51 protein-coding genes and 1 riboswitch (2 of these 52 cut by a window edge) are annotated in these 57671 nt (G+C 42.3%); of the genes, 4 read left to right on the forward strand and 47 right to left on the reverse strand.

Annotation, left to right across the window (positions count from 1 at the left end; translation table 11 throughout):
• On the reverse strand, nt 1–1164 hold the 5' portion of the coding sequence (locus A8F95_RS15710) for a GGDEF domain-containing protein (RefSeq protein ID WP_176713732.1). The gene continues 381 nt to the left of window position 1, outside the view; 1164 of the gene's 1545 nt are visible here — the first part of the coding sequence; it begins with the start codon at nt 1162–1164; the stop codon falls past the left edge of the window.
• Between the two features lie 287 nt (nt 1165–1451).
• On the opposite strand from A8F95_RS15710, the gene A8F95_RS15715 reads away from it, so the two are divergent.
• Nucleotides 1452–1931, forward strand: a complete 480-nt coding sequence (locus A8F95_RS15715) for a YfmQ family protein (RefSeq protein WP_065411402.1) — start codon at nt 1452–1454, stop codon at nt 1929–1931.
• Between the two features lie 265 nt (nt 1932–2196).
• On the opposite strand, the gene pdxR is transcribed toward A8F95_RS15715, so the two are convergent.
• From pdxR to hflX, 7 genes are all read right to left on the reverse strand, one after another.
• Entirely contained in the window at nt 2197–3630 is a 1434-nt protein-coding gene (gene pdxR, locus A8F95_RS15720; protein ID WP_065411403.1) for a MocR-like pyridoxine biosynthesis transcription factor PdxR, read from the reverse strand.
• Between the two features lie 160 nt (nt 3631–3790).
• Complete coding sequence (locus A8F95_RS15725) at nt 3791–4000, reverse strand: hypothetical protein (RefSeq protein ID WP_245671394.1); 210 nt, start codon at nt 3998–4000, stop codon at nt 3791–3793.
• A gap of 232 nt (nt 4001–4232) precedes the next feature.
• Nucleotides 4233–5567 (reverse strand): type I glutamate--ammonia ligase, encoded by a 1335-nt coding sequence (gene glnA / locus A8F95_RS15735; RefSeq protein ID WP_065411405.1) that lies wholly within the window; start codon nt 5565–5567, stop codon nt 4233–4235.
• Between the two features lie 38 nt (nt 5568–5605).
• Complete coding sequence (locus A8F95_RS15740) at nt 5606–6007, reverse strand: MerR family transcriptional regulator (protein WP_065411406.1); 402 nt, start codon at nt 6005–6007, stop codon at nt 5606–5608.
• Between the two features lie 1071 nt (nt 6008–7078).
• On the reverse strand, nt 7079–8065 hold the full coding sequence (locus tag A8F95_RS15745; protein ID WP_065411407.1) for a hypothetical protein: 987 nt from the start codon (nt 8063–8065) through the stop codon (nt 7079–7081).
• Nucleotides 8066–8259: 194 nt separating this feature from the next.
• On the reverse strand, nt 8260–9522 hold the full coding sequence (locus A8F95_RS15750) for a methionine gamma-lyase family protein (RefSeq protein WP_065411408.1): 1263 nt from the start codon (nt 9520–9522) through the stop codon (nt 8260–8262).
• An 18-nt stretch (nt 9523–9540) separates the two neighbouring features.
• Complete coding sequence (hflX, locus tag A8F95_RS15755) at nt 9541–10791, reverse strand: GTPase HflX (RefSeq protein ID WP_065411409.1); 1251 nt, start codon at nt 10789–10791, stop codon at nt 9541–9543.
• 193 nt (nt 10792–10984) lie between these two features.
• Here hflX and A8F95_RS15760 point away from each other — a divergent pair, with 193 nt between their 5' ends.
• Nucleotides 10985–11584 (forward strand): trimeric intracellular cation channel family protein, encoded by a 600-nt coding sequence (locus tag A8F95_RS15760; RefSeq protein ID WP_065411585.1) that lies wholly within the window; start codon nt 10985–10987, stop codon nt 11582–11584.
• A 45-nt stretch (nt 11585–11629) separates the two neighbouring features.
• Here the strand turns inward: A8F95_RS15760 and A8F95_RS15765 are convergent, their stop codons facing one another.
• The 16 genes from A8F95_RS15765 to A8F95_RS15840 form a co-directional block, all read right to left on the reverse strand.
• Nucleotides 11630–12283 (reverse strand): CoA transferase subunit B, encoded by a 654-nt coding sequence (locus tag A8F95_RS15765; protein ID WP_065411410.1) that lies wholly within the window; start codon nt 12281–12283, stop codon nt 11630–11632.
• 13 nt (nt 12284–12296) lie between these two features.
• On the reverse strand, nt 12297–12986 hold the full coding sequence (locus A8F95_RS15770; protein WP_065411411.1) for a CoA transferase subunit A: 690 nt from the start codon (nt 12984–12986) through the stop codon (nt 12297–12299).
• 18 nt (nt 12987–13004) lie between these two features.
• Nucleotides 13005–14543: an acyl-CoA carboxylase subunit beta gene (locus tag A8F95_RS15775; protein WP_065411586.1), complete on the reverse strand. Its 1539-nt coding sequence runs from the start codon at nt 14541–14543 to the stop codon at nt 13005–13007.
• Between the two features lie 10 nt (nt 14544–14553).
• The gene (locus A8F95_RS15780) at nt 14554–15336 is read right to left on the reverse strand and encodes an enoyl-CoA hydratase (protein ID WP_065411412.1); all 783 of its coding nucleotides are present in this window, start codon (nt 15334–15336) and stop codon (nt 14554–14556) included.
• A gap of 5 nt (nt 15337–15341) precedes the next feature.
• Nucleotides 15342–16250, reverse strand: coding sequence for a hydroxymethylglutaryl-CoA lyase (locus tag A8F95_RS15785; RefSeq protein WP_065411413.1), 909 nt, complete (start codon nt 16248–16250; stop codon nt 15342–15344).
• A 12-nt stretch (nt 16251–16262) separates the two neighbouring features.
• Nucleotides 16263–16475 (reverse strand): acetyl-CoA carboxylase biotin carboxyl carrier protein subunit, encoded by a 213-nt coding sequence (locus tag A8F95_RS15790; RefSeq protein WP_077247406.1) that lies wholly within the window; start codon nt 16473–16475, stop codon nt 16263–16265.
• Between the two features lie 14 nt (nt 16476–16489).
• Nucleotides 16490–17848 (reverse strand): acetyl-CoA carboxylase biotin carboxylase subunit, encoded by a 1359-nt coding sequence (locus A8F95_RS15795; RefSeq protein ID WP_065411414.1) that lies wholly within the window; start codon nt 17846–17848, stop codon nt 16490–16492.
• Between the two features lie 19 nt (nt 17849–17867).
• Entirely contained in the window at nt 17868–19502 is a 1635-nt protein-coding gene (locus A8F95_RS15800) for an AMP-binding protein (protein WP_176713733.1), read from the reverse strand.
• Nucleotides 19503–19525: 23 nt separating this feature from the next.
• Nucleotides 19526–20668: an acyl-CoA dehydrogenase gene (locus A8F95_RS15805; RefSeq protein ID WP_065411415.1), complete on the reverse strand. Its 1143-nt coding sequence runs from the start codon at nt 20666–20668 to the stop codon at nt 19526–19528.
• Between the two features lie 78 nt (nt 20669–20746).
• Complete coding sequence (locus tag A8F95_RS15810; protein WP_065411416.1) at nt 20747–21382, reverse strand: TetR/AcrR family transcriptional regulator; 636 nt, start codon at nt 21380–21382, stop codon at nt 20747–20749.
• Between the two features lie 209 nt (nt 21383–21591).
• Nucleotides 21592–22527 (reverse strand): stage V sporulation protein K, encoded by a 936-nt coding sequence (spoVK, locus tag A8F95_RS15815; protein ID WP_065411589.1) that lies wholly within the window; start codon nt 22525–22527, stop codon nt 21592–21594.
• A gap of 165 nt (nt 22528–22692) precedes the next feature.
• Nucleotides 22693–22926, reverse strand: a complete 234-nt coding sequence (gene hfq / locus A8F95_RS15820; RefSeq protein ID WP_049661654.1) for an RNA chaperone Hfq — start codon at nt 22924–22926, stop codon at nt 22693–22695.
• Nucleotides 22927–22965: 39 nt separating this feature from the next.
• Entirely contained in the window at nt 22966–23910 is a 945-nt protein-coding gene (gene miaA / locus A8F95_RS15825) for a tRNA (adenosine(37)-N6)-dimethylallyltransferase MiaA (protein ID WP_065411417.1), read from the reverse strand.
• Between the two features lie 140 nt (nt 23911–24050).
• Entirely contained in the window at nt 24051–25703 is a 1653-nt protein-coding gene (locus A8F95_RS15830) for a glycerol-3-phosphate dehydrogenase/oxidase (RefSeq protein ID WP_065411418.1), read from the reverse strand.
• A gap of 157 nt (nt 25704–25860) precedes the next feature.
• Nucleotides 25861–27354 (reverse strand): glycerol kinase GlpK, encoded by a 1494-nt coding sequence (gene glpK, locus A8F95_RS15835; protein WP_065411419.1) that lies wholly within the window; start codon nt 27352–27354, stop codon nt 25861–25863.
• 37 nt (nt 27355–27391) lie between these two features.
• Entirely contained in the window at nt 27392–28501 is a 1110-nt protein-coding gene (locus A8F95_RS15840; RefSeq protein ID WP_245671404.1) for an MFS transporter, read from the reverse strand.
• A 400-nt stretch (nt 28502–28901) separates the two neighbouring features.
• Here A8F95_RS15840 and A8F95_RS15845 point away from each other — a divergent pair, with 400 nt between their 5' ends.
• Together A8F95_RS15845 and A8F95_RS15850 are read left to right on the forward strand one after the other, a co-directional pair.
• On the forward strand, nt 28902–29672 hold the full coding sequence (locus tag A8F95_RS15845; RefSeq protein WP_077247407.1) for a MerR family transcriptional regulator: 771 nt from the start codon (nt 28902–28904) through the stop codon (nt 29670–29672).
• On the forward strand, nt 29659–31401 hold the full coding sequence (locus A8F95_RS15850) for an ABC transporter ATP-binding protein (RefSeq protein WP_065411420.1): 1743 nt from the start codon (nt 29659–29661) through the stop codon (nt 31399–31401). The genes A8F95_RS15845 and A8F95_RS15850 overlap by 14 nt, the downstream gene beginning before the upstream one ends.
• A 58-nt stretch (nt 31402–31459) precedes the next feature.
• On the opposite strand, the gene mutL is transcribed toward A8F95_RS15850, so the two are convergent.
• The 23 genes from mutL to A8F95_RS15965 form a co-directional block, all read right to left on the reverse strand.
• A complete protein-coding gene (gene mutL, locus A8F95_RS15855) occupies nt 31460–33385 on the reverse strand; it encodes a DNA mismatch repair endonuclease MutL (RefSeq protein ID WP_065411421.1) in 1926 nt (641 codons plus the stop codon).
• 27 nt (nt 33386–33412) lie between these two features.
• Nucleotides 33413–36010 (reverse strand): DNA mismatch repair protein MutS, encoded by a 2598-nt coding sequence (gene mutS / locus A8F95_RS15860; RefSeq protein WP_065411422.1) that lies wholly within the window; start codon nt 36008–36010, stop codon nt 33413–33415.
• Between the two features lie 127 nt (nt 36011–36137).
• Nucleotides 36138–36677 (reverse strand): outer spore coat protein CotE, encoded by a 540-nt coding sequence (locus A8F95_RS15865; protein ID WP_065411423.1) that lies wholly within the window; start codon nt 36675–36677, stop codon nt 36138–36140.
• Between the two features lie 228 nt (nt 36678–36905).
• Entirely contained in the window at nt 36906–37337 is a 432-nt protein-coding gene (locus A8F95_RS15870) for a YlbF/YmcA family competence regulator (RefSeq protein ID WP_065411424.1), read from the reverse strand.
• A 1-nt stretch (nt 37338) separates the two neighbouring features.
• Nucleotides 37339–38883 (reverse strand): tRNA (N6-isopentenyl adenosine(37)-C2)-methylthiotransferase MiaB, encoded by a 1545-nt coding sequence (gene miaB, locus A8F95_RS15875; protein WP_065411425.1) that lies wholly within the window; start codon nt 38881–38883, stop codon nt 37339–37341.
• A gap of 224 nt (nt 38884–39107) precedes the next feature.
• On the reverse strand, nt 39108–39974 hold the full coding sequence (locus tag A8F95_RS15880; RefSeq protein ID WP_049661636.1) for a 2-oxoacid:ferredoxin oxidoreductase subunit beta: 867 nt from the start codon (nt 39972–39974) through the stop codon (nt 39108–39110).
• The gene (locus tag A8F95_RS15885) at nt 39961–41730 is read right to left on the reverse strand and encodes a 2-oxoacid:acceptor oxidoreductase subunit alpha (protein WP_065411426.1); all 1770 of its coding nucleotides are present in this window, start codon (nt 41728–41730) and stop codon (nt 39961–39963) included. Before A8F95_RS15885 ends, A8F95_RS15880 begins: the two co-directional genes overlap by 14 nt.
• Before the next feature lie 97 nt (nt 41731–41827).
• A complete protein-coding gene (locus A8F95_RS15890; RefSeq protein WP_065411592.1) occupies nt 41828–42745 on the reverse strand; it encodes a dipeptidase in 918 nt (305 codons plus the stop codon).
• Between the two features lie 145 nt (nt 42746–42890).
• Nucleotides 42891–43151 (reverse strand): stage V sporulation protein SpoVS, encoded by a 261-nt coding sequence (gene spoVS, locus A8F95_RS15895; protein WP_041100119.1) that lies wholly within the window; start codon nt 43149–43151, stop codon nt 42891–42893.
• 220 nt (nt 43152–43371) lie between these two features.
• Nucleotides 43372–44172, reverse strand: coding sequence for a TIGR00282 family metallophosphoesterase (locus A8F95_RS15900; protein ID WP_049661634.1), 801 nt, complete (start codon nt 44170–44172; stop codon nt 43372–43374).
• Between the two features lie 62 nt (nt 44173–44234).
• A complete protein-coding gene (rny, locus tag A8F95_RS15905; protein WP_049661632.1) occupies nt 44235–45794 on the reverse strand; it encodes a ribonuclease Y in 1560 nt (519 codons plus the stop codon).
• A gap of 239 nt (nt 45795–46033) precedes the next feature.
• Complete coding sequence (recA, locus tag A8F95_RS15910; protein WP_065411427.1) at nt 46034–47080, reverse strand: recombinase RecA; 1047 nt, start codon at nt 47078–47080, stop codon at nt 46034–46036.
• A 296-nt stretch (nt 47081–47376) separates the two neighbouring features.
• Entirely contained in the window at nt 47377–48672 is a 1296-nt protein-coding gene (locus A8F95_RS15915; protein WP_065411428.1) for an O-acetylhomoserine aminocarboxypropyltransferase/cysteine synthase family protein, read from the reverse strand.
• A gap of 96 nt (nt 48673–48768) precedes the next feature.
• Nucleotides 48769–48878: riboswitch (SAM riboswitch) on the reverse strand.
• 87 nt (nt 48879–48965) lie between these two features.
• The gene (locus A8F95_RS15920) at nt 48966–50210 is read right to left on the reverse strand and encodes a competence/damage-inducible protein A (protein WP_065411429.1); all 1245 of its coding nucleotides are present in this window, start codon (nt 50208–50210) and stop codon (nt 48966–48968) included.
• A gap of 124 nt (nt 50211–50334) precedes the next feature.
• Complete coding sequence (locus A8F95_RS15925) at nt 50335–50682, reverse strand: short-chain dehydrogenase (RefSeq protein ID WP_065411430.1); 348 nt, start codon at nt 50680–50682, stop codon at nt 50335–50337.
• A 184-nt stretch (nt 50683–50866) separates the two neighbouring features.
• Complete coding sequence (gene pgsA / locus A8F95_RS15930; RefSeq protein ID WP_049661625.1) at nt 50867–51445, reverse strand: CDP-diacylglycerol--glycerol-3-phosphate 3-phosphatidyltransferase; 579 nt, start codon at nt 51443–51445, stop codon at nt 50867–50869.
• A 67-nt stretch (nt 51446–51512) separates the two neighbouring features.
• Entirely contained in the window at nt 51513–52382 is an 870-nt protein-coding gene (locus tag A8F95_RS15935; protein WP_065411431.1) for a helix-turn-helix domain-containing protein, read from the reverse strand.
• A gap of 18 nt (nt 52383–52400) precedes the next feature.
• Complete coding sequence (locus A8F95_RS15940; RefSeq protein WP_049661622.1) at nt 52401–53192, reverse strand: YmfK family protein; 792 nt, start codon at nt 53190–53192, stop codon at nt 52401–52403.
• Nucleotides 53193–53304: 112 nt separating this feature from the next.
• Nucleotides 53305–53562: a DUF3243 domain-containing protein gene (locus A8F95_RS15945; RefSeq protein WP_049661621.1), complete on the reverse strand. Its 258-nt coding sequence runs from the start codon at nt 53560–53562 to the stop codon at nt 53305–53307.
• Nucleotides 53563–53631: 69 nt separating this feature from the next.
• Nucleotides 53632–54354, reverse strand: a complete 723-nt coding sequence (gene ymfI / locus A8F95_RS15950) for an elongation factor P 5-aminopentanone reductase (protein ID WP_065411432.1) — start codon at nt 54352–54354, stop codon at nt 53632–53634.
• Between the two features lie 96 nt (nt 54355–54450).
• A complete protein-coding gene (yfmH, locus tag A8F95_RS15955; RefSeq protein ID WP_065411433.1) occupies nt 54451–55743 on the reverse strand; it encodes an EF-P 5-aminopentanol modification-associated protein YfmH in 1293 nt (430 codons plus the stop codon).
• The gene (gene yfmF / locus A8F95_RS15960; protein ID WP_065411434.1) at nt 55743–57023 is read right to left on the reverse strand and encodes an EF-P 5-aminopentanol modification-associated protein YfmF; all 1281 of its coding nucleotides are present in this window, start codon (nt 57021–57023) and stop codon (nt 55743–55745) included. Before yfmF ends, yfmH begins: the two co-directional genes overlap by 1 nt.
• A gap of 578 nt (nt 57024–57601) precedes the next feature.
• Nucleotides 57602–57671, reverse strand: the end of a protein-coding gene (locus A8F95_RS15965) for an ABC transporter permease (protein WP_049661614.1). 890 nt of this gene lie beyond the right edge of the window; 70 of the gene's 960 nt are visible here — the last part of the coding sequence; the start codon falls outside the window, past its right edge; the stop codon is at nt 57602–57604.

A 57671-nucleotide genomic window follows, 5' to 3' on the forward strand; every position in this document is an offset into this window, starting at 1 on the left:
GCACAAAATAAACTCCATGTATTGGTTTTGCGCATTTAAACATGCATTTTGTAAAATTTCCATTCCGCTTCTTCTATTTATTATGCCAGTCAGCATATCCACCGAAGCATGTTTCCTAAGTTCATTTTCTACTTCTTTAAAATTTGTTATATCGGTTATCCCCACTAGAATATGCTTCTCATTCGCATAATCAATCAACTCATAATTAACAGAAAGCCATCTCGCTGAATTAAAAGCTGCTTTTTGCTCTATGATATGATTTTTTATACTTCCGTATTTAATAAGATTTTTAACGATCGTTAACCTTTCTTCCAAATCGTTATAGATGAGTGTTCCATCCACTTGCTCTTTCTGCTCAAATACTTGTTGATAAAAATCCTTAGCTCTTTGATTCATCAACACAATTTTGCCGTCATGGATGGTAGTGAGAATGAGCGGATATGGATTTACATCAAATAACTTTCGAAAACTCTCTTCATTCTTTTTTATTTTTACTTCATTCATAAAATCCTTTCTTCTATTTGAATAAAGCGTCACTACAATAAAAAAGGCTATCATTGCGGCAACGGTTGTATTAATTTGTTTGGTGATAACAATGTACTTATCTTCACTTACGATAGAAAGGCCTAAAAGAAAAGCAATATGGCTGAATAAGAAAATAAAAAATGTAGGTGTCGGTCTTATAGGAAGAATAGCGGCAACACTAATAATGATAATGGCATACGCATCGACATTTCCTGTCAATCTTTGACTATTAAGAGAAGCAATGACGCCCATTAAAACATAAAATAAAACATACGTATTGGTAATAAAAGCCAGTCCTTTTGATGTTAAAAACGACTCCTTATTTTTAATCATACGATAAAAACAGAGATAAAAAATAGACAAAAGAAAACCAGCCAAATGGACCGCTATAAGCGTATATCTATAACTAGCATCTTTTAAATCTTTAAATAAAACAGTGTCCACGTATAAGTAATAAGCATATAAAACGAGTAAAATAATAGACGTTATTTTCAATCTATGCATTAAAAGAATGGTATTCGATTTAACAAAATCCTCATTTTCCTTGAAATCAACTCTATGAAATGTTTTTACTATTCTCCTCAGAACATCCTCTAATTTAGAATTAATCATACGCAAAAAGTCCTGCTTTCTACCCATTTTTTTCATTTTAGCACGAGGTTTTCAAAAAGAATATAGGCAAGAAGAGAATTAATTTACATAGTAAGTGATCATTACAACCTTCTTACATTTTATTTATTAAACCCGGAAAAATAAAACGTTACAATTAAGTGGTTGGGTAAAACACTGGAGAATTGGATGGTTCGTTACATTAACAATTACCTTATTATATTTTGTGATAGCCCTAATCTATACATCAATGTTTAAAACAAGTAGCTCCAGATAAATTAGTTACTTAACATCATTACTCAAGGAGTTGATCCGCTATGACGTGGACTGTTGCTATTTCATTAGCGATTGGGTGCATGATTAAATTATTAATGAGCCCTCCAAGTGCAATGGTAGGATGGATTTTAAATAAATTCGCCCTTCACCCAAAACTGAATCCAGAAGAGATTAGTATCACATTTAACGAACAGCCCTTAGAAGAAAGAGAAAAAATTAGATTTATTAACTATTTTAACGATGCGGCATTTTTAAAAGAATATGATGTGTTTCCAGGTAATGAAAAATTTTTCCTACACCCAGAGACTACTATGATTCCGTTTGTTATCAACATACAAAGAAACAACAAAGATGTGCACCTCTTTGTTTATAGGTACGATGATCACGTGGATGTAGTAAAGCAGTACAAGGAAAAAATTGTTTCTTATAGCCTTCGATCTGATTGCCTACAAAAATTTGTTATTTCAACTAAGAATTTTAGTATAGATGCAATAAAAGAAAAGTCTTCCTATACAATTTAATACACTATATTATCCATCCGTTCATTTACATAGATAACTTTAGCATGAAAACAACCCTGAATTTCCTCCTTAACATGGAAAATCCAGGGTTTACTCTTTCAAAGGCTGTATGAATAACATGATCGGCTTTTTGTTTTAAAGAAAAGTCACCCCGCCTTCTCTGCGGATGTTATCCGAATAAAATATTCACCTATTATTTATATTTAATCGCTAGATTTTTTATCATAACATGGGAATGACGATCCTTGTATAGCTCATTTTCTTCCTAAATCGTATTATGAAAAGCATCTGCAAATCTTTTGATTCCTTCGGCTATGCCCTCTTCCGTTTCTCTTGCGTAGGTGAAACGGACATATCCTTTGCTTGATCCCATGGTTGATCCAGGAACATAAACAACTCCTCTCTTGATTGACTCCTCCAGTAAGAGCAGCTCATTATGTTCCTTCTTTAACCTGCACCACAAATGAATGCCTCCTTCAGGGACCTGAAAGTCAACTTGTCCCTCTAAATAAGACTCCAAACTTGTGACAATTTGATCTCGTCTCTTCTTCAGCTGTTTAACTAAATTTCTAATATGATTGTTAAAATGATCAGATTCTAGAAATTCGTTTGCAATCCATTGCGTAAAACTCCCATGTCCGAAATCTACTTGCTGCTTGGCATCTGCCAATCTTTCAATGACCGGCTTCGGGCCGATAATCCATCCAATTCTTAAGCCAGAGGCAACAACTTTTGATAAAGAACTAATATATAAAACGTTCCCATGATGATCCATGGATTTCAAAGGAGAGGCACCTTCCCCTGTGAAAGACGTTAAACTATAAGGGTCATCTTCAACCACTGGAATTCCATATTCAGACGATAATTCAAGTATTTGTTTCCGGCGATTTTTTTGAAGAAAGGCACCAGTTGGATTTTGAAAGGCAGGGTTTAAAAATATCATCTTAATCCGATGTTTCATATGTAAAGAGAGTAAATCATCAGGGTTTATCCCGTCCTTGTCTACAGGCAAGAAAAAAGACCTTAATCCTGCAGATTTGAACACTGGGAGGCCATAGTGATAGGATGGCTCCTCTAAGGCAATAGCATCACCTGGTTTCAAGAGACACTGTACCACCAAGTGCAAAGCCTGCTGTGCACCGGAGGTAATCAAAATGGAGGAAGGATTCGCCTCAATTTCCCGGTAAGCTTTCATGTGTTTGGCAATCGTCTCTCTTAACGTTTCACTGCCTTGAAGATGATCGTAACCGAGACTTCCAGAAAAAACTTTCGTCGACATAATTTCCTGTAAAGAGTTTGTTGGAAAGAGGTCCTCTGACAGTTCTCCACTAGCCAAATTAATTAATTTTTGAGCCGTCATTTCTTTGCGAATTCTTTGTGTCACAGGTAAATTAGGTAAAAATGATCCCGCTTCAACATACCGATTCCAGCTTGGTACACGTTTTTTAGTAATCCCCCAAATATCCTTACTGATTGTTGTCCCTTTTCCTCTTTTTCTTTCAATCAATCCATTTGCCTCTAATTCATCGTACGCTGATACTATTGTACTTCTATTGACACCTAATTCACTAGCCAATTGCCTTTCTGACGGCAAAGGTTTGTCTGGAGGAAAGGTTCCGTCGGCTATTCCATTTTCAATATATTCAGCAAGCTGCTTATAAATAGGCTTTTTGGCTTTTCTATCTGGTTTCCAATCCATATAGTCAGCCCCCCTTTACTTAATTGAATAGACAAAATTTAGTTACTCCTGAAGTGATAAGCAATACAATACACTTTTCCTGAGTAATATCCCCTCTTGCCAAAAAAGTAACCTATCGTCTGATAAAGACGATAGGCACAGAATATACAACACGTTTAATTTAAGCGAACCATTTGATGTACACTCCAACAGCCATAAAAGAAAGGACAAGGACCACAAGATAAATCAAGCTTAAGTTCATCGTATTTCGGCTTGTTTTATTTCTATAATCTTCGTCGCCTTTACCTGTTAATAAAAGAGTAGAAACACCAGCAATTATTACGAGAATAATAATTAAAACAATAGCAAGACTCATATATGAATCACTCAAAATATACGCACCTCTCATTATATATGCATATTAATTAATAGTATCATTTGTTCAATTCGTTATAAACACTTCCATTGTATATGGACCTATAAAGGTGTTAACCATCCAAAACGATAGAAATTTAGCCATCCACTCATCAAAAAGGAACGTGCCTAAAAGAGCATTTATCAAACTTTTTCCGTCCAAAACGAAAAAAGCCCTTGAACCAAGAGGCTCAAGGGTTTTTTCACTCTTAATACATTTGAATATATTGTTCACGTTCCCAAGGATGGACTTGTGTGCGGAACATATCCCATTCGATTTCTTTTGCTTCAATGAAATGTTCAAGAATATGATCACCGAGTGCTGCTTGAATCACTTCGTCTTTCTTCAGCATGCGAAGCGCTTCTGCTAGTGTGCCCGGAAGATCCTCTACCCCTTCGCGCTCTCTTTCTTCTTCGTTCATTGTGTAGATGTTGCGGTCAACAGCAGGCGGTGGTGTCATGCTATTTTTAATACCGTCTAGTCCTGCTTGCAGAAGAACGGCCATCGCTAAGTATGGATTTGCTGCTGGGTCTACGCTGCGCACTTCTACACGCGTACTCATGCCGCGTGCGGATGGAATACGGATAAGCGGGCTGCGGTTTTGGCCAGACCAAGCAACGTAACAAGGTGCTTCATAACCAGGTACGAGACGCTTGTAAGAGTTGACAGTCGGGTTCGTAATAGCTGTAAATCCTTTCGCATGTTTGATGGTACCTGCGATAAATTGGTAAGCTGTTTCACTTAATTGCAACTCTCCATTTTCATCATAAAACGCGTTTTTGCCTTCTTTAAATAGAGACATGTTGCAGTGCATACCTGATCCACTTACACCGAACAACGGCTTCGGCATGAAAGTCGCATGCAAACCATGTTTTCTGGCAATGGTTTTAACAACAAGTTTAAATGTTTGAATTTCATCACAAGCTGTTAGGGCATCTGCATATTTAAAGTCAATTTCATGCTGGCCTGGTGCCACTTCGTGGTGAGAAGCCTCAATTTCAAAGCCCATTTCTTCTAGCTCAAGCACGATGTCGCGACGGCAATTTTCGCCAAGGTCTGTCGGCGCTAAATCGAAGTAACCGCCGTTATCGTTAAGCTCTAATGTTGGCTCTCCATTTTCATCTAGTTTAAAAAGGAAAAATTCAGGCTCAGGTCCTAAGTTAAAGTTAGAGAAACCTAGCTCTTCCATTTCTTTTAAAATTCTCTTTAAATTGCTGCGCGGATCCCCAGCAAAAGGTGTGCCGTCTGGCATATAAATATCACAAATTAAACGAGCCACTTTTCCTTTTTCAGCTGTCCATGGGAATACTACCCACGTATCAAGGTCTGGATAAAGATTCATATCAGATTCTTCAATCCGCACGAATCCTTCAATAGAAGATCCATCAAACATCATTTTATTATCAAGTGCTTTTGGCAATTGGCTTACCGGAATTTCCACGTTTTTGATCGTTCCTAAAATATCAGTAAACTGCAAGCGGATGAATTTAACGTTTTCCTCTCTCGCTAAATTCATAATGTCTTCTTTTGTGTACTTGCCCATAAAAATAATTCCTCCTCAAGATCATACGGTGTGTTTATTTAATGAAAATAACGAAATCGGTCTCCGGGCGGGAGATCGTTTCGGTAAAAACGCCCAGCGTTAATAAATTCCTTGCGCAACAATTTTCTTACTTCTTCATCGCTAGAAACCTTTTTCTCTTTTTGTAAATCGGCTTTTAATTGATTATGTACGCTCTCATCTTCCCTCACTAAGATTTTTTTCACCCCTGCCATGTTAATCCCTTCATCCAGCAGGTCTTTAATCTCGAGCAAACGATCAATATCATACAAAGAAAAGAGGCGGCGATTGCCTGCGGTCCGTTCTGGATGAATCAGTTGATGTTCTTCGTAATAGCGTATTTGCCTCGCGGATAAATCGGTTAGTTTCATGACCGTACTTATCGGGAATAAAGGCATCGAACGCCTAATTTTACTGCTCATCAATGATCCCTCCTTTCTTCATGTTGTTTATTTTATACCCTGTGATTTTATCTGTCAAACCCATGTTAGCTTTTCTAACATGAAATTTTTTTATAAAAAAATCCTTTTTCTTTTGACAGCTACAGTCTGGAAGAAGATTGACTTTCACTTGATCTGATCCATCGGCTGATTTTCAACCTAGAGGATAAAATCAAGGTTTTGCATAAATCAATCCACTATTACCATTCCCCTCATAAATTCGCATTTTATTTTTAGCAAATCATCAACTTCCTCCACACTTGAAAATAATGGCCACTCCTTATACACCTCTGCTGTTTCAAGCAGTGTAATTCCTAAGTTTGTAAGTCAACCAAGCAATTCGAATAAAAAAGAAGGGTTGCAAGATATTCTTCTTTTTACATAGCTTTTTAATCAATTGGAATAAATCGGAATGTGAGTTGCTATTGGATCAACATCCAAGGAACACTAAAACACCGATTTGCCTGGAATACCAACCAGTCGATATCAAAAAATCCTTATATTCTTCATCGTTTTCTCAGTGTGCTCTTAAAAAGTTAGAAAAGAAAAAAGACTGCTTTACAGCAATCCTTTTTTGTCTCTTCTTCCATACTCTCATAAAAAATAGTAATCGTTCATAAGAGAATCATCAAAATAGGGTTAATTTATTGGTATCTAGGGAGGGATCGGTTCGAAACAAACTAAGATTCTAGTTTCATTATTTATTCTAGATTTACTAGTAGTTCGCTTATATTTTGTACGAACAGATTATTTTGCTTTCATTGTCGCCTCAACCTCGCTCATTTCTCTTTTTTCAATTTCTATCATGATGGATCAAAAAAGTGTGAAAGATGATAAGCATAGTTCCCTGATAAAGTTTTTATTCGCACGAAATATGATCATATTACTAGGACCGTTCACAATCGTTATATTAGGCGGCATTGCCTTTATTTATAGGAGCTGGCGGTGATAATGTGGACATCTTATAAGAAGGACTTTTTGCTGCTTCTTCTATTGAAGTGATCGGCAGTTAAAGAAAGGGCTGTCGAAATAGCTCTTTTGCTTTGAAACGTTTTATTCAAATATTTCTTGTTTGTTCTCCACTATTCTGGCTACTTTCATTTTGACACGAGGAACACCATCTTTTTGAGAATAATCATTTAATATTTGATCTACTTCATCTTTGTCTGTCCCAAGTATCCTAGGAGAAAATTGCTCAACATACATGTCACCATAACCTTTAACACAGTTCGCCATTGTATCCAGTGCAATTAAACTTAAAGGTCTTCCTTTGTTTAACCAAGATTTCATTCGCTCCCACGTTGGAAAACATACGGTTGCCAACCTCCCCCAATGGTCGTTAAAAATTGTGCAAGTTGACTCAATCCAATCAAGTATAATAATTGAACGAAAACGGTACAGGCAGGTAAAAGCCGCTAGCGGTAATTCCTTTTCACTTACTGGTTTCAGTTTCCCAAATATATTATTTAATCCCTCTTCGGCCGGTAAGCTGCTAGCTGTTGCCCAAGAAATTGGATAAAGGAACTCTTCGTCATAATCCTCCCAAAGTTTCCTTACCCATCCCGAAGCAGAAATACCTAGGACATCGGCTGCTACTTCTAGCATTCGAGATTTCACTTCGTAATTCTCTGTTCCATAAAACCTTGCTTTTACGGAACTTAAGGTCTTGTGGGTATCATGTTTTTTAAGGGCATTTATCACATCCCCTTCAAGAAACCATCTAGTTATTGAAAAATCTAATAAGGATTCTAAGTCATTTCGAACGTCTCCTAATGCCGGTGCTTTATCTTTTTTAGTTACAACTATATCTTCTTCGGGTTGGCAAGCATCCCCGTCTTCTCCGTAAAAGTCATCGTGCAATGAAAATTTATTAGGAGAATGGACAACCGCTAAGTTATACCATTCAATAGGGCGTAATGAATATTTTAATAGCCGATCGTGACATTGATTACATAATTTATATGGCTGATTGGGGTCATCGCACGCTTCTATCATATTGATTTCATTTCTTTGACACGCCTCACACAAACCAGTCATCATCTTTAAAACCACACCTCACCTTTCATTCCTACGATAAACAATAGACACATATCATGCACAAAAAGAACTTAGACTGCGTCTAGTCTAAGCTCTATTGCATCCTGTTCGGTATAAATAACTTTCCAGAAAGCTCTAATGTTCATAACCGCTGTTGATGAAGCTGCCAAAAGTCTATTGCTTTTGGCAGCCGTTTTTTATAATAAATCTTTTTCTATTAATTCATTTAACGCATAGCAGACGGCAATCTTTACGTGGGCATACGTTAGCCCGCCCTGCACATAAGCAGCAAAAGGCGGGCGCAGCGGCCCATCAGCAGACAGCTCAATGCTTGCTCCTTGGACAAAGGTTCCCGCTGCCATAATGACATCATCTTCATAGCCTGGCATATAACTTGGATATGGAGTCACATGGGAATTGACGGGAGAAGCGCTTTGAATGGCCTGGCAAAAAGCCACCATCTTCTCGCGATCATCAAATTGAACAGCCTGAATGAGATCGGTTCTTTTTTCATTCCATTTAGGAGACGTATTCATTCCCATTTTCTCTAGCATGGCTGCTGTAAAAATGGCGCCTTTCAAACTCTCTGCTACAACATGAGGAGCGAGAAAGAATCCTTGATACATTTCTTGCAGGCTGTACAAGCTTGCACCTGCTTCTGCACCGATTCCCGGTGATGTCATTCGGTAAGAACAGCTCTCTACATGCTCTGCCTTTCCTGCTATGTAACCACCCGTTTTGGCAAGACCGCCTCCCGGATTTTTAATTAATGATCCAGCCATAAGGTCCGCCCCGACATGGCAAGGCTCACGGTCCTCGGTAAATTCTCCATAACAATTATCAACAAACACAATGACATCGCTCTTAATGTTCTTCACAAACTGAATCATTTCTTGAATATCATTAATCGTGAAAGACGGGCGAATAGCATATCCTTTAGAGCGCTGAATGCCAATCATTTTCGTATTTGGCTTAATCGCCGCTTGAATCGCGTCGAAATCCGGGCGGCCGCTCTCAGCAAGCGGGACGCTGCGATAAGAAATACCAAATTCCTTTAATGAGCCATTTCCTTTACCGGAAATCCCTACTATTTCTTCTAGTGTGTCATATGGATTACCCGTAATATAAAGAAGTTCGTCACCAGGACGCAGTATGCCGAATAAAGCAATAGAAATAGCGTGTGTCCCCGAGATAATCTGCGGGCGAACGAGGGCCGCTTCTCCTCCAAACACATCGGCATAAATGTTTTCAAGTGTGTCCCGGCCGCTATCATCATAGCCATAGCCTGTAGACGGCGTAAAGTGAAATTCACTTACCCGGTGCTTTCTAAAACTTTGGAGCACCCGGAATTGGTTTAACTCAGCCGTTTTTTCTATATCTCGGTGTACCCCGGCAATCTGCGCTTCAGCCTCCTCAGCTATTGGCTGTATCGTTTTTCCTTGTGTTAATAATTCAAACATGCCTGTTCTCCCTCTACATTATGTGTATTTAATAATTTCTCCAGTGATCGGATGATCCTTAAAAGCAAATCCTTTCACACGATAAAATTGATTTTCTTCATCAAAGTCGATTGAGTCTACAATCGTTTCCGTTTTAAGCTGAGCAATCAGCTTACCGGCAGAGGATGGAATCCGGCCATTATATGGAGACATTTGCTCTTTCATCATGCCCTCAATTACTTCTTTTAATTTTAGGCGGTCCTCTTCATTGACAGCACTGATCAGGATGTTTTCTGCATCTGAAGAAGGAACAAATTCCTCATGCTGTACATCTCTTTTATTATAAACTGTCAACTCTGGCAAATGATCCATCTCTAACTGTTGCAGTAAATTCCTTACGGTCCGCTGGTGCTGCATAAAGTCAGGATTAGAGCTGTCTACGACGTGCAATAATAAATCCGCTTCACTCACCTCTTCAAGCGTAGAACGAAAAGCTGCGACTAGTGTTGTCGGTAAATCTTGAATAAATCCAACAGTATCTGTCAAAATCGCTTGATACCCGCTTGGCAGCACTAATTTCCGCGTTAAAGGGTCAAGCGTGGCAAATAACTGGTTTTCCTCTAGTGAATCAGCGGCAGTCAACCGGTTAAACAGCGTTGATTTCCCAGCATTCGTGTAACCGACAAGAGCGATCTGAAATGCTTTATTTTTTTTGCGCCGGCTGCGATACCGCTCACGATGATGAACGATTGTTTGGAGTTGCCGCTTAATTTCGTCAATGCGACGGCGGATATGACGACGGTCACTTTCCAGCTTCGTTTCTCCGGGACCTCTCGTACCAATTCCACCACCAAGACGGGAAAGCGCCGTTCCCTGTCCTGCAAGCCGCGGCATTAAATATTGAAGCTGTGCGAGCTCCACTTGCAGCTGCCCCTCCCTTGAACGGGCGCGACGGGCAAATATATCAAGGATCAATTGCGTGCGGTCGATTACACGGGCAGACATCCCAGCGGATAAGTTTCGAATCTGACTCGGGGATAGCTCATCATTAAAAATAATAATATCAGGCTCCAACTCTTCCTCGAGTCTTTGTAATTCCTCTACTTTACCTTTACCAATATAGGTGCCAGGATGAACGCGCTCTCTCTTCTGCGTAATCATCGCTAAAGACTCTCCTTGCGCTGTTTCAGTCAATGACTTTAACTCCTCCATAGAGTACAAAAACTGCTCTGTATCATCTGTTAGCTGACACCCTACAAGAATGACTTTTTCTCTTTCGTTTTTCGTCAATTAGTTTCCTTCTTTCCTTATCATTTTCTATTCCTCATCTTACCAAAAAGGCCGTTAAAATACTAATGAGCCTAGATTGTTTTGTAAAACTTAAAAAAGTTTCAGCTTATGAAAAGATAGGCTGGTTCTTTGTTCGTTCTGGTACTATAATAGATTGCCGGGAACACTTTAGTAAGGAGTGACATCTGTGGGAATGACTTGGGACATCTTGACAGTCATCGGAACGATTGCTTTCGCTATTTCCGGTGCTGTAGTAGCGATGGAGGAAGATTACGATGTGTTCGGTGTATATATATTAGGAATGATTACGGCTTTTGGCGGCGGGGCTATTCGTAACCTATTAATTGGCGTACCTGTCTCTGCTTTATGGGAGCAAGGAGCTTTCTTTCAAATTGCACTGCTGTCGATCACAGCAACTATTCTTTTTCCCCATAACTTGTTAAAGCATTGGCCTGTATGGGGAAACTTTTTTGACGCGATTGGTCTATCTGCTTTTGCGGTCCAGGGAGCGCTGTATGCGGTAGGAATGAACCATCCATTGAGCGCAGTGATTGTCGCGGCCGTGCTAACTGGAAGCGGCGGAGGACTTGTACGCGATCTGCTGGCAGGAAGAAAGCCGGCTCTTTTGCATGATGAAATCTATGGCGTATGGGCTGCACTAGCTGGGCTATTGATTGGATTAAAAGCAGCCGTATCTGCTACAGAACTAATCATACTGTTTATAGCGATTACGGCTCTTCGCATCGTCTCCTATAAACTAAACTGGAAGCTGCCTAAAAGAGCACTTCATTAACAGAGTAAAAGCCTTTCAAAGTTTATTTGAAAGGCTTTTACTCTATTAAAATGCCTCAAGCTTCACTTCTTCTGAAACGGTCATCTCAGCTTCTGTGCATTGCAGAATCTCATCCGCCGTATATCCCTTCGCTACTTCCATTAATACGAGACCATTTGGCGTTACATCCATAACAGCCCGATCCGTAATAATGCGCTGAACTACCCCTTTTCCGGTTAAAGGGAGCTTGCATTCTTTTAAAATTTTGGATTGGCCGTGTTTATTTACGTGATCCATAATGACGATCGTTTTACGGGCACCGTGGACGAGATCCATAGCTCCTCCCATTCCTTTTACCATTTTCCCTGGGATCATCCAATTGGCTAGGTCACCTTGTTGGGAAACCTCCATTCCACCAAGGATCGCTACATCAATATGTCCCCCGCGTATCATGGCAAAAGACTCAGAGCTGTCAAAATAAGCAGAGCCCGGAATCGCTGTAACCGTTTCTTTTCCAGCATTGATTAAATCAGCATCCACTTCTTCCTCATTGGGGTAAGGGCCAATACCAAGCAGACCATTTTCAGACTGCAGTACGACTTCTTTATTATCAGAAATAAAGTTGGCAACGAGGGTCGGCATTCCAATGCCTAGGTTGACATAGTTCCCACTCTCAATCTCCTTTTCTGCCCGCCTTGCAATCTTTTCTCTTGTATCCATTCATACCCCTCCTTCATTGACGAATCGTTCTTCTTTCAATTCGCTTTTCTTGCTTACCCTGAATCAATGCTTGCACGTAAATTCCTGGCGTATGAATAAAATCGGGATCGAGATCACCTGTTTCTACAATTTCTTCTGCTTCAATGATGGTCACTCGACCGGCAGCAGCAATCATTGGATTAAAATTTCGAGCTGTTTTGTTGTAAATTAAATTTCCTTTTTTATCGGCTTTCCAAGCTCTTACAAGACTAAAATCAGCTGTCAGCGACTCTTCAAGTAAGTATTCTTTGCCATTAAATTCTCGGACTTCTTTTCCTTCCGCGATGGGAGTTCCGACACCCGCTGGCGTAAAGAACGCCGGGATGCCAGCACCGCCTGCACGGATTTTTTCGGCAAGCGTCCCCTGAGGTGTTAATTCTACCTCTATCTCCCCTGCAAGCATTTGCCGCTCAAATTCTTTATTTTCACCAACATAGGAACCAATGATTTTTCTAATCTGCTTATTTCTTAGCAGCAAACCAAGACCCCAGTCATCTACCCCACAGTTGTTCGAAATAACGGTTAGATCTTTCACTCCAGAGTCGGCTAAGGCCTTTATTAAATTTTCAGGTATGCCGCATAACCCAAAGCCGCCGACCATGATGGTCATTCCATCTTGAATTCCGGATACTGCTTCATGGAAATCAGCGTAGATTTTCTTCATCCCGTTCCCCTCCTTTTATTAGACAGGATTCACTCCGTGTTTACGATCCGTGAAAACCATGTATTTGGACATGTAGACGTCGAGTCTGGCAGACAGCTCATCACGGAGTTTATTTGGCTCGACAACGTCATCAATAATCAGTTCAGAGGCAAGACGATACACATCAATATCCCGACGATACTCTTCTCTTTTCTCATTGATGAATGCCGCTCTTTCTTCCTCCGGCAATGCAGCAATTTTGTTCGCGTAAACAGCATTTACCGCTGCTTCTGGACCCATAACCGCAATTTGAGCTGTCGGCAGTGCTAAGCAGCAATCCGGTTCAAAAGCTGGTCCTGCCATCGCATACAGTCCCGCCCCGTACGCTTTACGGACGATAACCGTCAGTTTTGGCACGGTTGCTTCGCTCATCGAAAAAATCATTTTTGCTCCATGGCGAATGATACCGGCTTTTTCTACATTCGTACCAATCATAAATCCAGGAACGTCGGCTAAAAATAAGAGCGGGATATGAAAAGCATCACATAAGCTGATGAATTTAGCTGCTTTATCAGCTGAATCATGGAAGAGCACTCCGCCTTTTACACGCGGCTGGTTGGCGATGATGCCGACTGGCTGTCCGTTAATCCGGCCAAGACCCGTAATCAGCTCAGCAGCAAATAATTTCTTAATTTCGCAGAAGCTGTCTTCATCGATCAAGCGTTCAATCAGCTGGTACATATCAAACGGTGCATTCTGATTTTGAGGAATAAGTTCTTCGATTGATTTTTCGAAGGCAGCGGGTGCTTTTGGCTCGTTTGGAACAGGCTTCTCTGTGTAATTGTCTGGAAAATATGTTAAGTACTTTTTAGCGTAGGCAATCGCTTCCTCTTCCGTTTTAGCCAGTACATCACCACATCCCGAAACGGAACAATGCATTTTCGCGCCGCCCATTTGCTCAAGTGTTACTTTTTCACCAATCACCATTTCCGCCATACGAGGCGACCCTAGATACATGGAAGCATTTCCTTCTACCATCACGACAATGTCGCAAAAAGCCGGAATGTAAGCTCCCCCTGCTGCTGAAGGACCGAATAACAGACAGATCTGCGGCACTTTCCCAGACATCTTAACCTGATTATAGAAAATACGGCCTGCTCCTCTGCGGCCCGGGAACATTTCAAGCTGATCGGTAATTCGAGCCCCCGCCGAGTCAACAAGATAAAGCATCGGGCAACGAAGCTTCTCGGCCGTTTCTTGAATACGGATGATCTTTTCTACCGTTCGCTTCCCCCATGATCCGGCTTTAACCGTCGAATCATTCGCCATCACACAAACCGTACGCCCGTTAATTTTTCCAACACCGGTCACGACGCCGTCTGCCGGCAGGTCACCAGCCATCATATTAGCGAATAAACCATCTTCTGCCTGCAAGCCATCATCAAAAAGCAGCTGCAGACGCTCACGGACAAATAGTTTTCCCTGTTCTGCATTTTTTTCATGATACTTTTCTTGTCCGCCCGTCAGGATCGTTTCTTTCTTCTCACGATAGTCTGTCTTTAATTCTGTTTCGTTCACTGCCTTCTCCTCACTTTCCTCTATATGCTGGTGGCCGTTTTTCTGCAAATGCCCGTAATCCTTCTAACCTGTCTTCTGTTGGAATTAATGTATTATACGCCAGCTTTTCAATTTGCAGTCCAGTGGCAATATCGGTTTGCATCCCCTGATTGATTGCTGTTTTCGCTTGAGATAAAGCTAGCGGAGCGTTTACGGCTATTTCCTTTGCTAAATGAATCGCTGTTTCAAGTAGATTTTCAGGATCAGCTATGTGCTCGACAAGACCAATCTGCTCAGCTTGATGAGCGGTAATTTTTCGAGCAGTAAAAATCAGTTCTTTTGCTTTACCGGTGCCGATGAGACGAGGCAGTCTTTGCGTTCCGCCTGCTCCCGGAATAATGGCGAGAGAGGTCTCCGTTAAGCCCACCTTCGCTTGACTAGAAGCAATCCGGATATCACAAGCTAAAGCAAGTTCCAGTCCCCCTCCAAAAGCAACGCCATTTATCGCGGCAATCACCGGCTGGGGCAATGCTTCTACCTCACTCATTGTTGAGCCAATCAAACTGACGATTTGTCTTACTTCAGCCTCATTCATTCCTCTTCTTTCTTTTAAATCAGCTCCTGCACAAAAAGCTTTTTCTCCTGTCCCTGTCACAATCACAACCCGAACTTCCGGGTCATGTTTTAGTTGATGAAGGACATCGTGAAGATCATACAGAAGCTGCCTTGACAGTGCATTCGCTGCTTCAGGGCGATTTAGGGTCAGAATAGCGACTCCTTGTTCATGATTCGTGACCTTAACGGTTTCCCCCACGCAATTCACCCTTTCTCTACTTTGCGATATATTTCTAGCTGTTTGCTCTTTAATGGCTTCCCTAAAATAGATTCCATTAGCTCGCCTGCCTCTATTAACGCTTCCATGCGAACTCCCGTCTCCATGCCCATTGCGTCGAGCATATAGGCCAAATCCTCTGTCGCTACATTTCCTGCTGCTCCTTTGGCATACGGGCAGCCGCCCAAACCGCCAAGAGCACTGTCAAATGTAGAGATGCCCATTTCAAGAGCTTTAGAAACATTCGCAAGGGCCGTTCCTCTCGTGTCATGAAAATGCATAGCAAGACGATCTGGGCCGAATTCAGGAAGAAGGGTGTCAAGCAGGCGTTCTACATCTGTAGGGGCCGCTACCCCAATCGTTTCACCGAGCGACAATTCATCAATGCCCATATCAAACAATCGGGCACCAATTTCTTTTACCTGCTCAGGCGAGATCATGCCTTCATATGGGCAAGCAATAACGGTTGATACATACCCGCGTACTGTTTTTCCAGCCCGCTTCGCTTCTGATACAACTTCTTTTAACACCGGCAATGTCTCTGTGATCGTCTTATTAATATTGTTTTTGTTATGCGATTCGCTTGCCGACATAAACACGCTAACTTCGTCCGCATTCCCTTCGAGCGCTCTCCGCAATCCATGCATATTCGGCACAAGAGCAGCATAGGTAATACCCGGTTTTCTTTGAATAGAAGAGAGCACCTCCGCAGCGTCTGCCAGCTGCGGAATCCATTTTGGATGAACAAAAGAGGTGACTTCTATATAAGATAGCCCGCTTTCCGATAGATGATCGATCCAGGCTACTTTGTGTTCAGTGCTGATCTGATGCGGTTCGTTTTGCAAGCCGTCCCGAGGGCCAACTTCTTTAATTGTCACTTTTTCAGGAAGTTTCAACGAGCTTTCCTCCTATTCAACATCAATGAGCGCTTCTGCCTCGTTGACAAAGTCTCCTTCATTCACATGAATCTTTTGAACCGTTCCATCCTCTTCGGCCGCAATCGGAATCTCCATTTTCATTGATTCCAAAATGACCACATCCTGCCCGGCCTTTACTTCCTCTCCTTCTGCTACAAGAACTTTCCACACGTTTCCTGCCATGCTTGCTTGTACTGTTGCCAATGTAATCTCCCCTTTTATTTCGTTGTTGTTAGCTCTGGCAAATAATATTCATTCACAAAATGAGTCGTTGTCGTTCCTTTTAAAAATTGTTGATGGCTAATAATTTTTCTTAGCATCGGTAAATTTGTTTTAATGCCTTCAATTTTGTATTGTTCAAGTGCTTTCTGCATACGAACACACGCTTCTTCACGGGTTGGCCCCCACGTGATCAGCTTCCCAATCATCGGATCATAAAATGGAGTAACCGTTGAACCGGCCTCGACCGCACATTCATTGCGCACTCCTTCTCCCTGCGGCAATTCAAAAGCAGTGATCTGCCCTGGCGATGGAAAAAAGGTTTTTGGGTCTTCTGCGTAAATGCGCACTTCAATTGCATGACCGTTTCGTTTGACGGCTTCCCGTGTTAATTCCAGCTTTTCGCCGGAAGCGACCTTTAACTGCTGTTCTACAAGATCCAGCCCAGTAATTTCTTCTGTTACCGGGTGCTCAACTTGCAGCCGGGTGTTCATTTCCAGAAAATAAAAATTCTCTTTTGCATCTACTAAAAATTCAATTGTGCCGGCATTTGTATAGCCGATATGATGGGCTGCTTTTACGGCAGCATCCAGCATCTTCATTCTCGTTTCCTCGCTAATAAAGGGAGAAACAGCTTCCTCCACTACTTTCTGATTGCGGCGCTGAATAGAACATTCCCGCTCCCATAAAGGAATAACGTGCCCATGGGTATCCGCTAAGATTTGCACTTCAATATGATGTGGTTCTTCGATATACTTTTCCAAAAACATATCTCCGTTACCAAAGAAAGATTCCGCTCTCTTTTTGTTTCCGGCAAACGCCTTAACGAGCTCTTCCTCCGAATGGACAAGCTGCATGCCGATACCACCACCGCCTGCTGAAGCCTTAAGCATAAGCGGATAGCCGATGGACTCCGCTGCCGTCTTTGCCTCTTCCTCGTCTTGAAGCGGAATATTGATTCCTTCAATAATCGGAACACCCGCCTGTTTCATTGTTTTGCGTGCTTCAATCTTGCTTCCCATGGCTGCTAAAATATCGGGAGCAGGCCCAATAAAAGTGATTCCTTCATCTGAACACTTCTGGGCAAATGCAGCGTTTTCTGACAGAAGCCCGTATCCCGGATGAATCGCTTCTGCCCCACTTTGCTTTGCTGCGCGGATAATTTCATCAGCATTTAAATAACTAAGGTTTACTTGAGGTTTGCCAATGCAGTAAGCCTCGTCTGCTTGTTGGACAAACAAGGCGTTCTCATCTGCTTCAGAGTACACGGCTACTGTTTTGATCCCCATTTTTTTACACGTACGGATAATACGCGAAGCAATTTCTCCGCGGTTAGCAATTAGTATTTTTGAAAACAACTGGATCGCTCCTTCCGCTTTATTTCAATAAGCTCATCGACTGTTCCCGCAGTTTGAACTTTTGAATTTTTCCTGAAGCTGTCATCGGATATTCTTTCGTAAACATAATGTGTTTTGGAATTTTATGACGGGAAATTTTATCTCTAAAATAGGCTTTAATCTCATCTGAGGATGCTGTCTCTCCCTCTTTCAAAATAATCCAAGCCATTAATTCCTCGCCGTATTTTTCATCTGGCACCCCAATTACTTGCGCATCGAGTATTTTCGGATGTGTATATAAAAATTCCTCAATTTCACGCGGGTAAATATTTTCGCCGCCGCGGATGATCATGTCTTTTAAACGTCCAGTCACTCTGATATAGCCGGTTTCATCCATTACAGCGAGATCGCCTGTATGAAGCCAGCCTTCTTCATCAATCGCTTCTTCCGTCGCATCAGGATTGTTGTAGTATCCCTTCATTACGTGGTAGCCCCGTGTACAAAGCTCACCTTGCGTATTAGGCGGAAGCTCCTTTGATGTACCGGGTTCAACTATTTTTACTTCTACATCTGGCAGTGCCCGCCCTACGGTTTCTACCCGCAGTTCAACGGGATCATTCGTTCTTGTTTGCGTAATAACCGGCGAAGATTCTGTTTGACCATAGCATATGGTTATTTCCTCCATATGCATTTTATTCATGACGGCCTTCATGACTTCTACTGGACAGTTTGAACCGGCCATCACTCCTGTACGAAGAGTGGTTAAATCATAGTTTTGAAAATTCGGATGATTTAATTCAGCAATAAACATCGTCGGCACTCCATGCAGGGCCGTGCACTTTTCCTTTTCTACCGTTGCTAGTACGGTTTCTGGATCAAATTCTTGGACAGGAACCATCGTGGCACCAACCGTTACACAGGCCATCGTTCCAATAACACATCCAAAGCAGTGGAAAAACGGAACAGGGATACAAAGACGATCGTCTTTTGTTAACTCCATACAACCGGCAATATGGAAAGCGTTATTCGTTAAATTGCTATGTGTCAGCATGACTCCCTTAGGAAAGCCTGTCGTCCCGGATGTATATTGCATATTGATCACTTCATCCGCTGTTAACTCAGCTGTTCTCGCATCAAGCTGCTCTTCTGTCACCTGGTCTGCTATCTCTAAAATATCTGACCAGCTATACGCGCCGTTGTACCGCTTCTCACTTAGGACAACAACATTTTTCAATAGAGGCAGCCGCTTAGATGATAATTTCCCAGGCTCACAGGAATGTAACTCCGGACAAATTTCATAGATGGTATCAATGTAAGAATTCCCACGGTAATCTTCTATTAAAACAAGTGTCCGGCTTTCTGATTGCTTTAACAAATATTCAAGTTCTGCGGCACGGTAATTGGTATTCACCGTTACCAATACGGCTCCCATCTTTCCTGTCGCAAATTGCAAGGTGACCCATTCAGGAACATTTGTTGCCCAAATGGCCAAATGCTCTCCTTTGTCAATATCAAGCGCCATCAAACCTCGCGCTGCTTTCCGGCATAGCTGGTCAAATTCACTGTACGTATAACGAATACCTCGATCTGGATAGACAAGTGCTTCATGTTGTGGAAGTTGTTTGGCTCTTTTTGCTAATAGCTCTCCTATTGTTTCCTGCATCAATTCGCTCATGACACCCTTCCCCCTCTTATCTTTTAGCAGCCAAGGTGACGTGCAATGACGAGACGTTGGATTTCCGAAGTACCTTCTCCAATTTCAAGTAATTTAGCATCGCGCAAAAATCTTTCCACATCGTACTCTTGCATGTAACCGTAGCCGCCATGAATTTGAATGGCCTGATTGCTCGTACGGAAACTCGTTTCTGAAGCAAATAACTTGGCCATGGCCGCTTCTTTTCCAAATGGCTTTCCTTGATCTTTTAGCCAGGCAGCTTTATATACAAGATTGCGAGCTAATTCTACTTCTGTCGCCATGTCCGCCAGCTTAAACTGGATCGCCTGGAATTTAGAAATTGGCTGACCGAACTGCACACGCTCTTTCGCATACTGAAGCGCTTTTTCTAGAGCAGCCTGGGCAATTCCGACAGCTAAAGCAGCAATAGAAATCCGGCCGCCATCAAGTGTATATAAAAACTGACTGAATCCTTTTTGACTGTCTCCCAGCAGGTTTTCTTTTGGTACACGAACGTTTTCTAATACGATTTCGCACGTATTAGAAGCGCGAACGCCCATTTTCTCATAGTTACATGAAATGGTAACGCCTGGTGCATCGGCAGGTACGATAATAGCTGAGATAATATTTTTTCCATCTTCTCTTTTGCCTGTGACAGCGGTTACAATAATCTGACGGGCAAAACCGGCGTTCGTAATCCAACACTTCTCACCATTAATGACGTATTCATCCCCATCAAGCACCGCTTTTGTTCTCGTCCCTCCAGCATCTGACCCTGCGTTTGGTTCAGTTAATCCAAAAGAACCCAATGTTTCTCCTTTCGCCATTGGAACGAGCCATTCCTGCTTTTGTTCTTCAGTTCCAAAATAATAAATCGGACTCGCGCCAAGACTAATGGCCGCTGCGTAACTTAGTCCAGTACCGCCGCATGCTTTGCCGATTTCCTCTACTGCAATCGCATAAGACACGGTATCCCCGCCAGATCCCCCATACTCTTCCGGAAAGGGGATGCCAAGCAACCCTAGTTCCCCCATCTTCTTAAATGCCTTTTCATTAAATCCTGATGTTTTGTCAAGATCCTGTGCATAAGGCTTGATTTCTTTTTCTGCGAAATTTCTCACCATTTCCTTTAGCATTTGCTGTTCCTTCGTTAATTCAAAATTCATGTGAAGTCCCCCTTGTTTAACGTTTTATTTTATAGACAGACTAGTCGGTCTTTAAAAGCGATTATAATAGCCAGCTTATTAATTAACCGGCTGACTGTTGAGTAAATAGGCTTTAATATCTTCGTTTTCCATCCCTTTTTCTGTTAGTAACGCATGCATGAGCAAATCGTTAAAAATTCCTCCAATGTCCTCAATGGATAATTTCCCCTCTTTGTTAAACCATTTGTAAGTCCAGTTCACCATGCCGATAATCGCCATCGTTGTAATCTCAGCAGAGACTTCTGGCCGAAAATCGCCGCTCGTTTGACCTTCTCGGATAATCTGTAAAATGATTTTCCGATATTCATCCCGTTTTTCGTTAATTTGTATTTGAAAGTCTCCTTTTAAATAGGTGCTTTCCTGATAGAAAACCGTAATATGAGGCTTATAGAGATCAAATACTTTCGTAAACGACAGGACAATCGCGCACAGCCGGGAGGCAGGAGTGCTATAGTTAGCGTATGCTTCCTTGGCTCGGTCAAGCACATAGGAAATAAAAACATCGTGGATGTGATACAACAGCTCATCCTTTGACTTAAAATTGTGGTAAAACCCCCCCTTGGAACTACCGCTTTCTGCCACAATTCGGTCAACGGTCACTCCGTGATAACCCTGCTCTTCAAACATAACGAGTGCAGTTTCTATAATTCTCTCTTTTAATGTCTTCTTTTTCATTTTTGACCACCTTTTCCTAGATATTATCATAGGAAAAACCTAATTGACAATTATTTTATCTGAAAATAAAAAATAATGTAAACAAAAGAGGCCATTCCTTCAAGAGTTTCATTCGATTTAAAATGAAAAAACGATTTTTTTACCTAAGAAAACCGCCTAGTAAACGGCGGTTCCACTTTTAAATCAATTATGTTTTACTGTACTGATGATTATTTAAATTGAATATCCCTTGATTCGATCATCAATAATTCCTCGTATTTGTAGTTACTATCATTTAGCAGGCGAACGGCTTGTGCTCGTGTAGCTTTTTCAATTAAATTACGAACATATCTGCCATTGGAGAATGTCTGATAATTCCCTTCTCTTACCCTTGCAAAATGTTCGCGCAGCTTCATTTTGGCTTCTTTGCTAAATTTATATTCTTTTTCGGCAGCCATCTTTTCCGCAATCGCCATTAGCTGTTCCGGCCGGTAATCGGGAAATTGAAAGACGAGCGGAAAACGGGATTCCAATCCAGGGTTTAAGGTAAAAAAGTGATTCATCTCTCTTGGGTATCCCGCTAATATTAAGATAAACTCATTTTGCTTGTCTTCCATATGTTTAACGAGCGTATCAATGGCTTCCTTGCCAAAATCCTTTTCGCCTCCCCGTCCTAATGAGTAAGCCTCGTCAATAAATAAAATGCCTCCCATCGCTTTTTTGATTAATTCTCTTGTTTTCTGTGCAGTATGCCCGATATATTCACCGACGAGATCGGCACGCTCTGCCTCTATCAAATGCCCTTTAGATAATACTTTCATTTCAAAAAACAATTTCCCAATAATGCGGGCAGCTGTTGTTTTTCCTGTGCCTGGATTTCCTTTAAACATCATGTGCAACACTTGCTTTCCTGCTTTCAAACCGCTTTCTTCTCTTTTTTTACTAATAAAGATCCAAGCATAAATTTCCCGGATCATTTTCTTTAAGTCTTCAAGTCCAACTAAAGCATCCAGCTCACTTTCCACCTTTTTTAATACCGCATGCTCAGAAGAACTAGACCATGCATAAGAGCGTTCTTCACGGACTGGCTGCTGGATGCGGTCATTTTTGGTGTGCAGCACAACATTAATTTGGCCGTTGTCTTTCATACGGATTGGCTGCTTCATCTCTATCACCCCACCAAGCTTGACGTAAGCCGTCGCATATTGTCTTTTTTTGCGCTTTCCCAAGAAATAATTTCTCTCTTTACAGTCTATTCATGCTAAAAGTAAACATACGTCTTTCTGCATATAAAAAACGTGTACAAAAGCCTGTACACGTTTAAAGGATCATTATTCTTGTTCTTCTAAAGAAATTTGTACGTTTCGTTGAGGAGCAAATGTAGAGATAGCGTGTTTATAAACAAGCTGCTGCTTTCCGTCTGATTCAAACAAAACAGTAAAGTTATCAAAACCTTTTATGTAGCCACGCAATTGAAATCCATTTAATAAAAATACTGTGACGAGCGTCCCGTCTTTTCGAAGCTGATTTAGAAATTGGTCTTGGATATTGATCCCTTGTTTCATATCTTTTCCTCCTCTTTCTATCTGTACTTATTACTAATTCTATTTTAAATGCAGCTTTCCTGCTACAAAATCCGAAATTTCTTTTATTTTTTCCGGACGCTTCTCTTGATTAGACATGTCAAACCAATCCACGTCCATTTTATTTCGGAACCAGGTGAGCTGTCGCTTAGCATAATTACGCGAATTTTGTTTTAATTGCTCGACAGCTTGTTCCAACGTTGCTTCACCTCTTAAATAGCCAAACAATTCTTTATAGCCAATCGCCTGCACAGCTTGACCGCTTCGGATACCATTTTCCCAAAGCCGTTTTACTTCTTCAAGCAAGCCAGCTTCCATCATGATGTCTACTCTATGATTAATACGGCTATAAAGCATTTCCCGGTCCATTGTAAGTCCAATTAACGCTGTCTCATATAATAATTCCTCTGGCTGATGGCTTTGCTGCTCAGACATCCTTTTTCCCGTCGACTGAAAGACCTCCAATGCGCGAATAACCCTTCTTACATTATTTGGATGAATCGCAGCAGCCGCTTTTGGATCTACTCTCTTCAGCTTTTCATGAAGAGCTTCTTTTCCTAGTTGTTCAGCTTCTTTTTCTAACGCCTCACGCAATTGCGGATCGCCGCCGGTTTCCGAAAACTGATAATCATAAATAACGGATTGAATATACAAACCAGTGCCGCCAACAATAATAGGCAAACATCCTTTATCGGTGATCTCTGTTATTTTTCTCCTGACTAGCTGTTGGAATTCAGCGGCCGAAAACGACTCATCAGGCTCTTTAATATTAATTAAATGATGGGGAACCCCATCCATCTCTTCAGGAGTAATTTTAGCGGTGCCGATGTCCATTCCTTTATAAATCTGCATGGAATCCCCACTGATGACCTCTCCATTGAAGCGCTTAGCTAAATAAAGGCTTAACGCCGTTTTACCGACCGCAGTCGGTCCGATGATCACGATAAGTTTTTCCCGCTGATGCAATCTTTTCACTGCCTTTACCGATTTTTCTCTTATCGTACCATACGTACAATCAGTTATTAAAGCTAATACTCCATTCTCACCGTTTTTTTTATTTTTAAACCTAAAAAAGAAAATCAGTTTTCGCCACGCAACGTTTGCTATTACTGACGGCTATCAATCGGTCTGTGTGCGACGCTTATTTCTTCATTCAGTTCCGCTAAATAAAGCTGAGTCATAGAGGAAGACCAGGAGAACCACTCTGCCATTGCAGCAGCTACTTGTTCTTTATATTTTTTCACTTCATGTATTTGAAAAAATAGCTTTCCTGTTCGACGGATGAAGAAATCTGCCGGCTTCCATACCATTTCATGATGGACCGCGTACTGTAACTGAGCATACATGACTCTCGGAAGATCCGTTTGATCCGTATCTTGCGTACAGGCAAATACCTGGTCTACATTAGACCCATACATGCCCGCCAAATATTCTCCCTCCTGTTTTGAGAATCCGGATGCCACAGCCTCCTCGCCCTTTTGTTCAATAAACGAACGAAGCTGAGCGGCCCCTCCAATGTCGCCTCCTGATACCGGCAAATGCTTTGTCTGGCACTTTTCGTAGGTTTCCCCCGTTTGGCTGCTTAATCGCGTAGACACTCGATCTACAACCGTTTCTGCCATCCTCCGGTAACCAGTCAGCTTGCCACCCGCAATGGTGATTAACCCGCTTGCCCCTTCCCAAATTTCATCCTTGCGAGATATTTCGGAAGGGTCTTTGCCTTCTTCATAGATTAATGGGCGCACACCCGCCCAGCTCGATTCTACATCTTCATCATAGATTTGTACGTCAGGAAACATATAATGAATGGCTTCTAGCAAATAATCGCGGTCTGCTGCGAGCATTTTGGGCTGAGCGATTTCCTTATCATAAAACGTATCTGTCGTACCGACATACGTCTTTCCATCACGCGGAATCGCAAAAATCATTCTTCCATCGGGAGAGTCGAAATATACCGCTTGTTTTAACGGAAACTTCGATTGATCGATGACAATATGAACACCTTTTGTGAGCTTAAGATACTTATTGTTAATCGAGTAGTCCTGTTTACGGACTTCATCTACCCATGGGCCTGCAGCATTTACGATGATTTTTGCTTTTATCTCCAGCTGTTGGTCTGTCAATAGATCCTTTGCCTGAAGGCCCGTCACCTTGCCATTTTCATATGTGAATGTCTCTGCCTTTACATAATTAACCGCTGCAGCTCCTCGTTCAACTGCTTTTTTCATAACTTCTATCGTCAGACGGGCATCATCTGTACGATACTCAACATAATATCCGCCGCCAACTAATCCTTCTCTCTTAATAAGCGGCTCTTTTCTTAACGTTTCTTCCACTGTCAGCATCTTTCTTCGTTCCGTTTTTTTAACGCCGGCTAGAAAATCATACACGCGCAAACCAATTTCTGTCGTGAATTTGCCGAATGTTCCCCCTTCATGCATCGGAAGCAGCATCCACTCTGGAGTTGTCACATGCGGTCCATTTTCATAGACGATCGCCCGCTCTTTGCCTACCTCGGCTACGACACCAATCTCCAACTGTTTCAAATACCGCAATCCGCCATGAACCAGCTTGGTTGAACGGCTCGAAGTGCCTGCTGCGAAATCCTGCATGTCTATGACTGCCGTTTTAATTCCTCTTGCTGCAGCATCAAGTGCGATACCAGCACCTGTAATTCCGCCTCCGATGATAAGAAGATCAAATTCTTCTGCCTGCAGAGAATCCAGCCACTCCTCACGTTTCAAATTTGAAAATATCATCAGCTTCCCTCCAATCCTTAAAATACCCTATCTTCGGCAGAGCAAACGGAAAAGAGACCTGTCAAAACACAACGAGTACGGATCGTTACGCAGACAGATCTCTATTCTTTCACTAGTCTATTCATTACTATTTATATGAGCTGCTTTCCTAAAAGTTCTACACCTTAAACAATAAAGCGGCTTCTATTGCTTTTTGCCAGCCATGATACAAGCTTAGCTGTTTACCTTCTGGCATTTCCGGTTTAAATTTCTTTTCCATTTGCCAATTGGACGAAATTTCATCGCGGCTTTGCCAAAATCCCACCGCCAATCCAGCAAGGTAGGCAGCACCAAGTGCGGTCGTTTCATTAATAGTCGGGCGCTCAACCGGTACGCGGAGCATATCGCTCTGAAATTGCATAAGGAAATTATTTCTAACAACTCCGCCATCTACACGAAGGGCTTTTAAGGAAATGCCTGAATCTGCTTTCATCGCGTCAAGTACATCTTTCGTTTGATAAGCAAGTGCTTCTAATGTTGCCCGAATAAAGTGCTCTTTTGATGTTCCCCTTGTTAAACCAAATACTGCCCCGCGCACATCACTGTCCCAATACGGCGTGCCGAGTCCAACAAAAGCCGGAACGACATACACTCCTTCAGAAGAATCAACTCGAATAGCATACTTTTCGGTATCTTTCGCATCCTTTATCATTCGGAGACCATCTCGCAGCCATTGAATAGCCGATCCTGCTACAAAAATACTGCCCTCAAGAGCGTACTCTACCTTGCCATCTATTCCCCAGGCAATAGTTGTCAATAAGCCATGTTTTGAGGAAACGGCATTTTCTCCGGTGTTCATTAACATAAAGCAGCCGGTGCCATACGTATTTTTCGCCATGCCTTCTTCATAACAAGCCTGCCCAAACAAAGCCGCCTGCTGATCACCGGCTGCTCCTGCAATTGGCACTTCTTTTCCAAAAAAATGATAAGGAGCGGTATGGCCATAAATGTCGGAAGACGGGCGCACTTCAGGAAGCATGGATTTAGGGACTGTTAATAGTTTTAACAGCTCTTCATCCCATTTCAAATCATGGATATTATACATTAACGTTCTGGAAGCGTTAGAATAATCCGTAACATGAACTTGACCGCCGGATAGTTTCCAAATGAGCCATGTATCAATCGTCCCGAATAATAGCTCGCCGTTCTCGGCTTGCACACGGGCGTCTTCCACATGATCAAGAATCCATTTCACCTTTGTTCCCGAAAAGTAAGCATCAATCAGCAGCCCTGTTTTTTCACGAAACAAAGCATCATGCCCCTGCTCCTTCAATTCATTGCAAATGGCCGCCGTCTGCCGCGATTGCCAAACAATCGCATTGTAAATGGGCTTGCCCGTTGCTTTTTCCCATACGACCGTTGTCTCCCGCTGGTTCGTAATGCCGATTCCGGCAATTTGCTGTGGATGAATGTTATTTTCTGATAAAACAGTCGCAATACAGGCCAAAATGGTCCCCCATATCTCATTCGCATTGTGCTCTACCCAGCCCGGATGCGGGAAGTACTGTTTAAACTCTTTTTGTGCGACATGCACCATTTCCCCTTTTTTATTAAAGAGAATGGCTCTCGAACTCGTCGTCCCCTGGTCAAGCGATAAAACAAATTGCTCCATCCTTCTCCCTCCCTCATGTTTTTCCACTATCTATTCTTTATAGCGGTACTGTTTTCTCCTTATTGACAGGCTTTCTGCCGTATAGAAAAAAGATGAGTGTCACGAATAAAAAGACGCTGCCGATGACGGTAAAAAAGCTAATGCTTTTAAACAACTGCAAAGCAAGTCCGCCTAAGTAGGGGCCAGTTAAACTGCCGATGCTGAAGGCCATGCCGCACAGCAGATTTCCTGTCGGCAAAAATTGTTTCGGCATTAAATCTGTCATAAAACTAATGCCGAGACTGAACGTAGAGCCAACCAACATACCAGCAAGGAAAATACAAGCTAATAGCAAATAATAAAAATGGTCAATAAAAGCAGCACTTGAGAATAACACGGTCCCTGACAAAAGAACAACGGCTAGTATTGGTTTCCTACCATATTTATCACTCAATACCCCTAACGGAAACTGAAAAACGATGCCGCCAATCGCAAAGGACATTAAAATAACAGAAATCTCTTGAACAGATAATCCTGTCCGTACACCGTAAATGGGGTAAATGCCATTGAACGAGGATTCCAAAAATCCATAAGCAAATGTCGGCAGGAATGCAATCCAGCCATACCGGGAAGCTTCCCTAAACCGCTTTAGCGTCTCCCACATTGAATTGGTTTCCACATGCTGTTCAGGGAAGTCATTTTTAAGGAAAAATAAAAAGACCCAGCAAACAAGACAAAGCGCTCCCGAAAGAATAAACGGCAAAGATTCGCTATAATGGATGAGCCCCGTCATCAGCGGACCAATGGCAAAGCCCAGGCCAAAAAATAGCCCATAAAGCGAAATATTTCGGCCGCGCCGCTCCGGCGAAGAAAAGGATGTAATCCATGTTTGCGTGCCAAAGTGAAGAGCATGATCGCCTATCCCGATCAGCAGCCGCAAAATAAACCAGAACCAAAAAGATTTCCATAAAGGAAAGGCAAAGAGTGCGACGATCACGAGCAATCCTCCCCCAACAATCACTGGTTTATAGCCGAATTGACGTAAAGGTTTTTCCATAAACGGGGAAACAAGCAATATTCCAATATATAAGCCGGTCGCATTTAATCCGTTTAACGAAGCGGATAGCCCTTCCTTCTCAAACAAAACAGCGATTAGCGGAAGCAGCATCCCCTGGCTGAATCCGGAGATAGCAATAATACTAACGAGCACACGTAATCGAAAACTTTCACCTGCATTTACTATCACAACTTTTTTCACCTCTTGTACATTCCGTAGAACAGTCCTGCAGCAGCCTAATCCATAAAGAGCCCGCATTTCTTTCAGGCTGTTAACAAACATTTGCTTCCTTCATTGCTCTCGTGTCGGAGCCCTCGTAAGGTAAGACACCCGTGTTCACATAACCTGAAGTACTGTTGTCTACAATCTCTTTTTCTATATTAGGCTATTTCCCTTCGAACGTATAGAGCGTTAACTAGACGAAATGATTTATTTTAGGCTATTTTGGAAAAGTTTAACTTATCCTTGTACTTCATGTAACGTCATGTTTTAGAATGAATCTAGTAGATGAATGGAGGAGAGCAAGCTGGAAAAAAGATACACGATTGGCGAGTTTAGAAAATTAAGCGGCCTGACAGCTCGAACCTTGCAATATTACGATGAAATCGGTATTTTAACAGCCAGACGGACAGCGGGCGGCCATCGTTATTATCAAGAACAGGATCTCTCAACCCTTCAAAAAATTGTTTCCTTTAAGTTTTTAGGATTTTCACTTGGAGACATTGCCAATTTTATTCATAAAGACATATGGAATGAAAAAGACTCACTGATCTTTCAGCATGATCTCATGAAAAGAAAGCGCGAACAGCTAAATGACGTGATCCGGCTGCTCACTCTTGCGATTGATCAAATGGAAAAAGGCGGCATCCTGCATACAGATATATTCATTTCGATGATTAATCATGTTCAAATGGAAGATCACCATAAAAGCTGGATGAAATCTCTCGTACCTGCCCCATACGTGGATGAATTATTTAACCGAGTAAAGAGCAACCAGGAAGAAATTGAAAAAAAGGCGATGAATTTGTTTTCACGCATAAAAGAAATGGCCTTTTCAGACCCGACAAGCAGAGCTGTCGAACAATTAGTAACAGAATTGATGGAACCGGCAACAGAAGTAGCTGGTGATGATCTTGAGCGGCTGGAAAAGCTTTTTGCCACTGATCTTGAAGGAGACCCATGGTTGTTTCCTTATCCATTCAGTCCTGAAGAAGAGAAGTGGCTCGAACAAGTCATGATGTATTATTCGGAAAAGGAGAAGATAGAAAGTGGAGAAGCCTGAGCAAACAAACTTTCAGCAATGGAAGCCATTTGTACACTTATTTACAAGAGCTCGCCTGCCAAAGCGGCTCATTTTCGCTGCGATCCTGTTGAGCATAGCTGAAACACTAGCCGGATTGATCGTTCCTTTATTTACAAAGGACCTTGTTGATCAGCTCGCTCACAATAAGCTGCAGCTATCTGTCATTCTTTTTCTTGCCGGCAGCTTTCTCGTTCAAACGATTTCCGGCGGTTTCTCTTATTACTTAATGAGTTACATTGGAGAGGCCGTTGTTTCTTCGGTGCGGAGACGGTTATGGAACCAGGTGCTTGAGCTGCCTGTTTCTTATTTTGACGAGCATGAGTCCGGTGAAACGATGAGCCGGATTACACAAGATACAAACACAGTGAAAGCATTGATTGTCCAGCATCTCGTTTCCTTTGTCACCGGCATTATTTCAATTGCTGGCGCAGTCGTTATTTTACTTTTCATTGATTGGAAAATGACAGTGATTATGCTGCTCGCCGTTCCTGTTTCTATTTTGATCATCATGCCGCTCGGACGGAAAATGTACCGTATTTCCAAAGATACACAAACGGAAATGGCGGGCTTTTCAGCTGATCTCGGACGGGTGCTCACAGATATTCGTCTCGTTAAGGCATATAGTGCGGAAGAGGCAGAAGGAGCAAAAGGGTTTGCCCGAATTCAAGAGCTTTTTCGTTATGGCTTAAGAGAGGCTCGGATTCAAGCTGTTATTTCTCCTTTTATGACAGTGGTGATGATGTTGGTTCTTGTCGTATTAATCGGTTACGGCGGCGTGCGGGTTGCCTCTGGCGCTCTCACAGCCGGTTCACTCGTCGCTATTATTATTTATATGTTTCAAATTGTGATTCCCTTTAGCCAAATGGCCTCTTTTTTCACTGCTTTTCAAAAAGCAATGGGAGCCACTGACAGAATTCAATCCATTCTCACACTAGAAAAAGAATCGGAAATAGCCGGCTTGCCTGTCACAGAGCCGGCACAAGATTTGTTCATTAACAATGTCAGCTTCGGTTACGATGACCATCGCGCGGTCCTGAAGGAGATGAACCTTCAAATTCCAGCAGGAAAAACAACCGCCTTTGTTGGTCCGAGCGGCAGTGGAAAAACGACTCTTTTTGCCTTGCTTGAACGTTTTTACGAACCTTCGAATGGAAAAATTTTATTGGGAAAACAGCCTATCAATGAATTTAATCTTCACTCATGGCGCACATCCATTGGGTATGTTTCTCAAGAAAGCCCTATTATGTCCGGTACGATCCGTGACAACATTTGCTATGGCATGGAGGGAGAAATTAAAGAGGAAGATATAAAAAAAGCAGCAAAGCTAGCGAATGCAGCAGAGTTTATCGAGAGGTTCCCTGACCAATACGAAACAGCGGTCGGTGAACGCGGCATCAAACTCTCAGGCGGCCAGCGACAGCGGATCGCCATTGCCCGGGCTTTTATGCGCAACCCGCAAATTCTGCTTCTTGACGAAGCTACTTCCAATTTAGACAGTGACTCAGAACGGCTTGTTCAAAAAGCACTCGACCAATTAATGACCGGCCGGACAACTCTTGTCATTGCCCACCGTCTGTCTACTATCGTGAACGCCGACCAAATCGTCGTCATCGAACACGGAAAGATTACCGGCATTGGCACACATGACACACTGTCTCACACTCATGCACTTTATCAAAAACTAGCCAGCCAGCAATTCACATCGTGATCAACATTTTGAGGCCAGCCCCCGACGCATTAGCGTGTCGGGGGCTGGCCTCCTTCCCTTACATAATTCTCTTAAACATCTTCTCAATCTCATAAGTCGAATAGTGAATGATGATCGGCCGGCCGTGCGGACAGGTAAATGGGTCGCTGCTATGGCGTAGATCATCGAGCAGCTGCTGGATTTCATCGTTGCGCAAATGATGATTGGCTTTAATAGACGCTTTGCAGCTCATCATAATAGCCGCTTCTTCCCGCAGTTTTTTTATGTCAACTTTTTTCATAAAGAGCATCTGCTCAATAATACCCTCAATCATTTGCTGTTCTTCCCCCTTAGGAAACCACTGCGGATGGGAATGAACAATAAAGGCCCTCTCGCCAAACGGCTCTAAAAATACACCGACACTTTCTAAATCCTGCAGGTGTTCGGAGATTTTAATACAATCATCGGCTGAGTACTCAAGTGTAATCGGAACGAGCATCTCTTGCAGTTCTTTTTCGACTTGTCCTACTTTCTCCCGGAAAAATTCATACTTCAACCTTTCCTGAGCGGCATGCTGGTCAATCATATACAGTCCTTTTTCATTCTGGGCAAAAATATACGTGCCATGCATCTGCCCAATCGGATAAAGAGGCGGCAGTCTGCTTTCTTTCGTTTCATTTGCTATTTCCTCTAAAGGCGTCTCCGCAACAGTCTCCGCCTCCACCATAACGGTAGAGACAAATTCAGCCTGCTCCATGCTCTCCTCTTCTTCCTTCATCACTGCCGAGGCATAATCGTTCGTTTGATCCGTCTTCACTTCGTAAAGTTCTCTCGTATATAGCTCTTTCATTTTATCCGCTGGCAGCAAGGTTTCACGACGCGATGCGGAAACTGGCTGAATAGCTTTCGGCGAGCTCCCTTCTTTCTCGACTTGCTTGCCGCTGTCATCAAAAGAAAGCTCCTGTTGCCGGGAGAACGGTTTTGCTTGTTTCACTGCCGGTGCTGCGGAAGGGATTAACGTTTCTTTTTGAAAAGCGGCCCGAATAGCGGCTGTCACGACTTCCTGGAGCTCTTGTTCTTTACTAAAACGCACTTCCAGCTTGGCAGGGTGAACATTTACATCGACAAGAATCGGATCCATCACGATGTTGACTAGAGCAATCGGGTACCTTCCAATTGGAAGCAGCGTATGATAGCCTTCTTGAATGGCTTTCGCCAAGCTGTAATTCTTAATGAATCTTCCATTAACCATAACAGAAAGATAGTTTCTCGAAGCACGGGTAATTTCCGGTAAAGAAATCCAGCCTTCCACTTGGAAATCGAGAGAAGAAGCGGATAGCGGGATCATCTTTTTCGCCGTATTCAGCCCATAAATCGCTGCAAGCACTTGACGGACATCCCCATTTCCTGTCGTCCGCAAAAGCTCTCTGCCATTATGCCGAAGCCGAATCGCTACCTCAGGATGAGCTAAAGCAAGCCTATTCACTACATCTGTTATATTTCCGAGCTCTGTATGAATCGTTTTCATATACTTCAAGCGTGCCGGCGTATTAAAAAACAAGCCGGATACTTTTATATCGGTTCCTTTGCGGCTGGCGGCTGGCCCATGTTCTTGAACAATTCCTCCTGACAGGATAATTTCGGTTCCCGGCCCTTCACCTGTCCCCGTCGTCATCGAAAGTTCGGATACAGAAGCAATACTCGGCAGTGCCTCTCCCCGGAAGCCGAGCGTCCGGATACGGAATAAATCATTTTCATCCTTAATTTTACTTGTCGCATGACGGGAAAAAGCTTTTAATACATCATCCGGCTCCATTCCCGCTCCGTTATCAAGAATACGGATGCTTTCAAGACCAGCCTCTTCTATGTCAATCTCAATGACCGTACTGTCCGCATCAATTGAATTTTCGACAAGTTCCTTCACGACAGAGGCGGGACGTTCTACTACTTCACCGGCAGCAATTTTATTCGAAAGCGTATCATCAAGCTGAATAATTTTTCCCATTTGCTTCACCTGCTTTTCTTTGTCTGACTATTTCTTTAGCTTTTTCTGCAGTGTATAAAGAGCATTCATGGCATCAAGCGGTGTCATTTCGAGTAAATCATAGGACTTTAATTCTTCGATTATCTTTTTCTCTTTATGATCTGGCTGTTGCGCAGAAACGGCGACAGGCTCGCTAAAGAAAGACAGCTGCCCACTTGACTCGGCAATCTTATTTGATGGTTTCTTTTCCTGCTTTAGTAAATCTGGCTGTTCCTTCTGTTCTAGTTCCGCTAAAATCTCATTCGCCCGATCAATTAATTCGCGAGGAAGCTCGGCTAGCTGCGCCACATGAATCCCATAGCTCTTATCAGCTGCCCCTTCTTTAATCTTATGAAGAAAGACAACGCGGCCATTTTGTTCCACAGCACTGACATGTACATTCTTTAATTGTGAAAGTGATTCTTCTAAAACCGTTAATTCATGATAATGAGTAGAAAAAAGCGTCTTCGCTTGAATATGCTCATGGATATATTCAATGATCGCTTGTGCCAGTGCCATGCCATCATAGGTGGATGTCCCTCGCCCAATTTCATCAAAGAGAATTAAAGACTGGTTAGTTGCGTGGGTAATAGCATTTTTAGCCTCCAGCATTTCTACCATAAACGTACTTTGGCCGGAGATCAGGTCATCCGCTGCTCCAATTCTCGTAAACACTTGATCAAAAATAGGCAGTCTCGCCTCTCCTGCCGGAACAAAACAGCCGATTTGAGCCATGATCGCGGTTAAAGCGACTTGTCTCATATAGGTGCTTTTCCCTGACATATTTGGACCTGTCACGAGCAGCATTTCCCGCTCGCTGTTCATAAAGCAGTCATTTGGAACGTATTCCTGGGAGTCCATCACTTTTTCAACCACTGGGTGGCGCCCTTCTTTAATGACAAGCTCCCGGCTGTCCGTTAGCTCTGGTCTGATGTATTGTCGTTTCTCGCTTACCTCAGCAAAGCACTGCAGCACGTCTAATTCACTGACAAGCCGGGAAAGCTCCTGCAATTCAGGGATAAAGGCTTTCACTTGTTCCCGAATTTCAATAAACAGCTCATATTCTAACTCAATGATTTTTTCGGTTGCTTGTAAAATAAGTGTTTCTTTCTCTTTTAACTCCGGTGTAATGAAACGCTCACAATTGGCTAACGTTTGCTTGCGTTCATACCGGCTGCCCTGAAGCAGATGAAGATTAGCTTTTGTAATCTCGATATAGTAGCCAAAAATACGGTTATAGCCGATTTTTAATGACTTAATGCCTGTCCTCTCTCTCTCTTGTTGCTGCAAATTGGCAATCCAGTCTTTTCCGTTGCGGCTTGCATCCTTGTATTCATCAAGCTCCGCATGGAAGCCATCTCTGATCATTCCCCCCTCCTTTACAGACAGAGGCGGATTGTCAACGAAAGCTTGCTCTAACAGATCTGTTAATTCTTCACACGGATTCATTTTGTTGGAGAGTGCTTGAATTTCATCATTGTCAATCCGAAGCAGCAGGTCTTTGAGCGCTGGAATTTGCTGCAAAGATTTCTTTAACTGAATCAAGTCACGGCTATTTACATTGCCAAAAGCGACCCGCCCTGCGAGCCTTTCAAGATCGTATACCTCTTTCAGCATTTCCCGAATTTCCTGGCGTTCAAAGAAAGCGTGGAGCAGCTTCTCTACCATTGACAAGCGCTCGTTAATTTGCCGCTGATTAATAAGCGGTCGATCAATCCATTGCTTCAGCATGCGGCCGCCCATCGCCGTCATTGTTTCATCAAGCAGCCAAAGCAGAGAACCTTTCTTGTTTTTAGAACGAATCGTTTCTGTTAACTCAAGATTGCGCTTAGAGTAAAAATCAATTTTCATAAATTGATGAACTTCATAGACCTCAACAGGCTGTAAATGTGTAAGGCTCCGCTTTTGTGTACGATGCAAGTAATGAAAAAGCAGGTTCGTCGCTTGTCTCATTGCAGGAGCCGAAACTTCTTTTATTAAAGAAGCAAATCCGTCTTCTTCTGGCAACGGATCTTGATGGGAAAGAGTGACACTCAGCCGCTCTTTTAATACTTTTTTTACTTCCTCCTCTAAGTCCGGTGCAATCACTACTTCCTTTGCCCGTAGAGTAGACAACTCGTTCAGCACTTCCTCTACTGCCGTTAATGCGGTCGTCCGGCTTTCACCAGTAGATAAGTCACAAAAAGCGAGGCTGTATGTATCGTCATTTTCGCAGAAGAGAGCGGCAATATAATTATTTTCTTTATCGTGAAGGCCCTTGCCTTCCATAACAGTTCCAGGGGTGATAAGCTGAACGACTTCACGTTTTACTACTCCCTTTGCCTGCTTTGGATCCTCAGTTTGTTCACAAATCGCTACTTTATACCCAAGTTCAATTAATTGTTCGATATAAGCTGCAGCTGAATGATAAGGCACCCCGCACATCGGTATGCGTTCAGATGACCCTCCATCCCTGCTCGTTAACGTAATCTCCAGCAGCTGGCTCGCTTTTGTTGCATCCTCGAAAAACATTTCATAAAAATCACCTAACCGAAAAAACAAAAAGGCATCCTCATATTGTGCCTTTATCGCTAAATATTGCCGGATCATCGGCGTATATTGTTCCATATATGTCCAATCCCTTTCAAGAAAGCCTATCTATTTTCAACTTTATATTATATCATATTTTTGCTGCTTCTGCCTTCAGCCAGTCAATAGAAAAGGTGCAGGCCCCATACGGAGTCTGCACCTTCTATTAATCCTCTTTTTTATGATCGATAAAATCTGTATCCAATTCTTCATAGTCTTCGTCTTCAACTTCGTGGCTCCAATCATCCTCTTCACAGCCATACGGGTGAACCGCTACACAAATTTTCGTTTCTCCGACCACCTCAACGATGAATTCGCGCTCAGCCTGGACGATGATTTTATTGTCATTTGGTGAACAAACTGCTTCACAGCAATTAGGCTGCTGCAACACCCGCGCCAACACTTCATTATCATCAAAACAATCTTCATCACGGTATTTCAACTTAATAACATCCTTGTAGCTTACCTTCTCCGTTACAACCGACGTTTTCGTATTGTCATGATGTGAATACCAGACGTTAATTTCGTATGTGCCGTGAATCTCCACTTTTTTCCCCATCTTTTTTGCTTTATACTCATGGTTAATAATCCAGCAGCCTAAAATGCTCGATGGGTGATGTGGCGGACAAATGGTGTGGTGCGTCTGAGTAAACTTTCGGCCCTTTGCAACGACCGATTTTGTAATAATCTCTCTATATTCTGCCATTCGAGCGTCCCTCCTCGCTTGTTCTCTATCTATACATATGCACTAAGCCCAAGACATGTGCCTAGAACATGCAAAATTAACAAAACGAGATTTAAAATGAAGACCTTTTTATAACAGAATAAGCAGGCAGCTATTAGGAAATAAGCCGACTATCTGATGGGTTTAAATGAATGATCTTAAGCAAAAAAAGGCACCCGCCGAAATGGCTGGTGCCTGTCCATTATTAAATTAACTGCAGCTTCCTGGTGTGCTGTTTTTAACTTGGGCTCCTGTTTCGCCACGAAGCAAATCGCCGCCCGTTGATTCAATAATTTGATCCGTTACTGTGTTGGAGATCGCAGACGTAACGATTTGTAAAATATCGTTCACTTCTACTTGCGATTCCTTAAATTGCTGTACGACAGGGATTTCGTCTAATTCCTGCTCAATTTTCAGCATTTTTTCTTCTACCATTTTCAAGGCTTCTGTTTTACCATAATGCTGAAAATTGACTGCTTGCTTTTGCAGGCTTTTTAAGCTGGCAATTTTTTCACGAACTTTTTGGTTCTCATGAATTTTTGCTTCTGCTTCTTTGAAAAATGCCACTTCATCTGTTTCTGCAATCATCTTAGCCAGCTCTACTGCTTGCGTCAAAATATCGTCTTTTGTATACTTCGCCATTTTACTCCACCTCAGCCAACTGATGCGTTTCTACCATTTCTCCATTTAAGGACCAGGTTTTTGCATCTGTAATTTTCACATTTACAATTTTACCAATTGCTGTTTTTGGACCTTTAAAATTCACCAGTTTATTTTTATTTGTATATCCAGCTAAAATATCAGGATTGTTCTTACTTTCGCCTTCAACGAGTACAGGCACAATTTGTCCTTCATACTTCTTCAGCGCTTCGGCTGACATCTCATTTACTACTGCATTCAAACGCTGCAGCCGCTCTTTTTTCACTTCCATTGGTACATTGTCTTTCATTTTTGCGGCCGGTGTACCTTCACGCGGAGAATAAATAAACGTATAAGCTGATTCGAAACCAACTTCACGGTACAGCGAAATCGTTTCCTCAAATTGCTCCTCTGTTTCGTTCGGGTAACCGACAATAATATCCGTTGTTAAGGCCACATCTGGAATGGCTGCTTTAATTTTACGAACAAGTTCAAGGAATTGTTCGCGAGTATACTTACGTGCCATAATTTTTAATACATCTGTAGAACCTGACTGTACTGGCAGGTGAATATGGTCCATTAAGTTGCCTTTTTTCGCTAATACTTCAATGAGGTGATCATCAAAGTCACGCGGATGGCTCGTTGTAAAACGTATGCGTGGAATGTCAATCTTTCTAATCTCATCCATTAAATCGCCAAGACCATATGTTATATCTTCGAAGTCTTTTCCATAGGCATTTACGTTTTGCCCAAGCAATGTGATTTCCTGGTAGCCTTGTGCCGCTAAATGACGCACTTCTTGAATAATGTCTTCTGGACGGCGGCTCCGTTCTTTTCCGCGTGTGTAAGGGACAATACAATACGTACAGAATTTATCGCATCCATACATAATATTAACCCATGCTTTAATATTTCCACGGCGTACTTTTGGAAGATTCTCTACTACGTCGCCTTCTTTTGACCACACTTCAACGACCATCTCTTTAGACATATAAGCGTCATTTAAAATCTGGGGAAGCCGGTGAATATTATGTGTACCAAAGATCATATCAACATGGGTATATGTTTTTAAAATTTTATTAACAACCGACTCTTCCTGAGACATACATCCACACACACCTAGAAGTAAATCAGGGCGTTGCTGTTTTAAATGTTTTAGGTGGCCAAGCTCACCAAACACCTTGTTTTCAGCATTTTCACGAATCGCACAAGTGTTAAGCAGAATAACGTTCGCATCTTCTACCGTATCCGTTGCTTCATAGCCAAGGGCCATAAAAATACCAGCCATTACCTCGGTGTCATGCTCATTCATTTGGCAGCCATACGTACGGATGTAAAACTTTTTCCCCGTACCCATGCCGCGAAGCTGCTCATCAATTTTAAAGTCATTATGGTAATTAACTTCCTCTTTCCCCCGCTTTTTCGCTTCTTTTAGAGAGGGTGGAAGAAATACTGTTTCAAAATATTTGCTGTAATCCTTTTCGGATTTTTTGTCCGTTGGATTAGTCTCTTTTACTTGTTGTCCCTGCAGACGCTGCTCTTCATTCATCAGAAAAACTCCTTTCTTCTACTACTAATAAAAACGATGATAAAAAATATTTTAAGTAAGAACGATCTTTTGTTAAGCGGTACACATTATTTTAGTATATAGCTTTCCATTTGATTAAACAATAGATGAATATCGACAATTTAACTAGATAAGAAGCGTTATAACGGACTTTCTTCTAAATCATCATAACGAATAAAAAAACCCGCCATTGGCGGATTTTTTTATTATATAAATTCTTTTACTAAATCGTTAAACATCTCATCGCCGAGCTGTAGATCTTGGCTGGCTAGCGGTTCATCTGCATAGCCATGTACTAATTCCTGATAAGAAGGTCTTTCCTTATCCTGATAAATGATGCCTGTTACAAGGCCATTGTGCTGCATGAGCGTATTCATCGCTAACTCACGATTAGAAGGATCATACTCTTCAATAGTTGAAAGCTTCGTTAAGTTTTCTTTAAACCAGTCATATGTGTTGATTTTATTATATGTTACACATGGACTGAATACGTTAATGATCGAGAAGCCTTTATGGTTAATGCCCGCTTCAATGATGGCGGTTAAATCTTTTAAATCCGTTGAAAAGCTTTGAGCTACAAAAGAAGCACCGCTCGTAAGCGCGAGCTCCATCGGAGAAACCGTTCCCTCAATCGCTCCTTTTGGAGTAGACTTTGTCACGAACCCTTGAGCAGAACGCGGAGACGTTTGCCCTTTGGTTAACCCATAAATTTGGTTATCCATAACGATATACGTAAGATCAATATTGCGGCGCATCGCATGGATCGTATGCCCCATACCGATCGCAAATCCGTCGCCATCTCCGCCGGAAGCAATGACAGTTAAGTCTTTGTTCGCCATTTTTACCCCTTGGGCAATGGGCAGGGAACGTCCGTGGATACCGTGAAGACCGTATGATTTAATGTATCCCGAAATACGCCCTGAGCAGCCAATCCCAGAAATGACGGCCAGTTGATCAGGTGTTAAGCCAATGTTAGCTGCTGCCCGCTGAATAGCGGCTTGTACGGAAAAGTCACCGCAGCCTGGGCACCAGTTTGGTTTTACATCATTTCGAAAGTCTTTAAACGTTGCCATTTATAACCGCTCCTTGTAATGGGAAAAGTTCTTTGCTGCCATCATAAATATGATGCGGCTGGAATGGGTTGCCGTCATATTTTAACAGGCTTTTTACTTTGTGAACGTGGCCCACATTCATTTTGATTATATTCGCCAATTGGCCAGTCGCATTGTTCTCTACGACAAGCACGTTTTTCGCCGACTCGATCAGCGGCAGGATTTCTTCTGTCGGAAACGGATGGATCAGTCTGATTTGAGCATGGTTCACTTTTATGCCTTCTTGCTCCAATCGCTCCATCCCTTCTTCAATCGCCCCGCGAGTGGAATTAAATCCAATCAACAATAAATCGGCTTCTTCATGCTGAGCGTTTTTATAAACTGGTGTGTTAAAACGAATTTGACCCAGTTTTCTCATCCGTTTGTTCATTTGCGCCTGGCGGTTGGCAGCGCCTTCAGACGGTCTGCCTGTCTCGTCGTGTTCTACGCCTGTTACGTGGTGAATACCATGTTTCATCCCTGGAATGACTCGAGGAGAAACGCCATCCTCTGTTACTTCATAACGCTTAAAGTAGCTTTTTGCATCAAGTTCCGGAAGTTCCTCCTGAACAAGCTTGCCACGGCGGATTTCTACTTGGCTGTAGTCAAGCGGCTCTACCGTCTGTTTTCCGAGAGAAAGCTGTAAATCAGATAAAAGAATAACCGGACATTGATATTCTTCCGCCAAATTGAAAGCTTCTACCGTATCGTAAAACGCTTCTTCTGCTGTGCTTGGCGCCATGACAATTTTCGGAATTTCTCCGTGAGTGCCATAAATCATGGCCATTAAATCGGATTGCTCCTGTTTCGTCGGTAAACCAGTAGATGGACCTCCACGTTGAGTATCGACCACAACGAGCGGAGTCTCTGTCATCCCCGCAAGCCCAATGGCTTCCATCATTAAGGAAAGACCAGGACCGGCAGAAGCTGTAAAGGAGCGAATCCCGCCATAGTTAGCACCAATCGCCATCGTCGCTGCCGCAATTTCATCTTCTGTCTGAATAACAGTTCCCCCCACTTTCGGGAGCTTCTCAATTAAGTATTCCATGATTTCAGAAGCTGGCGTAATTGGATAAGCCGCCATTAAACGGACACCACCGGCTAGCGCGCCCAGTGCAATGGCATCGTTGCCGATCATAAACATCCGCTGCTGGCCGTCAGCTGGTGCAAGCTGCATGATTCCCGCTTTGCCTCCGAGCTGCTCAAGCATATAATTATAGCCTTGCTGGATCGCTTCCATGTTCTTTTGAACAACGGCTTCTCCCTTGCGGCCAAAAATCTCTTCTACTACATTTGTAAACACTTGCACATCCAAGTTGATAACGGCACAGGTTGCTCCTACAGCGACCATATTTTTCATTAATGACGTACCAAGCTCAGCTGCCAATTCTGTAAATGGAACCACATACATTTCCGCTTTCGTCTGTTCCGGCTTTACCGGATTAAACTTGGCATCAGCAATAATGATCCCTTGCTCATGAAGCTCTCCGTGGTTCACATCAATTGTTTCCTGGTCAAATGCCACTAAAATATCTAAATCATCCGCCACTGCGCGGACAGGGGTTGTGCTGACACGAATTTTATTATTGGTATGGCCGCCTTTAATACGAGATGAAAAGTGGCGGTAACCATAAAGAAAGTACCCAAGACGGTTCAAAGCGGTAGAAAAGATTTCTCCTGTGCTTTCAATCCCTTCTCCCTGTTGTCCTCCGACTTTCCAGGAAAGCTGATTTATCATAAAATATACAACTCCTTTAGTACATTCGGATCTTCAAGACTATTACTTTTTTAGTTTATCACTTTTATGGGGGAATCACTATAGTTAATCGTATCAATTAGCTCGGAAATCTGCTTGCAAAATTCAACCAACAAAACTTTTCTACTTGTCTCTCCGAATAATACTTTTGCAGCAGCTCCCTCCAGCGCTCATAGGCCTCGTAACAGTCCAAGCCTTGAATCGTTTCATCAATGCCATCAAAGTCTGATCCAAAGCCGAGATGGTTTTCACCGCCGAGTTCACAAATATATTCTACATGCTTGATTACATCTTGAGCATGTACTTTCCCGTGGTCCTTTACAAAAAATGGAACAAACGATAAGCCAATGATGCTGTCCTTTTGGATGAGTGCTTTAATTTGATCGTTCTTCAAGTTGCGAGGATGCGGACAAAGACTGTAGCAATTCGAATGGCTAGCAATCGGATAATCCGCTTGTTCCATCACATCCCAAAACGCTTTTTCCGACAAGTGAGATACATCTGTCCAAGTCTTCCATTCATTCAGCATGTGAACAACCTCACCACCAAGCTCCGTGATCCCTCCCCCTCTGGCAGCCATCACTCCATCCGCTAAAGCATTTGTATGGTTCCATGTTAAACCAACGGACCTTACACCAAGCCGATATAAAGTTTTTAATTTTAACGGGTCCTCTTCGATCGCTTCACCGCCTTCGAGGGTAAGCACTGCTCCGATTTCTCCTTCTTTTAGTTCGTCCAATTCTTTTTTTGATGTGATCACTTTCATATCGGGATAAGGACTGATTACCTTTTCGTAGAATAAATCAATTTGTTCTAAAGCCGACCTAAAGCGATCGTGCGGCTTCACTAACGGAGACAAGAAAATCGCAAAGCATTGAACTTTGGCTTTTGCTTGTTTGAGCCCTCTGTACGTCACATGCAGACGAGGATCATTAAAATCTTTTAATGGATCTTTTTGTAATTGGTACAATACATCACAATGCGCATCAAAAATCATCTCTTTCACCCTTTCAGAACTGACTCTATCTACGTTTCTATTATAACTATAAAAAGAAAAAACCCGCCTTAAGAAAGCGGAAAAGAAGAGCAATCCTTCTTCTCCTTTGCTATCAAAAGGCCGGGTTTTATCCGTATTTATCATGTTATCGAGGTTCGACAATCAATTTGATTGCTGTTCGCTCTTCTCCTTCAATCATAATATCTGTAAAAGCCGGGATGCAAATTAAATCAACCCCGCTTGGAGCAACAAATCCTCGGGCAATGGCGACTGCCTTTACAGCTTGATTAAGCGCACCAGCTCCAATTGCCTGAATTTCAGCTGCCCCTCTTTCCCGAAGAACACCGGCAAGTGCACCAGCTACAGAATTAGGATTAGATTTTGCCGAAACTTTTAATATCTCCATTTCTTGTCCCCCTTTTGTTAAACGATACCGAATGCTCATTTTGTGAACATAGTTGTTCGCTGTCCTTCCATTCCTACTATATTCGAGGACAGGCTCCTGTATTACAGACTTCCGTGAAGAAAGCCTACGAACTTCATTCAGTAGCAACCCCAGCTAGAAGCAAAGCGGCTTGATGCAGCCTTTGCTTTCGATCGCTCGTCCAAAAAAGGGGACACATTCGTTACTCAGCAATAAATGGTGTATCTTCATTAATTAGCAGGCGGTCAATCGCTTTTGCTTTTCCTGTCTTTCTATCTACTTCGATTAAACAAGCACTCAACTGCGTTCTTCCGCTTTTCGGAACTTCAAACCGAACAGGAAGTCCAGTGGTGAATTTTTTCAAGACTGCTCCTCTTTCCATGCCAAGAATTCCGTCATAAGGCCCTGTCATACCCACATCAGATAAATAGGCGGTTCCATTTGGTAAAATACGATTATCAGCTGTTTGTACATGCGTATGTGTACCGACTACAGCCGTAACGTCTCCATCTAAAAACCAGCCGATTGCTTGCTTTTCACTTGTAGCTTCAGCATGGAAATCGACGAAGATAATAGGGGTCCGTTCACGGGCTTTAGCAACTAGTTCTTTCGCTTTCTCAAAAGGACAATCAAGTGCAGGCATAAAGGTACGTCCCTGCAGATTAATCACGGCAGCTTCTACGCCGGCACGCTTAACAAATACTAAACCGCTCCCCGGAGTACCCTCAGGAAAATTAGCTGGACGGACGAGTGCGTTTGCGTCATCGATAAACTCAAAAATATCTTTATTATCCCAAGCATGGTTACCGAGAGTAACGACATCGGCTCCATCTACTAAAAATTGACGGTAAATCTTTTCTGTTATCCCCCGCCCCGAAGCCGCATTTTCTCCATTGACAAAGGTCCAGTCTGGTTGATATTTACGTTTCAGTCTCGGTAAATATTGGTTAATCATGTCGCGCCCCAGAGACCCGACAACGTCGCCTACAAATAAAATCTTCATATAAATTCCTTTCTTCGCCTTTATTCCCCCATAGGGAAAGCGGTGTGATTGATCACACCGCTTTATTTCGCATATTCCACAGCACGCGTTTCTCTTATAACTGTTACTTTAATATGGCCTGGATAATCAAGTTCTCCCTCGATTCGTTTTCGAATGTCCCGTGCTAGTCGGTGTGCTTGTAAATCATCTACCTGTTCAGGCTTCACGATAATTCGCACTTCGCGGCCAGCCTGTATCGCAAATGACTTTTCAACACCGTCATAGGATTCAGCAATTTCCTCGAGTTTTTCCAATCGGCGAATATAATTTTCCAGCGTTTCACTGCGGGCACCCGGTCTTGCAGCCGATAATGCATCAGCAGCAGCCACGAGTACAGCAATAATAGAAGTTGGCTCAGTATCACCATGGTGAGAGGCAATACTATTAATAACAACCGGATGTTCTTTATACTTCGTCGCAAGCTCGACTCCGATTTCTACGTGGCTTCCTTCGACCTCATGATCGACTGCTTTGCCAATGTCATGAAGAAGGCCGGCACGGCGGGCAAGCGTCTCATCTTCCCCAAGTTCCGCTGCCAGTAAGCCCGTAAGAAAGGCGACTTCCATCGAATGCTTCAGTACATTTTGACCATAGCTTGTACGGTATTTCAAGCGCCCTAAAATTTTGATTAAGTCTGGATGCAAGCCATGAACCCCTACCTCGAAAGTCGTTTGTTCGCCGACTTCACGAATGTGTTCATCTACTTCTCTGCGTGCCTTATCGACCATTTCTTCGATACGAGCTGGGTGAATACGTCCATCTTGTACAAGTTTTTCAAGGGCCAGCTTGGCAGTTTCCCGACGAATAGGATCAAACCCTGAAAGGATTACGGCTTCCGGTGTATCATCAATAATTAAATCAATACCTGTCAGCGTTTCCAGCGTACGGATATTTCTACCTTCCCGTCCGATGATACGGCCTTTCATTTCATCATTTGGCAATGTTACAACGGATACAGTTGTTTCTGCCACATGATCGGCCGCACAGCGCTGAATGGCAAGAGAAAGGATTGACTTCGCTTTCTTATCTGCTTCTTCCTTGGCTCGGTTTTCTTGCTCTTTTGTCATTATAGCAATATCGTGTGCAAGCTCTTGCTCCGTCCGATCCAATATAATGGAGCGGGCTTCTTCCCGAGTGAGACTGGCGATTCTTTCTAGTTCCGCCTGCTGCTTTTTGATCATCTCTTCCACTTTGCTGTCCATCTCTTCAATATGTTGTTGTCTCTCAGCAAGAATCTCCTCTTTTTTCTCAAGCTGCAATTCGCGTTTATCAAGCGATTCATCTTTTCGGTCGAGGTTCTCTTCCTTTTGTAACAAACGATTCTCTTGTCTTTGCAATTCGTTTCTTCGTTCACGAAGTTCTAGTTCCGTGTCTGTACGAAGCTTATGAATTTCATCCTTTGCTTCAAGCAGGGCCTCTTTCTTTAGCGCTTCTGCCTCACGTTTCGCATCGTCAATAATTTGATCTGCAGCACTTTTAGCTCCTGCAATCTTTGATTCTGCAATGGATTTTCGAACAAAATAGCCAACAACTACACCGACGATTAGGCCAAGCAAAATGGAGATGATTGTAATGGGTTCCATCCTTTCACCTCCTCTTGCTATGAACTTTTGTCATGCTTTTAACATGTCGGCTGGTACATTGTGTCAACATTTCAATATACAGCTTCTAATTTCCATTTTTAAGAGAAAAAAATGTAAAATATACATCTCAATTTTATAGTTGTGAAAATTTCTTGTCAAGGGTTTCATCCCAGCAACTGCTTTCTCCCTATACAGACAAAAACAAAAGAGCGATGTCCCCTTGACACCGCTCCTCATGATTATTCGTCAAGCAAGCTAAACTCCTCTGTTGCTTCTTCTTCATTCGTTTCCACAAAGTCTGCATCCAGCCCATAATGCTGGCGGATCTTCATCATAATCTCCTGGCGAATAGCCGGATTTTCCTTTAAGAACTGCTTAGCGTTTTCACGACCTTGCCCTACGCGCTCTTCATTATATGAGTACCATGCACCACTTTTTTGAACAATATCTACTTCCGAACCCATATCGATAATTTCACCTTCTCTGGAGATTCCTTCTCCATACATGATATCGACTTCCGCTACACGAAACGGAGGGGCTACTTTATTTTTCACTACTTTAATTTTTGTTTTATTTCCTACAATTTCGTTCCCTTGTTTTAATGCTTCCGCACGACGAACTTCCAAACGGACGGAACTATAGAATTTTAGTGCACGTCCTCCAGGTGTTGTTTCAGGGTTTCCAAACATTATTCCGACTTTCTCACGAATCTGGTTAATAAAGATCGCAATCGTTTTGGACTTATTGATGGCACCAGACAATTTACGAAGAGCCTGTGACATTAAACGCGCCTGTAAACCGACGTGGGAATCACCCATTTCCCCTTCGATCTCCGCCTTCGGTACGAGAGCAGCGACTGAATCGATAACAAGGATATCGATAGCACCGCTGCGTACAAGAGCTTCAGCAATTTCAAGTGCCTGTTCCCCTGTATCTGGCTGCGAAAGGAGCAACTCATCAATATTCACTCCTAGTTTCTGAGCATATACAGGATCAAGCGCATGCTCCGCATCAATAAAAGCTGCTTGACCGCCAGATGCCTGTACTTCAGCAATAGCATGAAGTGCTACAGTTGTTTTACCAGAGCTTTCCGGACCATAGATTTCAACAATACGACCGCGTGGATAACCACCTACACCAAGTGCTGCATCAAGAGCGAGCGATCCGCTTGGGCTTGTGGAAATCTTCCGATCCGTTTGTTCTCCTAATTTCATGATAGACCCTTTACCAAATTGTTTTTCAATTTGCTTTAAGGCCATATCCAATGCTGCTTGACGATCGTTCACTAAAATTCCTCCTTAAAATTGGCAATCTATTAAATAAATGCACGTAGACATGTTGTTTCAGAACCTATACTAACTATACCTCTTTATTGAGATAATTTCAAGCAAAAAGCGAACATTTATTCGGTTTTTTTGTTTCCGAAAGAAAAAAAGATTAGGATAAAAAACTAGAAAAAAAGAAGAAGAGATAGCGGAAAAAAGAGAAGAAAAAAGTAACTCCTGCCTCTTTATTTTATCATAAAGAAGCAGGAGAAGATAATGTTTAGCCTATAAAACTTTCTATTTTATTCTAGTTCCTATTAGCCCTCGACCGCTACGCCCGTTGCTTTTTCAATCGCCTGATTTAAATCAGCAATCAAGTCTTCTGTCGACTCCAATCCAATTGACAAACGAATCATTTCTTCTTTTGTACCTGACTTTGCTAAATCTTCACTGCTTAGCTGCTGGTGAGTTGTAGAAGCCGGATGAATAATTAATGATTTGCCGTCCCCAACGTTGGCTACGTGTGACCAAAGCTTAATGTTGTCAATCACTTTTTTACCTGCTTCCCGTCCGCCTTTAATACCGAACACGACGATCGAGCCGAATGTATTATTTAAATACTTTTTCGCTAATTCATGGGATGGATGGTCTGCAAGGCTTGGATGAGATACCCACTCCACCGCCGGATGATTGTTTAAATAATCTACAATTGCAAGTGTATTCTCATGGTGACGTTGAATACGCAAATGCAGCGTCTCTAACCCCTGAAGCAGCAAGAATGCGCTATGAGCACTTAAAGAAGGGCCGAAATCTCTCAACAGCTGAACACGTAGTTTAATAGCGAATGCCGGTCCTTCAAGGTCAGCAAATCTTAGTCCATTATAGGATTCGTCTGGCTCTGTAAAGCCAGGAAACTTCTCACTATTCCAGTCAAACGTTCCTCCGTCTACTACTACTCCACCAATAACTGTTCCGTGGCCGCTAATCCACTTCGTAGCAGAATGAACGACAATATCTGCTCCACTTGTAAGCGGGTTAGCCCCATATGGTGAAGCAAATGTATTATCTACGATAAGTGGAATATCGTTTTCATGAGCGATATCTGCTACTTTTTCTACATCCAACACATTTAAAGACGGATTACCGATAATTTCACCAAAAAGGGCTTTTGTTTTTGGTGTAATCGCTTTGCGGAAGTTCTCCGGATCAGTCGAATCAACAAATTTTACATTAATTCCGTATTTAGGAAGAGTATTAGCAAAAAGATTGTATGTACCTCCATATAAATTAGCTGCCGCTACAATTTCATCTCCGGCATGAGCCAAGTTTAAGATTGAAAAAGAGATAGCTGCCATTCCAGAAGAAAGCGCTACGGCAGCTGCCCCTTTTTCCAAGAGAGCGACACGCTTTTCAAACACGTCAACTGTTGGGTTCGTAATACGTGTATAGATGTTTCCTGGCTTTTGTAAGGCAAATAAAGCATTGGCATGATCCGTATCTTCAAAAACAAAAGAAGTCGTTTCATAAATTGGAACAGCACGTGCACCCGTGACCGGATCAGGCACCTGTCCCCCGTGAAGTAAAATTGTTTCTTTGTTCCAGTTGTTCGTCATTGTCAAACCCTCCTAATGTATTTAATAAAATATTTGTGATTCGAGGAATATAAAAAACCTCTTCTTATGAAGAAGAGGGTTTATTATAGGATCCTCCTCTTATCTTTCAGGTTCGTCTACCTGCAGGAATTAGCACCGTCTCAGACAATTGTCTGAAGGTTGCCGGGCTTCATCGGGCCTAATCCCTCCACCGCTCTCAATAAGAGTATTCATATTTAATTAAGTCATGACTAAACCTTGTTTCTCATTATATAGCTTATTGATCAGATTAGTCAATAATATTCGGAATTTTTTCACTTATCTTCAGTAAGTTCTGCTAGCAAATAATGACACGCGTATTTAACGGAACGTTTTCTGATTCCAGCACGGCTCCCTGCCAAGTCAAGCTTAAATGCTTTCGGTTGTTTATACTTGGAAGCAAGCCCAATCCAAACAGTGCCAGGCGGTTGTCCTTCCGCCTCATCAGGTCCAGCCACACCTGTAAAGCTAATACCGAAGTCAGCGTCTAGAAGCTGGCGGACGTTCTCTGCCAGTTCAAGGGCACACTCCTCACTAATAGCTCCATGGCTTGTAAGTGTTTCTTTTTTCACATTTACAAGCTTCTCCTTTGCCTGATTAGAATAGCAAACAATGCCTCCATTGAAAAAAGTACTTGCTCCCGGAACAGCTGTCATTTCACTTTGGAACAGCCCTCCTGTTAAACTTTCGGCCGCTGCTAGCGTATGAGACGTTTCCTTTAAGCGTTCTGCTAGTTCTCGGGCAATCGTTGTATCATTATATCCGTAAAAATAGTCACCAACCCGACGAAGAATTTTTTCTTCCGCTTCTTTGATCATTTGCAAGGCCGTCTCTTCTGACTCATGCTTGGCTGTAATTCGGAGTGTTACCTCTCCATCTCCCGCAAGCGGTGCAATCGTTGGGTTTTGCTGGGCAAGCAATAAATCCTCCACTTCTGTTTCCAAAGCAGATTCACCGATACCAAAAAACCTTAGTACCCGCGACTCAATTTTCTCCACTTTCTCGAGTACATCTAACAAGGCTGGCTTGGCATATTGAGTAAACATCGGCTGCATTTCTCGAGGCGGTCCTGGGAAGAGTATGTAACAATGGTTTTCTCCTTTTACCATCATTCCTGGCGCCATGCCATGATCGTTTGGCAGAACAAGACTTTCTTCCATAACGAGCGCCTGCTTTTTATTGTTTGGTGTCATAGGGCGTTTTGTTCTAATAAAATAATTCTCGATGCTCTTTAGTGCCTCTTCATTGTATACGAGCGGACGGCCGATATGAGAAGCAATGACCTCTTTTGTTAAATCATCTTTTGTTGGACCGAGCCCCCCTGTAAAGATCAGCAAATCTGCCCTTTTCTCAGCTTCCTTAATGGCATCAAGGACACGGTTGCCGTTATCTCCAACCACTGTATGGTAATAAACATTAATGCCAATTTCCGCTAACTGCTGGGAAAGAAACTGAGCGTTCGTATTTGTAATTTGTCCCAGCAGCAGCTCAGAGCCTACTGCAATAATTTCTGCATTCATTCTCCTCATCCCTTCTCTTTCCTAAAGTTGATAGTTGATAATAATCAAGGGAAACGCTATTTATGAGAACTTTCTCAAAATTACCCCTCTGCTAATCTAACAAAGAATGAACTTAGCATGAAGTTCAAATCCCATAATGTATCATATACTTCTTTTCTTTTGCAGCCTGTATAATTTTCGCGGCCAGCTCATTAAGACCGGCGGATTCGTTAAAAGATATTGAAGATGTCACTACATCATAAAACAAGGATAAAGATTCAGGCGGAATAATCGTTATCCCACAATAAGCTAATCCATATTCTGGACGATTAAGCGAATGAAAGTAGGTTTTCATCGTTGCTAATTGTTCATTTAAATCAAAAATAAGATCATCATCAACAGAAATACAATTGTATTTCTGAGGATCATAATCATCGTAATCTTTCTGGCTATCAACCGCATCCAGTATGCCGAATTCATGTACACAAGGCATGATCATCCCCCTCTTCATTTAAATGCGAGGAATTTGAGAATGCATCCATTATTAGCACTCCCTGTAACGGGGCTTTCCTAAAAATAAAGCTGCTCCAACAGCGGGAGCCTCTTCTCTATAGCATCGTGTTAGACGCTAAATCCTATAGATGACGAGACTCTTTGCTTCGGAACAGCTTTTTCTCTTATTTTGAATGTTTAAATACGCCTCGGTTAAGATAGAAATAATCCCATCCAGACCAAATAGTAAAGAATGCCGCAACCCAAAGAGCAATATCTGCAAATGGAATTCCTAGAGACTCGAATGGAGCATTGTGAAGCAATAAAGCGGCAATCGCAATGATTTGTGCCCACGTCTTAATCTTTCCAAGCATATTGGCGGCTACTACTTCGCCCTCTCCTGCTAGAATTAATCGCAGTCCCGTTACAGCAAACTCACGGCTGATAATGATAATGACGATCCAAGAAGCAGCCAAATTAAAGTCGACGAGCACAATTAGTGCTGCCGAAACAAGCAATTTATCTGCGAGTGGATCTAAAAACTTGCCCAAGTTTGTGACCAAATTCAGCTTTCTTGCATAATAGCCGTCAATCCAATCGGTTGTCGAAGCTAAAATGAACAACATTGCTCCCCAAAAGTGGGCTGCTGGCATAGTTGTTCCAAACACTGTCACGTTTCCCCAATTAAAATCAACGAGCATGATCACCAAAAACAAGGGAATCATTAAAATTCTTGAAACAGTAATCTTATTCGGTAAATTCACAATGGACCCTCCAACTATTCTATCGACGAACAACTTTGTTCAGAAGCTATCCGAAAAAACTGCCGAATTATTGTTCAGCCGGTTTCGCTTGAATAATAACATCCTGTCTCACCTGCTTGGCAGCTGGGAGCTGATATGTCAGCGTTTCGCCATTCACTTTGATTTCTGTATCAGGTGCAAAACCAACGACAATTTTCGCGGATGTTTGTCCTGTTAAATCAAATGTTTGTGACTGTCCTTTTGCCAACATATTGTTATAATAGCTTTTCCCGCTTCCGTCTGTTACGCCTATCCATGTTTCTCCTTTAGATAGAATAGTTACTTCGAATTTTTCTGCGTTTTGCAGCTCATACGTTGCTTTTCTGCCGCTCACACCTAGCGCCGTTAACGTTTGTTTGGGTTTGGCTGGTTCTTGAACTTTCTCTTCTTTCTTTGTTTCTTTTTTTGGTTCTTCTTTTTCTTTCGCTACTTTTTTCTCGTTCTCTTGTTCTTTCGGCTGCTCCACAACTGTTTCTTCTTTCACCGTTTTATCGTTAGAATCGCTTTTTGGAATAAGGAACCAGACTAGAAAGAGAGCTCCCACAACGAAAGCTGTCACTAAAATTCTCGGCAAATATTCGAGAATTTTCGAGGATTCAGCCGGCACTGTTGATCGTACTTTCTCTACCTTTGTCGCTCTTTGTGGAATTTCATCTTCATAAGAAGACGGAATCTCACTCTTATATTCTTCAAACAATTGCTCAGGATCAAGTCCAACGGCCTCTGCGTACTGCTTAATAAATGCCCGAACATAGAACTTGCCAGGCATCATATCGTAATTGCCTTCTTCGATACCATTTAAATAACGCTTCTGAATCTTTGTCATTTCTTGTACATCTGCTAAGGACAGTCCTTTTGCTTCTCGTGCTTCTCTTAAGCGGTTTCCTAATTCTGTCACCCATAACACCTTCCATAATTAAAAGTTAAACCCACCAAAGTCCATATCCTGAAACATATTGTTTTTTTCTACCGGTTCGTATGTAATTTCTTCATCAGGATGATGACGAAGTTCAATAATATAATCAAAGTCCTCCAAACTATATTCACTGTTTTGGACAAAAATATCTGGATGCTCTATCACTTTAACTGCAGGCAGTCTCATAATTTCCCGAACAAGCTGCCAGTGTTTTTCGCTGGCCCGCTTGGTTGACACAACTCCATCCATAATAAAAAGATGATTCGGATTATATTCATCCCGAATTAGTTGATCACGAACCGTTTGTTTAATCATAGTTGATGAAACGAACAGCCATCTCTTATTAGCACACACACTCGCTGCCACAATCGACTCGGTTTTCCCGACTCTTGGCATGCCGCGGATACCGATTAATTTGTGCCCTTCCATTTTATACAATTCTGCCATAAAATCAACGAGAAGTCCAAGTTCATCGCGGACAAAACGGAATGTTTTTTTGTCATCTGCATCTCGCTGAATATAGCGCCCATGCCTTACAGCCATGCGGTCTCTAAGCTTCGGCTCTCTTAACTTGACAATTTCAATCGTATCCATCGTTTCTAAGATGGATTCCAGTCTTCTAATTTGATCTTCGCTTTTCGCTAATATTAAAAGGCCACGGCTTGCTTCATCCACCCCATTAATCGTAACAATGTTAATAGAGAGCATACCAAGCAGCGACGCCACATCCCCTAATAACCCCGGACGGTTTTTTACAATTTTATATTCTAAATACCATTCTTTTTTGGACATAAATAACGCTCCTAGCGGCTTTCCAAAAAGCCCGTTAATAATAATGTCTAGGTACTATCATATATGATTTATCCCTTTATTGAAAGAAAAAAGAGAGGGAAAACTCCCTCTCTTAACGACTTCCGTTATTTTGTACTAATTTGACCATCATACTTGCGATTGCTCTTTGCTCTTCTTCTGAGGCAACCGACCATAAATCAGATAATACTCTTTCCTGTTCATTTTTAGGGTCTACTTTGTTGGCAAGATAATCGCCAACTTGATAAGCCATATTATTAACTAGATCACTGTTCATCCCTGCGCTTGTCGCCTGATTTAATTTGTCTCCTAAGAAGTTTTTCCATTCGTGCCAATTTTCAAGTACTGACATGTCGTTGTCCCTCCTTTATTGAGTTGCAACATTAGTTTGTTCCCTAAAGAAAAAAATTATGCATGCAAATCATGTGTACCAGCCGCCGTTGACTGCCAGTACCTGGCCGGTTATATAAGACGAAGCAGAGGAACAAACAAAGTAAACGGCTTCTGCGACTTCAGCAGCAGCGCCAAGTCGTCCCATTGGAATTTCACCGGCTATTTCGGCTTTTTCCTCTAGTGAAAATTGGTCCATCATAGGCGTATTGACAGCCCCTGGAGCTACCGCATTAACGCGGATATTAGAAGGAGCTAATTCTTTTGCTAACGCCTTTACAAAAGCAATTTGAGCACCCTTTACTGTTGAATACGCCACTTCACAAGCTGCCCCCGTCTGTCCCCACACCGAAGAAACGAATACGATCGAGGGTGACATGGCCTTTCGAAGTTTCGGAATCGTTAGTTGGACAAGAATCATAGGACTTTTTACGTGAAGCTGCCATAACTTATCCATTTCAGCCTCTTCAATTTCTTGGAACAAGCTGTAATGGGCCGTTCCACCTGCAAAAACGACGGCCTCTAATGTAAATAACTGACTTGCCAGAAATCGGGCACCCTCAGCTGATGCTAAGTCGGCCTGTATCGAAATCACTTCCACTCCCATTCCTTCTAATTCTCTTTGTAATCGTTCAACTTTTTCTTTTCCTTTGTAATACTGTAAATACAAGTTCCAGCCTTCTCCCGCTAACTTCCTGGAAATTTCTTCTCCTATGCCTCCGCTTGCCCCTGTGACAAGTGCATATCTTTTCATTTTATTATTCCCCCAGTTTCTTGTACACAACAAAGCAGCCGGGTTCTTTTCTTCCCATCTTCATGCGGAAAAAGAACCCAGCTGCTCTCTAGGCTTTTACACCTGTTTTGGTAAAATATAAAAGGCAGTTAATCGGTTTTCTGCAATCACCCGTTCGGCTGTGCGCTTCACATCGTCTAGCGTAATCGCTTCTAACAGCGGCACTACTTCAAATAAATCCATGTCGTTAAAAGCATAGCGGGTAAATTGATTCGCAATATATTCCGGTGAATTTACTGACCGGAGAAAAGAACCGATTTTCTTTCTAATCGCTCGTTCTACCGCTTCTTCTGTCAAATACTTTCCTGTTTTTGCTTCCAGTAAAATCGTTCGAATCCGGTCCCCTAATTCCTCCGGCTTCGTTGTATCACCGCCGACCATCGCAAAGCCAAAACCTTTTTCCTGGGTAAAGTCGTAATAAAAAGTTTCATCAATTAATCCTTCGCGATAAAGCTGGTAATAAAGTGGAGAGCTTCTGCCAAAAAGTATATCAAGCAGAATATTCATTGTCAGCTCTCGTTTTTGCAACGGCTCTCCTTGTAAATCTGTATCGACGGCTTTAATGCCAACTTGGCACTTAGACAACTGAACGTTCATTTTCAGAACCCGTTTTTTCTCCTGTACTTCTTCTGGCTCTTCTTCTACTAGACGCTTAATTTCTTCTCGATCTTGATACTCTTTTTTCGATTGATTCTCTTTGACAAATTGAATCGTTTTCTCAGGATCAACCGGTCCTACAATAAATAAAAGCATATTACTTGGATGATAAAATGTGCGGTAGCACTTGTATAAATGATCTTTTGTAATGTCCGCAATCGATTCTACTGTACCGGCAATATCAATCTTGACTGGATGATTGTGATACATATTCTGAATGAGGCCAAAATAAGCCTGCCAATCAGGATTATCATCATACATGCGGATTTCCTGGCCAATAATGCCTTTTTCTTTTTCAACTGTTTGCTCAGTAAAGTAAGGATCCTGGACAAAATTCACAAGCGTCTCCAGATTATCCATTACCTTATCCGTGCTGGAAAACAAGTAAGCGGTTCTTGTAAAAGAGGTAAAAGCATTGGCAGAAGCACCTTGACGGCTAAAATACTGAAATACATCACCGTCCGCTTTTTCAAACATTTTATGCTCTAAAAAGTGAGCGATTCCATCCGGCACTCGCACATAGTCGTTCCCACCCTGCGGAATAAATTGATTATCAATAGAGCCGTACTTCGTTGTAAAGGTGGCATACGTTTTGTTAAATCCTTTTTTCGGAAGAACGTATACATCTAGCCCGTTATCCATTTTTTCAAAATATAGCTCTTCTTGCAGCTGATCAAATAGAATTTTCTCCATTATTCTCCCTCCATTCCGGACAGAAAGTACACCGTATCCATTTCAACTTTATTGGCGGCCGCTGTAATTTCTTCTATCGTCATCCGCTCCGCCGCTTCCAACCAGTTATCAACCGTTACATCCGTTTTTGCCATCACGTTGTGATAGAGCATTTCAATTACCCCTCTAGCAGTATCGAGCGTTTCTAACACTTGATTGCGGATAACTGCTTTTGTCTGTTCCAGTTCTTTTTCGGAAATCTCTCCGTTTTTCATCGCTTGGAGCTGCTCATTAATAATTTTGACAGCTTTGTTATAGTTTTTGCTATCAATTCCTGAAAGAACCATTAAAAACCCTTTGTGGCTTTCTAACCGGCTTGCCGCATAGTAAGCCAAGCTCTCTTTTTCCCGCACATTCATAAATAGTTTGGAGTGGGAGAAGCCACCAAAAATACCGTTAAACATTTGGAGAGCAAAGTAATCATCATCACCAAAAGTAATATGGGTACGATAACCGATATGAAGCTTTCCTTGATTAATCTCCTGCTTTTCCACTACTTCTTTCGGTTCTGCAGATGGGGTGGTTTGTCTCACCGTTTGGGGAGAACGAGGAGTCCTGCTATTGAATTGAAATAAGCGGTCGGCTATCTTTTCTACCTGGCCAGCCTCCACATCTCCAACAATATATAAATCCATTTCATCTTCTGAAAATGCTTGTTCATAATACTTATACAAATCTGTCTCATTCATTTCATCTACAGCTTCAATTTCACCGTTTGCTTGCAGGGCATACGGATCACCTTTATACATCTCTTCAAGAAGACGAGCGCTCGCAAAGCGCATTTTATCATCGTAAATCGATTGGATACGCTGCTTTAAGCTGCGCTTTTCATCTTGCACTGTATCTTTATCGAGCGCACCGTTATTCACATTCGGCTTTTGTAAAATTTCGTGCATAAACTGTAATGCCTTTTCAAGCAATGGCTCTCCAGCTTTTAGAAACTTTTCGTTTGCCACTTCTAACGAAAAGCTCATAATGTGAAAGTCCCCTTTTTTTGCTACATCGACATAAAAGCTCGCACCGTACAAGTCATCAAGATAAGAACGCAAATGTGTAGATGTCGGATATTTCTCTGAATTACTCTGAAGGACATAAGGAAGCAACGCTCTTTTCGTTACCGTTTCACTTTCTAAAGGCGCCTTCATTCTCCATACAATGGTATTCGTTTTGTATTTATCCGTTTTTACAACATGCAAGTTATACCCTTGCTTTTTTATAATATTTTCATTGACTAATGTCACAAAAATACCCTCCTTTTCCGGCAGCTATGTCTATATTTTTATCCGTTTATCCCTTAATTCATGCCCATATTTATGAAAAACTTACTTTTACTATACAGGAGCCCCGTTTAATTGGAAATCGAAACGCTTTTGCCAAGTAATATTCTTTACAAAAAAACCGCCCGGAACCAGGCGGTTTTTCTTCATTATATATTTTTAAAGCGAGCTAATCAGCCGATTCGCTTTTCTTTTGTCTAGCTGCATCAGCCAGCGGCTAGTGGGCTACCGGCTCCTCTTTGCGATAAGTCAACATCGAATCGCTTGCGCTCTTCGTGTTTCCTTTATCTCATGCGGAGCTGTCCAGCCCATACGCCGCTAAACGGCTGATTTCGCTCTCTCTGTCGGAGTTTGAAAAGGCAACTCCTCGTCGAGAGCTCCAATCCGCTATCACGCAAAACGAGCGCCTTTCGCTTTTCTTTGTCTAGCTGCACTGGCCAGACTCTCGATCATAAGCCGGCACGCCTATGTGGCGAAGAACGCCACACAGGCGGTCCGGCTTATGTCTGCCGAGTCTAAACGGCCAGTTTCGCTTTTCCTTATTACCTGCTGCCTTTGATGTATGGAGTACCAGAGGCTTTTGGTGCGTCTGCCCGGCCGATAAATCCGGCG

Source organism: Pseudobacillus wudalianchiensis (genome assembly GCF_001685015.1).
In the GTDB taxonomy this organism is placed as follows: domain Bacteria; phylum Bacillota; class Bacilli; order Bacillales; family Domibacillaceae; genus Pseudobacillus; species Pseudobacillus wudalianchiensis.

Coding starts and splice junctions, on each gene's coding strand:
- A8F95_RS15740 (WP_065411406.1), bottom strand. CDS start 6,007: ATGAGCAGTAAAATTAGGCGTTCGATGCCTTTATTCCCGATAAGTACG.
- A8F95_RS15810 (WP_065411416.1), bottom strand. CDS start 21,382: ATGAAAAAGAAGACATTAAAAGAGAGAATTATAGAAACTGCACTCGTT.
- rny (WP_049661632.1), bottom strand. CDS start 45,794: ATGGAACCCATTACAATCATCTCCATTTTGCTTGGCCTAATCGTCGGT.
- hfq (WP_049661654.1), bottom strand. CDS start 22,926: ATGAAACAAGGGATCAATATCCAAGACCAATTTCTAAATCAGCTTCGA.
- miaB (WP_065411425.1), bottom strand. CDS start 38,883: ATGAATGAAGAGCAGCGTCTGCAGGGACAACAAGTAAAAGAGACTAAT.
- spoVS (WP_041100119.1), bottom strand. CDS start 43,151: ATGGAGATATTAAAAGTTTCGGCAAAATCTAATCCTAATTCTGTAGCT.
- mutS (WP_065411422.1), bottom strand. CDS start 36,010: ATGGAACAATATACGCCGATGATCCGGCAATATTTAGCGATAAAGGCA.
- A8F95_RS15715 (WP_065411402.1), top strand. CDS start 1,452: ATGACGTGGACTGTTGCTATTTCATTAGCGATTGGGTGCATGATTAAA.
- A8F95_RS15885 (WP_065411426.1), bottom strand. CDS start 41,730: ATGATAAATCAGCTTTCCTGGAAAGTCGGAGGACAACAGGGAGAAGGG.
- A8F95_RS15845 (WP_077247407.1), top strand. CDS start 28,902: ATGGAGGAGAGCAAGCTGGAAAAAAGATACACGATTGGCGAGTTTAGA.
- glpK (WP_065411419.1), bottom strand. CDS start 27,354: ATGGAGCAATTTGTTTTATCGCTTGACCAGGGGACGACGAGTTCGAGA.
- A8F95_RS15760 (WP_065411585.1), top strand. CDS start 10,985: ATGACTTGGGACATCTTGACAGTCATCGGAACGATTGCTTTCGCTATT.
- A8F95_RS15940 (WP_049661622.1), bottom strand. CDS start 53,192: ATGTCCAAAAAAGAATGGTATTTAGAATATAAAATTGTAAAAAACCGT.
- ymfI (WP_065411432.1), bottom strand. CDS start 54,354: ATGAAAAGATATGCACTTGTCACAGGGGCAAGCGGAGGCATAGGAGAA.
- yfmH (WP_065411433.1), bottom strand. CDS start 55,743: ATGGAGAAAATTCTATTTGATCAGCTGCAAGAAGAGCTATATTTTGAA.
- A8F95_RS15805 (WP_065411415.1), bottom strand. CDS start 20,668: ATGAATTTTGAATTAACGAAGGAACAGCAAATGCTAAAGGAAATGGTG.
- A8F95_RS15745 (WP_065411407.1), bottom strand. CDS start 8,065: ATGATGACTGGTTTGTGTGAGGCGTGTCAAAGAAATGAAATCAATATG.
- A8F95_RS15830 (WP_065411418.1), bottom strand. CDS start 25,703: ATGATATTTTCAAATTTGAAACGTGAGGAGTGGCTGGATTCTCTGCAG.
- A8F95_RS15750 (WP_065411408.1), bottom strand. CDS start 9,522: ATGTTTGAATTATTAACACAAGGAAAAACGATACAGCCAATAGCTGAG.
- spoVK (WP_065411589.1), bottom strand. CDS start 22,527: ATGAAGCAGCCAATCCGTATGAAAGACAACGGCCAAATTAATGTTGTG.
- A8F95_RS15770 (WP_065411411.1), bottom strand. CDS start 12,986: ATGAAGAAAATCTACGCTGATTTCCATGAAGCAGTATCCGGAATTCAA.
- mutL (WP_065411421.1), bottom strand. CDS start 33,385: ATGGGAAAAATTATTCAGCTTGATGATACGCTTTCGAATAAAATTGCT.
- A8F95_RS15890 (WP_065411592.1), bottom strand. CDS start 42,745: ATGATTTTTGATGCGCATTGTGATGTATTGTACCAATTACAAAAAGAT.
- pdxR (WP_065411403.1), bottom strand. CDS start 3,630: ATGGATTGGAAACCAGATAGAAAAGCCAAAAAGCCTATTTATAAGCAG.
- A8F95_RS15765 (WP_065411410.1), bottom strand. CDS start 12,283: ATGGATACAAGAGAAAAGATTGCAAGGCGGGCAGAAAAGGAGATTGAG.
- A8F95_RS15840 (WP_245671404.1), bottom strand. CDS start 28,501: ATGCTGCTTCCGCTAATCGCTGTTTTGTTTGAGAAGGAAGGGCTATCC.
- A8F95_RS15870 (WP_065411424.1), bottom strand. CDS start 37,337: ATGGCGAAGTATACAAAAGACGATATTTTGACGCAAGCAGTAGAGCTG.
- A8F95_RS15900 (WP_049661634.1), bottom strand. CDS start 44,172: ATGAAGATTTTATTTGTAGGCGACGTTGTCGGGTCTCTGGGGCGCGAC.
- A8F95_RS15945 (WP_049661621.1), bottom strand. CDS start 53,562: ATGTCAGTACTTGAAAATTGGCACGAATGGAAAAACTTCTTAGGAGAC.
- A8F95_RS15865 (WP_065411423.1), bottom strand. CDS start 36,677: ATGGCAGAATATAGAGAGATTATTACAAAATCGGTCGTTGCAAAGGGC.
- A8F95_RS15920 (WP_065411429.1), bottom strand. CDS start 50,210: ATGAATGCAGAAATTATTGCAGTAGGCTCTGAGCTGCTGCTGGGACAA.
- A8F95_RS15800 (WP_176713733.1), bottom strand. CDS start 19,502: ATGAGCGAATTGATGCAGGAAACAATAGGAGAGCTATTAGCAAAAAGA.
- A8F95_RS15880 (WP_049661636.1), bottom strand. CDS start 39,974: ATGGCAACGTTTAAAGACTTTCGAAATGATGTAAAACCAAACTGGTGC.
- A8F95_RS15925 (WP_065411430.1), bottom strand. CDS start 50,682: ATGCCTTGTGTACATGAATTCGGCATACTGGATGCGGTTGATAGCCAG.
- glnA (WP_065411405.1), bottom strand. CDS start 5,567: ATGGGCAAGTACACAAAAGAAGACATTATGAATTTAGCGAGAGAGGAA.
- A8F95_RS15915 (WP_065411428.1), bottom strand. CDS start 48,672: ATGACGAACAACTGGAACAAAGAAACAATTTTACTTCACGGGGGACAG.